This window comes from Streptomyces sp. NPDC087859, assembly GCF_044742595.1.
GTDB lineage: Bacteria > Actinomycetota > Actinomycetes > Streptomycetales > Streptomycetaceae > Streptomyces > Streptomyces canus_F.
The window spans coordinates 1-57671 of record NZ_JBIUUU010000014.1 but is presented as its reverse complement, the minus strand read 5'-3'; the positions used below and the strand labels follow the sequence as shown (position 1 = coordinate 57671).

The window sequence follows — 57671 nt, the reverse complement described above, 5'->3', positions numbered from 1 at the left end:
GGCGGACGTGCGCGCGTCGCGGACATGTGACGTACGCGCCGGACGACCCCCGGCTGCGGGCGGGGCTGTGCGCGGAGACCGCTCTCGGGGAGGTCTGGCGCTGTCTGCGCTGCGGCGACTTCGCGCTGGGGGAGCCGCACGGTTCCGGGCCGGCCGCCGAAGCCCCGCTGGTGCCGCGCGGCAAGGTCCTGCGCGACCTGTTCGTCCTGCGCTTCCTCGCCGTCGAGCGGGCGGTGCGCGGGGTGTTCATCGTGCTGGTGGCGCTGGCGGTCTGGAGGTTCAGCAACAGCCAGGACGCGGTGCGCAGCCTCTTCGACGAGTATCTGGACGTCTTCCGCCCGGTGTTCAGGCACTTCCACTACGACCTCGACCACTCACCGGTCGTGGGCACCATCCAGAAGACCTTCGGATACCGGCACGACACCCTGCTCCTGGTGGCGGTGCTGCTTCTGGCCTACGCCGTGATCGAACTCGTCGAGGCGGCCGGCCTCTGGTACGCCAGGCGCTGGGCGGAGTATCTGACGGTCGTCGCCACGGCCGCGTTCCTCCCGCTGGAGATCTATGAACTCACCGAGCACATCAGCTGGTTGAAGATCGCCACGCTGGTCCTCAACATCCTCGCCGTGGTCTACATCCTCCTGGCCAAGCGCCTGTTCGGCCTGCGCGGCGGCCATCGCGCCTTCGAGGCGGAACGGCGCAGTGCCTCGCTGCTGGAGGTCGAGGAGGCGGCGAAGGCGGGAGCCCCGGCCCAGACCTGACGAAGCACTACTGGGCCCAGGGGTCCGTGATCTCCCGCAGCAGCGTCAGGGCCTCGCGCAACTGCTTCATCCGCCGCTTGCCCAGGTGCTCCTCCCACTCCCTCTCGACCTCGGCGACCACCGCGTCGGCGACCTCCTTGGCCGCCCAGGCCTTCGCCGCCCCGCGGACCAGGCGGGCGCGTCGGTCCGTCGGGTCCGGGACCCGCGTCACATAACCCGCCTTCTCCAGCTGGTCGACCAGGAAGCCGGCGGTCTGCTTGGTGATCTGGGCCTGCTCGGCCAGTTCCGTCAGACGCGTGCCCTCGGGGCCGATGCGCTGCATGACCCGGGCCTGGGCGGGCGTGAAGTCGTCGAAGCCGGCCTCGGCGAGCGCGGCGAAGACGCGGTTCTCCAGCGCCCGGTACGGGAGGAACAGGAGCACGCCCGTGGTGAGCTCGCTCTCCGGCACCATGGTCGACGCCTCCGGTCCGCATCGCTTGACATTGGTCAGAGTCACTGACTAATTTGGTCAGAGAAGCTTACCACTTGAGTGGGTGATTTCCGTGGGTGCCGTCTCGGATGCCGTGCTGGACACCGACGAGCTCTGGCAGATCGTCGACCGGGAGCGCGCGACGCTGGCCGACCTTCTGGAGGGGCTGCGCCCCGAGGAGTGGGAGACGCGGACGCGGTGCGGGGACTGGCGGGTGCGGGACGTCGCCGCGCATCTCACCGTCGCGGCACGGTTCACATACGGGCAGGTCGTCCGGGAGATGGTCCGCGCCCGCTGCGACTGGAACCGGATGATCCACGACTCGGCCGTACGCGAGGCGGAGCGGCCCGTCGCCGAGATCGTCGCCAACCTGCGCTCCATCATCGGCTCCCGCCGCCTCGCCCCCGCCACCTCGCCCCGCGAACCCCTCATCGACCTCCTCGTCCACGGCCAGGACATCGCCCTCGCGCTCGGCCGGCCCCGCGAGATGCCCCCGGCCGCCGCACGCGACTCCGCCGACCGGGTGTGGACCATGCGCTTCCCGCCCCGCCCCTGGCCACTGCCGAAGGCCCGCCTCGTCGCCACCGACATCGAGTGGACGCGGGGTGCGGGGGAGGAGATCAGCGGCCCGATCTCCGCACTGCTCCTCCTGCTGACGGGACGCACGGAGGCGGCGGCACCACGCCTCGACGGAGCGGTTCCGAAGGCGGGCTGAACGGGGGATGGGGGCCAGGCCCCGTGTCGTGCGGGACCTGGCCCTCATGGGCCGCACCTCTCGGTCGACGTCGTGACGGGTCGTGCGAAGATCCGGGGCCGACCATTCGTCAACCGGGAAGAGCACATGCGTACCTCCGCGATCAGGGCCGCACGGACAGTGGCCGCCGCCGCAGTGGCGGTTGTCGTCACCGGATGCGGCGGCGACGGGGTTCCCTCCACCGCGACCGCGGCGACCTCCCTGGCGTCCTTCGGGCAGGAAGAGGTGCGGGGCGACCTGGAAGCGGCCGTCGCGGCCGCCGGGCTGCCGGAGGGGAAGACCGAGGCGGGGTACTCCCGGAGCGGCCGGACCGCCGGCTCGGCGACCACCGCGGAGGAACGGAAGCCGGCCGCCCTCATCACCCGGCTGTCACCTTGCGTGGTCTCCTGGTCGACCGAGGACACAGGATTCTCGACCCCCGCGACCCCCACGGACGAACCGACCGACCCGCGGCGGCAGCTCGACGTCGTGCTGGCCGACCTCGAGAAGCGGGACTGGAAGCAGTCCGCACCGTCCACCGAAGCGCCCCTCACGGAGAACGGCACCTACTTCATGGCCGGCTACAAGAAGCAGGGCTGGACACTCCACGCCCGGCACAGCGGCCTGCGGACCTGGAGCTGGTCCACCGTCATGGTCACCGAGGACGACTGCTTCAGCCGGGTCACCGAAGAGGAACAGGACCTGCTCGACGCCGCCTGAGTGACGCCTCCCGTCCCTTTCCGCTCTGTTCGCGACCACTTGCCCCACATGCTTTGACCCATGGCCCGCCGGGGCGCACGCTGGAGAACCTTGAGGCCTGGGGCAGAGCGACGCGGAGGCGGACATGGGGGAGCCCGGTGGGGCGGAGATCGTCAGCAGTACCGAGTACGAGGCGAGGTACGGGAAGGGCCGCGAGCCCTCGCCGCTGTCGCTCGACCGGGTCAACGAGCTGTTCCACGAGTTCCTCATGGCGGTCGCCCGCCCGAACCGCACCGACGCCGACGGCAGCCGCGACCTCGCCAAGCGGCTCCGCGACCACCTGGGCTCGGCTCCGGCGGACCGCCCGGTGGTGAAGGCCGCGTACGCCTCCTACGACCTGCCCAACGTCCATCTCGCCCTGGAACGCTGGTTCGCCGCCGAGGGCCGTACCCATGAACTGATCGGCATGCGCGGCTCCCAGCACCGCGGCGAGCTCACCCTCGGTGACATCCTCGAAGTCGCCGACCGCCACCAGCGGTTCGTGATCGGCGCTGTCGACTACGCCCACCTGCCCGTCTCCCCGGACGAGGAACTGGCCTGCGTCTCCTGCGGGTTCTACCTCGGCACCGAGGGCGACGAGCGGTTCGCCGTCCTTCTGCGCGGCCCGCAGGACGAGTACGGGCGCAACAAGGTCGAGCTCGAAGTCCTCTCCGGAGACAAGGAGTTCGGGGACCGCTTCCTCGCCGAGATCGACGCCCTCCTGCGTGAGCACAACGTCTTCCGCGGACAGGTCCTCTCCTTCGAGGGCTCGGAGTTCGGACACGGCCTCGGCCCGTTCCGCTTCCACCGCCGCCCCGGCCTGAACCGCGAAGACATCGTGCTGCCGTCCGGACTCCTGGACCGCGTGGAGCGCCAGGTCGTGGGCGTGGCCCGGCGCCGCGAACAGCTCCGCGCGGCAGGTCAGCATCTGCGCCGGGGCCTGCTGCTGTACGGCCCGCCCGGCACCGGCAAGACGCACACGATCCGCTATCTCCTCTCCCACCTCCCGCAGTTCACCGTGGTGATCCTGTCCGGCGAGAGCATCGGGGCCATCGGTCCGGCCTGCGCCCTGGCCCGGATGCTCCAGCCGGCCCTCGTCGTCCTGGAGGACTGCGACCTCATCGCCGAGGCCCGCGACTACGGCGCCGGCGAACAACCCCTGCTCTTCCAGGTGCTGAACGAGATGGACGGCCTCGGCGACGACGCCGACGTGACCTTCCTCCTCACCACCAACCGCGCCGACCTCCTCGAACCCGCCCTCGTGCAGCGCCCCGGCCGGGTCGACCTCGCCGTCGAGATCCCCCTCCCGGACGCCGCGGGCCGCGCCGCCCTGCTCGGCCTCTACGGGAGCGGACTGGGCCTCGGCCAGGACATCGCGGACGAGGTCGTGGCCCGTACGGAGGGCACGACCGCCTCCTTCACCAAGGAACTGGTACGCCGGTCCGTGCTCATCGCCGCCGAGCGCGAAGCGGCCCGCACCGAGGCGCGGGACGTCCGCGAGGCCCTCGACGAGCTGCTGTCCGACGGAGACCGGCTCACCCGCCGACTGCTGGGAGTGCGGGGCGCCGAGGACATCGAGGACGAGGACTGGATGACGGACGGCGACGAGGGCGGGGGAGGAGGGATGCAGGCCGTCAGAGGGCCGGGCCCGGGGCCGGGCCTGTACCCGGGGTACCCGGGGATGCCTCCCGGCCGTTACGAGCCGCCGTTGCGCTGAGCGTCCAGCCGGACCAGCTCGCGCGCGCTCAGGACGAGGTCCGCCGCGCCCGCCGAGTCCCGGATCGTCTCCGGCCGGCTCGCCCCGGGAATCGGGATCACGGTCGGCGACTTCGCCAACAGCCATGCCAGACAGACCTGTTGAGCGCTGACACCGCGCTCGGCCGCGACCTCGTGGAAGGCGCCGAAGCGCCCCGCCCCCGGCAGCCGCGACGGTCCGTCCAGCGCGCTGCGCGAGATGCCGCCCAGCGGACTCCACGGGAGGAACGCCAGACCCAGCTCCGCGCACAGCCGCAGCTCGGCCTCGCTGTCGCGGACCTCGGGGGAGTACCGGTTCTGCACCGACACCAGCCGGTCACCGAGGATCGCGCGGGCCGAACGGATCTGCTCCCCATCGGTGTTGGAGATCCCGGCGAGGCGGATCTTGCCCTCGTCGAGCAGCTCCCGCAGTGCGCCGACCGACTCCTCGAAGGGCACGGCCGGGTCGGGCTTGTGGAGCTGGTAGAGGCCGATCGCCTCGACGCCGAGCCGCTTGAGGGAACCCTCGGCGGCCCGCTTCAGATGACGCGGGTCACCCGTCACCGTCCAGCTGCCGTCGGCCGGCCGGCCCCGGCCGCCCTTCGTCGCCACCAGCACCTCGGACGTGTCACCGCCGTACGCGGCGAGGGCACGGGCCACCAGCAGTTCGTTGTGGCCGGGCTCGGCGCCGGGCGGATGGTACGAGTCCGCGGTGTCCAGCAGGGTGACGCCCGCGTCCAGTGCCGCGTGCACGGTGGCCAGGGCACGCCGCTCGTCCGGGTGACCCTCCAGGGACAGCGGCATCGCGCCCAGCCCGACGGCACTCACCCGCAGGTCGCCAAGTGTGCGGTACCGCATGTCAGCCGCCGCCCTTCCCGAGGGTCTCGGCGATCGCCGTGGGCAGCCACTGCCGTACGTCGCCGAAGGTGAAACCGAGCCGTGCGGCCCGGGAGTTGTCCATGCCGTAGGAGCGGGAGAAGGAGAACGGCGAGACCTCGCCGACCTCGACGAGCTGGAGCACCACCTTGCCCCGGGGCAGGTGCGCGGTCACCGCCTCGCACAGCTCCACGGTGGTCAGCAGGCCGTGGGAGGCCGCGTTGACCGGTCCCGTGAACTCCTCGTCGGCCGCCCACGCCAGGAAGTCGGCGATCTCCTCGACGTGGATGTAGGTGGCGGGCTGGTTCGAGAAGGGCACCGCGATCGGCTCGCCGGCGCGGATGCGGGAGGCGTAGTGGTCGAGGCGTCCGGTGAAGTCGTCGTCCCCGCCCAGCACATGGGCCACCCGGACGGCCGTGTACGGGAAGTCCGGCGCGGCCGCGAACACCGCCTCCGCCTGCCGTTTGCCCTCGCCGTAGTGGGACTCCAGGAACTCCGGGTCCTCCCAGGGGAGTTCGGTGTCGACGGTCACCGTCAGCGGATCCACGGCGTCCTCCCGTACGAGCGCGATGGAGTCCTCGTACTCGTACACCTCGACCGTCGACGTCATCACATAGCGTCCGGTGCGCCCCGCGAAGACCCGGCGGGCGATCTCCGCCTGCCGCGGGGTGTAGCAGACCTGGTCGACGACGACGTCGAACACCCGTGGACCGAGGGCGTCCGTCAGGGACTTCTCGTCGTTGCGGTCGGCGACCAGATGGGTCGCGCCCGGCGGTGGCGGCGAGGATCCCCGATTCAGTACGGTCACGCGGTTTCCGGCGGCCAGCAGCCGTGCGATGAGGCGCTTGCCGAAATAGCGGTTGCCGCCGATGACCAGTATCTCCCGTGCCTTTTCCATGACCATAATTCTCCCGGCGCACATCCACGTCCTGAAGGGGGAACCATGGGAGTTCGGTCCGCGACACCGAAAGAACCTCGGCAGCTGCGTGCTGCCGCCGAGGAAACCTCGGTGGCCTTCGACGCGCTGGACCGGCAGATCCTGGAGCTCCTCCAGAGCGACGGCCGGATCAAGCTGAGCGAGCTGGGGCGCCGGGTGCGGCTGAGTCCGGCGGCGGTCACCGAGCGGGTGCGGCGGCTGGAGGCGGCGGGCGTGATCAGCGGCTACGGCGCCCATGTCGCCCCCGCCCGGCTCGGCTACGGCATCCAGGCGTTCATCCGGGTCAACCCGCACGGCGGCTACAACCTGAAGCACCCGAGGACCCTGGAGCTGATCGAGCGCCCCGAGATCACCGAGGTGCACCACGTGGTCGGCGAGGACTGCTGGATCCTCAAGGTCGCCGTCCGCGACACGGTCCACCTGGAGGAGGTCCTCGAAGCGGTCTCCGCGCTGGGCCGCACGACGACCTCGATCGTGCTCACCTCTCCCGTGGAGCGCAAACCCCTGTTGCCTTGACGTCGGGGTCAAGGCTTACGTTCGTACGCATGCGAATCGGCGAGCTGGCCGCACGGGCCGGGACCACGACGCGGACGCTGCGGTACTACGAGTCCCGGGGGCTGCTGCCCGCGCGGCGCGGCGACAACGGGTACCGGGCGTACGACGAGAGCGATCTGAAGCTGCTGCGGCAGATCAGGACGCTCCAGGACTTCGGGTTCGACCTGGAGGAGACGCGGCCGTTCGTGGAGTGCCTGCGGTCCGGGCATCCCGAGGGCGACTCGTGCCCCGCCTCGCTCGCCGTCTACCGGCGCAAGCTGACGGAGCTGGACGAGCTGATCGGCGAACTGCGGACGGTGCGGGCGCAGATCGGCGTACGGCTGGCGGCCATGGCCGGGGACGAACCACCGTTGTGCGAACTGGGAAGGCAGGAACTGTGATCGATGTGACGGACGCGGATTTCGCGGCGGAAGTGATCGGGTCCGAGATGCCGGTGCTCGTGGAGTTCACGGCCGACTGGTGCCCGCCGTGCAGACAGATGGGGCCCGTGCTGCGCGCCCTCGCCGCAGAGGAGGCCGGCCGGCTCAAGGTGGTGCAGTTGAACGTGGACCACAATCCGCTGACCACGAACGCCTACAAAGTCCTCTCGATGCCCACGTTCATGGTCTTCCGCGGGGGTGAGCCGGTGAAGTCCATGGTGGGAGCCAGGCCCAAGCGCCGTCTGCTGGAGGAACTGGCCGACGTCGTCTGATTGATTACGCATGACGAAAAAAATCCCCTCGGCAATTGCGCCGAGGGGATTCCTTTGCTTACACTCAATGGTTCGCGACTTTATGGGAATTCGGTCGCGGGGAAGCTCAGTAGGCACAGTATATCGGCGTGGGAGTGGAATTGTCAAACAGCGGTGAAATTCGCGGTGAGCAGGAATTCATCGACACCCTGTACGCGCGCGTGGACGCCCTGCGCGGTGACACCGAGGCAGGTGTCACCGACGCGCTCGCCCAGGGCAACACGCCCATGCAGGCCCGCCTGGAGCGGGACATCCTGGTCGCCGAGCGCTCGGGGCTGCTGGCCGCGCTCAACGCGGTGGACGGTTCGCTGTGCTTCGGCCGGATCGATCTGACGTCCGGCACCAGTCACCACATCGGCCGGATCGGTCTGCGCAGGGACGACGCCGAGCGCACGCCGGTCCTGATCGACTGGCGGGCCGCCGTGGCCCGGCCGTTCTACCTGGCCACCGGGCATACCCCGATGGGCCTGCGGCGGCGCCGGCACATCACCACCGAGGGCCGTGAGGTCACCGCCCTGCACGACGAGATCCTCGATCTGGGCGACGCGACCCGCACCGGCCACGAGGACCCGACCGGCGACGCCGTCCTGCTGGCCGCGCTCGACGCCGCCCGCACCGGCCGGATGCACGACATCGTGCAGACCATCCAGGCCGAGCAGGACGAGATCATCCGGGCACCGCACCGCGGAGTGCTGGTGGTCGAGGGCGGCCCCGGCACCGGCAAGACGGCCGTCGCCCTGCACCGGGCCGCGTATCTCCTGTACGAATACCGTGAGTTGCTGGCCAAGCGCGCCGTCCTGATCGTCGGCCCCAACCCCGCCTTCCTCGGCTACATCGGCGAGGTGCTGCCCTCGCTGGGCGAGACGGGCGTGCTCCTCGCGACGGTCGGGGAACTGTTCCCCGGCGTGAAGGCGAAGGCGACCGACACCCGCGAGGCGGCCGCGGTGAAGGGGCGCGCCGCGATGGCGGACGTCCTCGCCGAAGCCGTTCGCGACTGGCAGTCACTGCCCGACCCGGTGATCGCGATCGAGCACGAGCGCGAGATCCTCATGCTCGACGACGACCTGGTGCGGGTCGCCCGCGAGCGCACCCGCGACGCCGGACTGCCGCACAACGTCGCCCGCGAGCACTTCGAGGGCCACATCCTCAACACGCTCACCGAGCTGTACGCCGAGCGTGTCGGCACCGACCCGTACGACGGCACGAACCTCCTCGACCCGAGCGATGTCACACAGATCCGCGACGAGATCGCCGAGAACCGCGAAGTGTGGGCGGCCATCGACCAGTTGTGGCCCCGTCTGACGCCCCAGCGCCTGGTCGCGGACTTCCTCGCCGACCCGGTGGGCTACCTCCCCGACGAGGACGCGGCCGCGATCCGGCGCCCGGTGACCCGGGCATGGACCGTGGCGGACGTACCGCTCCTCGACGAGGCGGCCGAACTGCTCGGCGTGGACGAACGGTTGGCGCGGGCCCGGGCCGAGCGCGAGCGGGAGAACCAGGTCGCCTACGCGCAGGGCGTGCTGGACGTCTCCTACGCCTCCCGGACCTATGAGTTCGAGGACATCGACGACGAGGACTCCGAGGTGCTGTCCGCGCACGACATCATCGACGCCGAACGGTTCGCGGAGCGGCAGGAGGAGGACGACCACCGCAGCGCCGCCGAGCGCGCGGCCGCCGACCGGACCTGGGCCTTCGGGCACATCATCGTCGACGAGGCGCAGGAGCTGTCGCCGATGGCCTGGCGGCTGCTCATGCGGCGCAGCCCGACCCGCTCGATGACCCTGGTCGGCGACCCCGCGCAGACCGCGGAGGCGGCGGGCGTCGGCTCCTGGCAGAAGATCCTCGAACCGTATGTCGAGAACCGCTGGGACCACACCCGCCTGGGGGTCAACTACCGCACGCCCGCCGAGATCATGGAGCTGGCGGCAGCCGTCGTACGGGCGGAGAACCCGGATTTCGAACCGCCGAGCTCGGTCCGTTCGACGGGTGTACGGCCCTGGGTCCGCGCCACCGACGACCTCCCCGGCGCCGTGGCCAAGGCGGTCGAGGAGCTGACCCCCGCCGAGGGCCGGCTCGCGGTCATCGCCCCGCGCCATCTGCACCCCAGGCTGGCGGCGCACCTGGACGGGGTGACGGCGGGCGCCGAACCCGACCTCACCCGGACCGTCGTACTCCTCGACCCGCGGCAGTCCAAGGGCCTGGAGTTCGACTCCGTGCTGGTAGTCGAGCCGGGGCTGTACGGCACGAGCGACCTGTACGTGGCCCTGACCCGCGCCACCCAGCGGCTGGGGGTGCTGCACACCGGACGGCTGCCGAAGGCGCTGGCCGGCTAGGGCGAGGGTGCCTTGGTCGTCGTGGAGTGGTTCGGGTGCAGCGAGGGGGCGAGGGGCTCCAGTGACGCGCACAGGGCGGTCGGGAAGGCCGGCTCCCTGTCCCGCACGTCCTGGCAGCCCCCCTCCGCGGTGCGGAAGAACGACTTCCAGCCCGACTTCCCGGCCTTGAAGAACCAGCGGTCGCCCAGCCGGGACATGCACACACCGTCCGTCTGGTCGCCGCAGGCCGGACCCGTGGGCCAGGAGAAGTCCAGGACCAGCCACTTTCCGTCGCAGTGCGCCGCGTCGCGGAGGGTGTGCGCGGGTGCGCCGACCGCCTTCAGCGCCTGTTCGTAGGAGGGGGCGGTGCAGCCGGTGGCCGCGGGGGTGCAGCCCAGGTCGCCGCAGAGCCGCAGCGCGGGCGGACGGGCGCCCTCGGCGGTGAAGACGGCGCCGGGGTAGCCGACCACCAACTCGCGGTCTCCCAAGGGTTCGGGCAACGTGACGCGGGCCCTCGCCGTGGTCGTCTTCGTGCAGCCGGAGCTCCGGTCCCCGGACGGCGAGACGAAGGTGACCTGGACCGGCACGGTGTTCCCGACGGGCTCGGTGAGTTCCGCCTTGAGGTCGCGCACACATGGGTTCGGGCCGCTGGGCACGTCCACGGCGATGGTCACCGTGCGCCGGTCAGCGCCGATTTCGGCGCCGTTGATCTGGGTGCGCGTGGGCGCCGACAGGGTCCACCGGAGCCCGGTGGCCGACGGCTCCGTCTCCCGGCCTGCCTCCTCACGTCCGCACGCGCCGAGCAGCAGTACGGCGACAGCGCAGAGCAGGGCGGCCAGGACCACCCCGCGCGTGCTTCCGGATCGCATGGGCCCGCAACTCCCCGTGGAGGACCGACGTGGACCCGGGCCACTCTACGGAGTGCCGATCCCGGCTACTCGGGCCGCAGCCACACCGTCGCCAGGGGCGGCAGCGTCAGGGTGATGCTGGCCGGACGGCCGTGCCAGGCGGTCGCCTCCGGCTTGATGACGTCCGGGTTGGTGACGTCGCCGCCGCCGTACTTGCCGACGTCGGTGTTGAGGGTCTCGTGCCAGGCGGGGACGGAGTCGGGCACGCCCAGGCGGTAGCCGTGGCGGACGACGGGGGAGAAGTTCGAGACGGCGAGGAGGGGGGTTCCTTCGGCGTCCAGGCGCAGGAAGGCGAAGACGTTGTCCTCGGCCGCGTCTCCCACGATCCACTCGAAGCCGTCGGGGCTCGTGTCCCGCTGCCACAGGGCCGGGGTGTGGCGGTAGACGATGTTGAGATCACGGACCAGGTCCCGCACCCCGCGGTGGTCCGCCTCCGCGCCGTACGCCGGATCCAGGAGCCACCAGTCCGGGCCGTGCGCCTCCGACCACTCGGCGCCCTGGGCGAACTCCTGGCCCATGAAGAGGAGTTGCTTGCCGGGGTGCGCCCACATGAAGGCGAGGTAGGCGCGGTCGGTGGCGCGTTGCTGCCACCAGTCGCCCGGCATCTTCGACACCAGGGAGCGTTTGCCGTGGACGACTTCGTCGTGGGAGATCGGCAGGACGTAGTTCTCGCTGTAGGCGTACACCATGGAGAACGTCATCTCGTGGTGGTGGAACTTGCGGTGGACCGGCTCGTGCTGGACGTAGCCCAGGGAGTCGTGCATCCAGCCCATGTTCCACTTCAGACCGAAGCCCAGACCGCCGAAGCCGCCGGGGCCGATGTGATGGGTGGCGCGGGTGACGCCGTCCCAGGCCGTCGACTCCTCGGCTATGGTCACCACGCCCGGCACCCGCCGGTAGACCGTGGCGTTCATCTCCTGGAGGAACGCCACCGCGTCCAGGTTCTCCCGGCCGCCGTGCTCGTTCGGCACCCACTGCCCGGGCTCGCGCGAGTAGTCGAGGTAGAGCATCGAGGCGACCGCGTCCACCCGCAGCCCGTCGATGTGGAACTCCTCGCACCAGTAGACGGCGTTGGCCACCAGGAAGTTGCGCACCTCACGGCGGCCGAAGTCGAACTCCAGGGTGCCCCAGTCGGGATGCGCGGAGCGGAGCGGGTCCTCGTGCTCGTACAGGGGCCGCCCGTCGAACTCGGCCAGCGCCCAGTCGTCGCGCGGGAAGTGGGCCGGCACCCAGTCCATCAGCACACCGATGCCGGCCTGGTGGAAGGCGTCCACCAGGTACTTGAAGTCGTCGGGGGTGCCCAGGCGGGCCGTCGGGGCGTAGAAGCCGGTGACCTGGTAGCCCCAGGAGCCGCCGAAGGGGTGCTCGGCGACCGGCATGAGCTCGACATGGGTGAAACCGAGGTCCTTGACGTACGCCGGAAGCTGTTCGGCGAGTTGACGGTACGTCAACCCCGGTCGCCAGGACGCCAGATGGACCTCGTACACCGAGAACGGCCCCTCGTGCGCCGGGATGTCCGGGCGCCGCTCGAGCCACGCGTCGTCGTGCCACTCGTGATGCGAGGCATGCACGATCGACGAGGTGTTGGGCGGGACCTCCGTACGGCGGGCCATCGGGTCGGCCCGCAGGGTCCTCGAACCGTCCTGGCGGGTGATCGCGAACTTGTACAGCTCGCCCTCGCCGATGCCGGGCACGAACAGCTCCCAGATACCGGACGAACCGAGGGAGCGCATCGGATACCCCGTGCCGTCCCAGAAGTTGAACGTGCCGGCCAGACTCACCCCGCGCGCGTTCGGCGCCCACACCGTGAAGCGGGTGCCGGTCACGCCCTGGTGGGTCATCGGCTCGGCGCCGAGCGCCCTCCACAGCTGCTCGTGCCGGCCCTCGCCGATCAGATGCAGGTCCAGATCGCCCAGCGCGGGCAGGAAACGGTACGCGTCCTCGGTCTCCTGGACGCTTCCCTCGTACGCCACGAGCAGCCGGTACGCGGGGACCTCTCGCAGCGGCACCAGGCCCGAGAAGAACCCGTCGCCGTCGTCGTGCAGCTCCGCCCGCACGGTTCCGGCGACGACCGTGACGGAGAGCGCGTACGGCTTGAAGACGCGGAAGGCGATGCCGCCGGGCACCGGATGGGCGCCCAGGACGCCGTGCGGGTTGTGGTGGGTGGCGGAGAGGAGCCGGTCGCGGTCGTGGGCGTCGAGGGCGGGGGAGGCGGCCGGCACGACGGGCTCGGGCCGCGCCGGGACCTTCCCGGCGGGCGCCTTCTTCGCCGTGGCCTTCTGGGCGGCGGCCTTCCTCACCGCCGGAGCCTCCTTATGGGCGGCGGCCTTCTTCGTGACCGCCTTCTCCGCGGCCTTCTTCACGCTTTTCGCGGCCTTCTTGACCGACTTCTTCGGATCCGAATCGCTGGACGGGGGGCGCGGGGTCACGGGTGGAGCCTCCTCGGCTGTGCGGGTCAGATCAGATCGGATGTGGCGTACCGCTCGATCGCGGCCATCGGCACCGGCAGCCAGTCGGGCCGGTGGCGGGCCTCGTAGACGACCTCGTAGATCGCCTTGTCCGTCTCGTAGGCCCGCAGCAGCACGGGATCGGTCCGCGGATCGGCACCGGCGATCTCGGCGTACCCGGAGCAGTACGCGGCCCGGCAGGCGTGGGCCCAGCCCGGCATCGGGGGATCGGCCGAGAGGGCGGCGTAGTCGAAGGAGCGGAGCATGCCCGCCACGTCCCGCGCCGGCGGCTGCGGCATCCGCCGCTCGGCCAGCGGTTTCGACGGCTCACCCTCGAAGTCGATCAGCGACCACTGCCCGGAGGGCGAGCGCAGACACTGGCCCAGGTGCAGATCGCCGTGCACGCGCTGAGCGGTCCAGGTACGGCCCTCCGCGGCCAGGCCGGCCAGCGCGGTGAACGCCGAGTGCAGCCCAGGAGCGTACGGGCGCAGCGACGGCACCGCCTGCACGGCCGCCTCCAGGCGCTCGATCATGCCGTCGACCAGCAACTGCAGCTGTGTCGCGCCCAGAGTCACCGAGGGCAGTGCCCGGGCCAGCGCGGTGTGCACCTCGGCGGTGGCCCGCCCCAGCGCCCGCGCCTCCGCGCTGAAGTCCTCCCCTTTGGCCAGCTCGCGCAGCGCCAGCTCCCAGCCGTCCGCCGCGCCCTGGACGAAGGGCTGGAGCACACCGAGGACGGACGACTCCCCGTCGAGGTCGGCGTGCAGCCACGCCGTCGGCGCCGGTACCCGCGGGCAGCCTTCGCGGGCCAGCGCCAGCGGAAGCTCCAGGTCGGGGTTGACGCCGGGCACGATCCGGCGGAGCAGTTTGAGGATGAACGTATCTCCATAGACCACCGACGAGTTCGACTGCTCGGCGGTCACCATGCGGGGCACCAGACCGGGCCGGATCTCCTGGCCCGGGTCCCGCTCGAAGCGCAGCCCGCCGATGCGGGCCTGGGCGCGCAGCGCCTCCAGGAGCACCTCGGCGGGCCGGGGGTCGTACAGGGCCTCGTACACCGTGCGTCCGGCGAGCGGGCCCTCCTCCATATGGCCGATCAGCGCGGGCGCCAGATGGGGTGGCAGCGCCTCGCGCACGCCTATGAGGAGCTGGTAGCAGTCGCCCGAGGTCATGGGCTGATGGGCCCGCACCAACAGGTGGTACAGGCCCAGCCTGCCGTCGACGGGGAGCAGTTCGGTCGCCGCGACCAGCGAGAACCCGGTGACCGGACGGCCCTTGCCCGCGAACCACCGCTGCCGTGGCAGCCACTCCCGCAGCAGTGGATCAAGAGACGCAAGGAGGGCGGGACTCGTCGTGGCAGTACGGATGACGGCTTCCGACATGGCGTCGCGTCCTTTCCCCGGGTGGGCGGGGTGTTACTGATGCGTGCCCCGGGCGGGACGGGGGAAACCGTCCCGCCCGGGCTTCTAGAGGGCTTCCTTGCGGAGGCGGAACCAGTAGAAACCGTGCCCTGCCAGCGTCAGCAAGTACGGCAGGTCCCCGATGGCCGGGAACCGCACCCCGCCGAACAACTCGACCGGGTGGCGTCCGTTGAACGTGCTCAGGTCCAGCTCCGTCGGCTGTGCGAAGCGGGAGAAGTTGTGCACGCACAGGACGAGGTCGTCCTCGTACTCGCGCAGGAACGCGATCACGGCGGGGTTGGACGACTGGAGCTCGGTGTAGGAGCCGAGGCCGAAGGCGGGGTTCTGCTTGCGGATCTCGATCATGCGGCGGGTCCAGTGGAGCAGCGAGGAGGGCGACGACATCGACGCCTCCACGTTGGTGACCTGGTAGCCGTAGACCGGGTCCATGATGGTCGGCAGATACAGCCGTCCGGGGTCACAGGACGAAAAACCTGCGTTGCGGTCCGGTGTCCACTGCATGGGGGTGCGGACGGCGTCGCGGTCGCCGAGCCAGATGTTGTCGCCCATGCCGATCTCGTCGCCGTAGTAGAGGATCGGCGAGCCGGGCAGGGAGAGCAGCAGCGCGGTGAACAGTTCGATCTGGTTGCGGTCGTTGTCGAGCAGGGTGGCGAGCCGGCGGCGGATGCCGATGTTGGCGCGCATGCGGGGGTCTTTGGCGTATTCGGCCCACATGTAGTCGCGTTCTTCGTCGGTCACCATCTCGAGGGTGAGCTCGTCGTGGTTGCGCAGGAAGATGCCCCACTGACAGCTCGACGGGATCGCCGGGGTCTTGGCGAGGATTTCCGAGACCGGGTAGCGCGACTCGCGGCGCACCGCCATGAAGATGCGGGGCATGACGGGGAAGTGGAAGGCCATGTGGCATTCGTCGCCGCCGGCCCGGTAGTCGCCGAAGTAGTCGACGACGTCCTCGGGCCACTGGTTGGCCTCCGCCAGCAGCACCGTGTCCGGATAGTGCGCGTCGATCTCCTTGCGGACCCGCTTGAGGAACTCGTGGGTCGCCGGAAGGTTTTCGCAGTTGGTGCCCTCTTGCTGGTAGAGGTACGGCACCGCGTCGAGGCGGAAGCCGTCGATGCCGAGGTCCAGCCAGAACCGCAGCGCGGAGATGATCTCCTCCTGGACCGCCGGGTTCTCGTAGTTGAGGTCCGGCTGGTGGGAGAAGAAGCGGTGCCAGTAGTACTGCTTGCGGACCGGGTCGAAGGTCCAGTTGGAGGCCTCGGTGTCGACGAAGATGATCCGGGCGTCCTGGTACTGCTTGTCGTCGTCGGCCCAGACGTAGTAGTCGCCGTAGGGGCCGTCGGGGTCGTTGCGGGACTCCTGGAACCACGGGTGCTGGTCGCTGGTGTGGTTCATGACGAAGTCGATGATCACGCGCATGCCGCGCTGGTGGGCGGAGTCGACGAACTCCACGAAGTCGGCGAGATCGCCGAACTCGGGCAGGACGGCCGTGTAGTTGGAGACGTCGTAGCCGCCGTCACGCAGGGGTGACTGGAAGAACGGCGGCAGCCACAGGCAGTCGACGCCCAGCCATTGCAGGTAGTCGAGTTTGGCGGTGAGGCCCTTGAGGTCGCCGACGCCGTCGCCGTTGCTGTCCTGGAAGGAGCGGACCAGCACCTCGTAGAAGACGGCACGCTTGAACCAGTCGGGGTCCCGGTCCTTCGCGGGGGTGTCCTCGAAGGTGTCCTGGACGGGCTCGTTGACGATCATATTGTGGGTGACCCTCCGGTCTGCGGGGTGGACGGTCGCAGGACGGTGAGGATGTGCGCGGGGCGAGTGCCCGGTTCGAGGCGCACATAGTTCGCCCTGCCCCAGTGATAGGTCTCGCCGGTGAGCTCGTCGCGCACCGGCACCGACTCGTGCCATTCCAGGCCGAGTTGCGGCATGTCCAACGAGACCGTGGCCTCCTGGGTGTGGTGAGGGTCGAGGTTGACGACCACCAGAACCGTGTTCGAGCCGCTCCGCTTCGAGTACGCGATGACCGCTTCCTGGTCCGCGTGGTGGAAGTGGAGATCGCGCAACTGGCGCAGTGCGGGGCTCGCTCGCCTGATCCGGTTCAGCTGGGTGATCAGGGGGGTGATGCTGTCGGCGGTGTCCCAGTCGCGGTGGCGGAGCTGGTACTTCTCGGAGTCGAGGTATTCCTCGCTGCCCTCGCGCAGGGGAGTGTTCTCGCACAGTTCGTAGCCGCTGTAGATGCCCCAGGTGGGGGAGAGGGTCGCGGCCAGGACCGCCCGGATCTCAAAGGCGGGCCGGCCGCCGTGCTGGAGATAGGCGTGCAGGATGTCGGGGGTGTTGGCGAAGAAGTTGGGCCGCATGTAGGCGGCCGCCTCACCGGACAGCTCGGTCAGATATTCGGTGAGTTCTTCCTTGGTGTTGCGCCAGGTGAAGTACGTGTAGGACTGCTGGAAACCGATCTGGGCCAGGGTGTGCATCATCGCCGGCCGGGTGAACGCCTCGGCCAGGAAGATCACGTCCGGATCGCCGGCGTTGATCTCCGCGATCACCCGCTCCCAGAAGACCACCGGCTTGGTGTGCGGGTTGTCGACCCGGAAGATCCGCACACCGTGCTCCATCCAGAACCTGAGCACCCGCAGCGTCTCCGCGACCAGACCGTCCATGTCGGCGTCGAAGGCGATCGGGTAGATGTCCTGGTACTTCTTCGGCGGGTTCTCCGCATACGCGATGGTGCCGTCCGGGCGGTGATGGAACCACTCCGGATGCTTGTGCACCCAGGGATGGTCCGGCGAACACTGCAGAGCGAAGTCCAGCGCGATCTCCAGGCGGTGCTCGCGGGCCCGGGCCACGAACCAGTCGAAGTCCTCGATCGTGCCCAGATCCGGGTGGACCGCGTCGTGGCCGCCCTCCGGGGAGCCGATCGCCCACGGCACGCCCACGTCTTCCGCGGTGGCCGACAGGGTGTTGTTCGGGCCCTTGCGGAAGGTCGACCCGATCGGATGGACCGGCGGCAGATACACCACGTCGAACCCCATCGCCGCGATCGCCCCCAACCGCCGCGCGGCCGTACGGAACGTGCCGTGCGGACGCTCCGGCGTGCCCTCCGAGCGCGGGAAGAACTCGTACCAGGCCCCGTACAGCGCCCGCTCCCGCTCCACCAGCAGCGGCAGCACCTCGGAGACCGTCACCAGCTCCCGCAGCGGATACCGCGCCAGCACCGCGTCCACCTCCGGCGTCAACGCACCCGCCAGCCGCGCCGCGGCCGGGCGGGTCTCGTCGCGGAGGGCCGCCACGGCGGCGCGGATCACCTTGCGCAGGCCCTCGCCCTTGGGGACGCCGTCGGCGGCCCGCTCGTACAGGCGCGCGCCGTCCTCCAGGACGAGGTCGGTGTCCATGCCGGCCGGGATCTTGATCTGGGCGTGGTGGCGCCAGGTGCTGATCGGATCGCCCCAGGCCTCGACGTGGAAGGTCCAGTGGCCGGGTTCACCGGCTGTGACGTCGGCGCCCCAGCGGTCGGTGCCGGGGACCAGTTCACGCATCGGGGTCCAGGGGCCCGGGCGGCCTTCGGGGTCTTTCAGTACGACGTTGGCGGCGACCGCGTCATGGCCTTCGCGGAACACGGTGGCCGAGATCTCGAACGTCTCGCCGGTGACCGCCTTCGCGGGCCGGCGTCCGCGCTGGACGATCGGACGGACGTCGAGGACGGGTATGCGCCCGATGCCGTCGCCGGTGGAGGGTGGCTCCGGAGGCGGTGGCTGGATGGCTGCCGAGTGTTGCTCGGGGGGTGTCTCGGTGCCGGCCGTCGGGGGTGCTGACGAGTGGTGCGTGGCGGGCATGACCGCTCCTGTCCGCGTCAACGTGGGTGGGCGGATGGCTGTGGGGAGGTGGGTCCTGCGTGGTGTTGCTGAGGGTTGTACCGGAGGAGCCTTCCCACCCTATTCGGGTGAGCAATCCGGCACTTTGTTAACTACTCACGCGTATGTCTACACACAAGACCGGCCCCGTTCGAGACGAACGGGGCCGGTTCCTGCACACTGTCGCTACGGGGCCGGAACTTGCAGCAGTTTGTTCGGCGAGGCAAGCCCGCGGCCGGAGATTTTGCCGGAAACCGCCTGTGCGACCAGTGCCTTGGACACCTGTGCGGGTGTGGCCTTGGGATGGTCCGCCAGATAGAGCGCGGCCGTGCCCGCCGCGTGCGGCGACGCCATCGACGTACCCGAGTAGGTGGCCTTGGCGGTGTCGGCCCTATGGGATGCCGAGGTGATCGCGACGCCGGGGGCGAACAGGTCGAGGGCCGCGCCGAAGTTGGAGAAGTCCGCCCGCGCGTCCTTCTTGTCGCTCGCGCCGACCGTGATCGCCTGCTGGACGTTCGCGGGCGAGTAGAGGCTCGCCGGCAGCGCGTCGTTGCCCGCCGCGACCGTGTACGTGACACCCGACTTGATCGAGTTGCGCACGGCGGCGTCGAGTTGGGCGTTGCGGTAGCCGCCGAGGCTGACGTTGGCGACCGCGGGCTTCCTCGCGTGCTTGGTCACCCAGTCGATACCCGCGATGACCTGGGCGGTCGTGCCCGAACCGGCGTTGTCGAGGACACGGACGGCGACGACCTCGGCCCGCTTGGCGACGCCGTACTTGGTGCCCGCGATGGTGCCGGCGACATGCGTGCCGTGGCCGTTCCCGTCGCTCGCGGTCCTGTCGTTGCCGACGAAGTCCCAGCCGTAACGGGCGCGTCCGGCGAAGTCCTTGTGCGAGATGCGGATGCCGGTGTCGATCACGTACACCGTCGCTCCGGCGCCCGCGGACTCGGGCCAGGTGTAGCTCTTGTCCAGCGGCAGATTCTTCTGGTCGACGCGGTCCAGCCCCCAGGACGCCGGGTTTCGTCGGCTGTGCTCCAGGGCCACACGAGTGTCCTGGGTGACCGACGCCACGCGGGAGTCGGCGGCGAGCAGCTTGGCCTGTCTCTCGTCCGCCTTGATCGCATAACCGTTGAGAACCGTGCCGTAGGTATGGCTTATTTTCGCCCCGTACTTCTCGGCGAGACTCCTTCCCGCCGACGACGGAGCCTTCGTTTCCCCCTTGAGAGTCACCAGATAGCTTCCCCCGACGGAACCGGGGGTCCCGGCACCGAGTATCTTCCCCTCCGGTGCGGCGTGCGCGGGCAGGGTGATGGCCGAAAGCGCGGCGGCACAGGTCACCGCGGTCAGGCCCCCCGCCCAGCGCAGACGCCGTGTGCGCGTCCGTGCCATGGTGTGAGTTCCCCTCCTCGACTCGGCGTACGACGACCGTGGTGCACCGGGAGTCGACCGGCGTGGCCGATACGCCACGTGCAGCCTCTCGTGGGGTGCGAAGTCACCACAAGCACGCCTACGGGGGCGGAATCGGCCATACCGTCCATGGGAGGCGCGAGAAGGTTGCGGCGTTTTCCGGTCTGTCTGCTTCTGCCGCACCGTGGTTACGACGGCCGCTGCCCTATACCGTCGACGGTGACGACGGGGCGCACAGCGCGGTGCGTCCCCCTCCGCACGTCGTACGAGGTGGCAATGAAGGCTATCCGTCGCTTCACCGTCCGACCCGTACTGCCCGAACCCCTCCGGCCGCTGAGCGACCTCGCGCGCAATCTGCGCTGGTCCTGGCATGCGGAGACCCGTGACCTGTTCCAGTCGGTCGATCCGGAGTGCTGGGCCGCTTCGGGCTGTGATCCCGTGCGTCTGCTGGGCGACGTACCGCCCCGGCGCCTCGCCGAGCTGGCCGAGGACCGCCGCTTCCTGCGCCGGCTGACGGCCGCCGCGGACGATCTGCACGACTATGTCTCCGGCGCGCGCTGGTACCAGGCGCAGTCCGGCGAACTCCCCGCCGCCGTCGCCTACTTCTCACCCGAGTTCGGCGTCACCGCGGCCCTGCCCCAGTACTCCGGCGGTCTGGGCATCCTGGCGGGCGACCATCTGAAGGCGGCCAGTGACCTGGGCGTCCCGCTGATAGGCGTGGGCCTGCTGTACCGGCACGGCTACTTCCGCCAGTCGCTGTCCCGTGACGGCTGGCAGCAGGAGCACTATCCGGTCCTCGACCCCAACGAGCTGCCCGTGGGGCTGCTGAGGGAGGCCGACGGCACGCCCGCACAGGTGTCGCTGGCCCTGCCCGGCGGCAAACAGTTGCACGCCCGGATCTGGCTGGCCCAGGTCGGCCGCGTGCCCCTGCTGATGCTCGACTCCGACGTCGAGGAGAACGATCTCGGCGAACGCGGGGTGACCGACCGGCTCTACGGCGGCGGCAGCGAGCACCGCCTGCTCCAGGAGATGCTGCTGGGCATCGGCGGGGTCCGGGCGGTCCGCACGTACTGCCGGCTGACCGGCCACGCCGCACCCGAGGTCTTCCACACCAACGAGGGCCACGCCGGGTTCCTGGGGCTGGAGCGGATCGCCGAACTGGGCGATCAGGGGCTCGACTTCGACGCGGCGCTGGAGGCGGTGCGGGCCGGGACGGTCTTCACCACCCACACCCCCGTCCCCGCCGGCATCGACCGCTTCGACCGCGAACTGGTCGCCCGGCACTTCGGGGCGGATGCCGAGTTGCCGCACATCGACGTCGAACGGATCCTGCGGCTGGGCATGGAGACGTACCCGGGTGGCGAGCCCAACCTGTTCAACATGGCGGTGATGGGCCTGCGCCTGGGGCAGCGCGCGAACGGCGTCTCGCTGCTCCACGGTCACGTCAGCCGCGAGATGTTCTCCGGACTCTGGCCGGGATTCGACCCCGACGAGGTGCCGATCACCTCCGTGACGAACGGGGTGCACGCCCCGACCTGGGTCGCGCCGGAGGTCTTCCGGCTCGGCGCCCGGCAGATCGGCGCCCAGCGCACCGAGGACGCGCTGACGGTCGGCGGCTCGGACCGGTGGGACGCGGTGGGGGAGATCCCCGACCAGGACATCTGGGAGCTGCGCCGGGTGCTGCGCGAGCAGCTGGTCACGGAGGTGCGCGAGCGCCTGCGCGTGTCGTGGCGCCAACGCGGCGCGGGAACGGCGGAGTTGGGCTGGATCGACGGGGTGCTGGACCCGGACGTCCTGACGATCGGATTCGCGCGGCGCGTCCCGTCGTACAAACGACTGACGCTGATGCTGCGCGACCGGGACCGCCTCATGGACCTGCTGCTGCACCCCGAGCGCCCGATACAGATCGTGGTCGCGGGGAAGGCGCACCCGGCGGACGACGGCGGGAAACGCCTGGTCCAGGAGCTGGTTCGCTTCGCGGACGACCCGAGGGTGCGGCATCGGATCGTGTTCCTGCCGGACTACGGCATGGCGATGGCGCAGAAGCTGTACCCGGGCTGCGACATCTGGCTGAACAATCCGCTGCGCCCGCTGGAGGCGTGCGGGACGTCGGGGATGAAGGCGGCGCTCAACGGCTGCCTCAACCTGTCGGTCCTGGACGGCTGGTGGGACGAGTGGTTCCAGCCCGACTTCGGCTGGTCGATCCCGACCGCGGACGGCACGGGGACGGATCCCGACCACCGGGACGACGTGGAGGCGGCGGCGCTGTACGACCTGCTGGAGCAGCGGGTGACGCCGCGGTTCTACGAGCGGGGGCAGGGCGGGCTGCCGGACCGCTGGATCGAGATGGTCCGCCAGACCCTGACCTTGCTCGGTCCGAAGGTGCTGGCCGGCCGTATGGTCCGGGACTACGTGGAGCGCCTCTACACGCCGGCCGCGCACGCGCATCGCGCGATGACGCCGGACCTGGCGCGGGAACTGGCCCTGTGGAAGGCGCGGGTGCGCGGCGCCTGGTCCTCGGTCACCGTCGACCACGTCGAGACGTCGGTCGCGACGACCACGGCGGAACTCGGATCCACGCTCGGGCTACGGGTGCGGGTGGGGCTCGGTGAGCTGAGTCCCGAGGACGTCGAGGTGCAGGCCGTGTCCGGGCGGGTGGACGAGGAGGACCGGATCGCGGACGCGATGACGGTTCCCCTGAAGCCCGTGGGCGGGCCCGACCCGGACGGCCGGTGGGTGTACGAGGGGCCCCTGTCACTGGACCGGACGGGGCCCTTCGGATACACCGTCCGCATCCTTCCCTCGCACCGCCTGCTGGCGTCCGGGGCGGAGCTGGGGCTGGTGGCGGTGCCGTCGGAGGATGTGGTGGAGGCGGCAGGCGTGCTGATGAGGTGACACGCACACGTGCTTGTCAGGCGGCTGATGCGGCCCGGGCGGGACTCAGTCCTCGTCCCCGCCGCTCAGCCGCCGCAACACCACCCCGCACCTGCGCGCGTACGCGTGCTGCAACCCCCGGGTCGCCGGCCCGCCCGCCTTGGCGTACCACTTCGCGGCCCGGCTGAACGCGGAGACGGTGAGCCAGACCGTGCCGTCCCCCGTCCGGTCCACGACGAAGGACTCCTCGCCGCACTCGGGGTGGCCGGAAAGCGTGCCGTACGCCCAGCCCGCGCGGCGGTGTTCCTCCACCGTCCAGACCACACGGCAGGGTGCCTTGATGAGGCCGGCCAGCGTCACCGTGACGTCGACGTCGGGCGCCGCGCGGTCCGCGGAGGCGTCGATGCCCATGCCCAGCGCCCGGTGCATCTCCCAGGTCAGGACCGCTTCCGAGGCGCGGCGGAAGACCTGTTCGCCCTCGCCGATGCGGTTGCGGACGTGGAGGGGGCGGAAGCCGGGCGGGCAGAAACCGTTCCGCTGGGTCGCGCCTACGTCGTCGTACGTGAAGGACATGGGAGACAAGGGTAGGGCGGCACCCCGGAATGCCTTCGTCCCGGGTGCCGCCCAGCGAGCCCCCCTCGGGCTAGCTCACGTTGACCGCGGACCAGGCGGCGGCGACCGCCTTGTACTCGGTGCTGGTGGAGCCGTACAGGGCGGAGGCCGCCGAGAGCGTGCCCGTGCGTGCCGCCTTGTAGTTGGTCGTCGACGTGAAGTACGTCGTCAGCGCCTTGTACCAGATCTGGAGCGCCTTCGCGCGGCCGATGCCGGTGACCGTGGAGCTGTTGGACGTGGGCGAGTTGTAGCTCACGCCGTTGATCGTCTTCGCGCCGCTGCCCTCCGAGAGGAGGTAGAAGAAGTGGTTCGCGACGCCGGACGAGTAGTGGACGTCCAGGTTGCCGACCGACGAGGACCAGGAGTCCGCCGAGCCGCCGTCCTTGCTGGGCTTGTCCATGTAGCGCAGCGGGGAGCCGTCGCCGTTGATGTCGATCTCCTCGCCGATGAGGTAGTCACCGACGTCGTTGGAGTTGGCCGCGTAGAACTCGACACCCGTGCCGAAGATGTCCGAGGTCGCCTCGTTGAGGCCGCCGGACTCGCCGCTGTAGTTCAGACCGGCCGTGTTCGAGGTGACGCCGTGGCTCATCTCGTGGCCGGCCACGTCCAGCGAGGTCAGCGGGTGCGTGTTGGACTCGCCGTCGCCGTACGTCATGCAGAAGCAGCTGTCGTCCCAGAACGCGTTGACGTACGCGTTGCCGTAGTGGACCCGGGAGTAGGCCGCGACACCGTTGTTCTTGATGCCGGAGCGGCCGAAGGTGGACTTGTAGAAGTCCCAGGTGGTCGCCGCGCCGTAGGCGGCGTCGACGGCCGCCGTCTGGTCGGTGGTGGAGCTGGAGGCGGCGCCGGTGCCCCAGGTGTTGTCGGCGTCCGTGAAGAGCGTGCCCGCGGAGGAGCTGGTGCCGTGGGACTTGTTGTACGTCTTGTGGCTGCCGCGCGTGCCGTCGGTCAGCTGGTACGTCGAGCCCGACAGGGTGGTCTCCAGGCTGACCGTGCCCGAGTACAGGCTCTTGCCGGTACCGGTCGCGTTCTCGATGCCCTGGTACTCGAAGAGCTTCTTGCCGGTGGCGGCGTCGGTGATGACGTGCAGCTGGTTCGGGGTGCCGTCGTCCTGGAAGCCGCCGACGATCGTCTCGTAGGCGAGGACGGGGGTGCCCGAGCCGGCCCAGACGACCTTGCGCGCGCCGTCGGCGGCGGTCTTCTCCGAGCCCGCGGCCTTGGCGATGGTCAGCGCCTGCTTCTCGGCCTTGGCGACGGTGAGCTTCGGGGTCAGGGAGGCGACCTTGATGGTCTTGGTCGTCGCTCTGGAGACGCCCTTGGCCGCACCGGACTTCGACTCGTGGACGACCAGGTCGCCACCGAGGACCGGCAGACCGGCGTAGGTGCGCTCGTAACGGGTGTGGACGGTGCCGTCGGCGTCCTTCACGACGTCCTTGACGACCAGCTTCTCCTTGGCGCCGAGGCCTATCTCCCGGGCGGTGTCGGAGGCGTCGGCCTGCTGCTGCTTGATGAGCGTGGTGCGCGCGGCGGGAGACAGCTGGAGGGGCGCGGCGGCGAGGGTGGCCTTGCCCGTGGCTTCCGCCGGGCTCTGCGCCGCGGCACTGCCGGTGGTCAGACCGGTGGCGAGGAGGGCTCCGGCCGCGACAGCGGTGGCGATGGCCAGAGTGGTGTGCTTGCGACGCGCGTAGACGGGGGTCACACAAGCTCCTTAGTGGGGGAGCCCGGACGGTTGTGGGGCAACCGGTCCGGGGTGGTTGTGAAGTTGTGCGGCGGGTGTGAGGAAGAGTGGCATCAGGGCCGCATAAATGTCATGACCCCGTCGTGATGTTGGCCGAAAACCAGCGACCGAGTGAACATTGCCGCAATGTAAAGCGACTTGACCTCGGCAAAGGCCCAACAAGCCCTCGGTAAGGCGCTGGCAAAAAGAGGGCGCCGCCCCGGGGAGTCGAACCACCGGGACGGCGCCCTGTCCTTCAGCCGCTCAGTACCACCCGGTCTACGGGAAGGTGAGCTTCCAGCTGTTGATGTAGCCGGTGTCGATGGCCGCGTTGTCCTGAACCCTCAACAGCCAGGTGCCGTTGGCGACTTCGGAGGACGCGTTCACCGTGTAGGTGGTGTTGAGGTTGTCCGTGCTCCCACCGGTGCCGTACGCCTTCAGGGTGTACGCCGTGCCGTCGGGGGCGACCAGCTGGACCTGGAGGTCACCGATGTAGGTGTGCACGATGTCGACGGCGACCGCGAGGTTCGACGGCGCGTTGCCCGTACGGCCGGACACCGTGATCGGGGACGTCACCGCGGCCCCGTTGTCCGGAATCGATACGTCGGTCGTGCTCTCGAAGGAGGTGCCGCCGCCACCGCCGCCACCGGGACGCGAGCCGACCGCCACGCCCGCCCAGGCGTTCTGGACGGCCGTGTACTCCGCGCTGGTCGTGCCGTACAGCTCACCCGTCGCCGCGAGGGTGCCGGTGCGGGCCGCCGCGTAGTTGGTCGTGGAGGTGAACTTCGTGGTCAGCGCGCGGAACCAGATCTTCTCCGCCTTGTCGCGGCCGATACCGGTGACCGGAAGGCCGTCCGCCGTGGGCGAGTTGTAGCTGACGCCGTTGATGGTCTTGGCGCCGCTGCCCTCGGACAGGAGGTAGAAGAAGTGGTTCGCCGGGCCGGACGAGTAGTGCACGTCGGCGTTGCCGATGCTGGACGTCCAGTTGTTGTACGACGAGCCGTCCTTGCTCGGCTGGTCCATGTAACGCAGCGGCGTGCCGTCGCCGTTGATGTTGATCTCCTCGCCGATGAGGTAGTCACCGACGTCGGAGGAGTTGTTGGCGTAGAACTCGACGGTCGAACCGAAGATGTCCGAAGTCGCCTCGTTCAGACCACCGGACTCGCCGCTGTAGTTGAGTCCGGCCGTGTTCGAGGTGAGCCCATGGGTCATCTCGTGCGCGGCCACGTCGATCGACGTGAGCGGGTTGGTGTTGCCCGAGCCGTCGCCGTACGTCATGCAGAAGCAGCTGTCGGACCAGAACGCGTTGACGTAGTTGTTGCCGTAGTGGACGCGGGAGTACGCCCCGACGCCGTCACCGCGGATACCGCTGCGTCCGTGCACGTTCTTGTAGTAGTCCCACGTCAGCGCGGCACCGTAGTGCGCGTCCGCGCCGGCCGACTCCAGGTTGGACGGGCTGCCGTTGCCCCAGATGTCGTCCGGACCGGAGAAGAGGGTGCCGGTGCCGGAGGTGCCGCGGTTGAGGTTGTACGTCTTGTGGCCGCCGCGGGCGCCGTCCGTGAGGTTGTACGTCGACCCGGACTGCGTGGTGCCGAGAGTGACCGTGCCCGAGTACACCGTGTTGCCGGTGCCGGTCTCGATGGCCTCCCACTCGTACAGCTTCGCGCCGGTCGCCGCGTCCGTGACGACGTGCAGCTCCTGCGGGGTGCCGTCGTGCTGGAAGCCGCCCACGACCGTCTCGTACGCCAGGGTCGGCTTGCCGTCGCCCGCCCAGATCACCTTGCGCGGGGCGCGGTTGACGGCGGGGCTCTTGGCGTCCTCCGCCTTCGCGGCGCCGAGGGCCTGGCTCCTGGCCTTGGCGGCGGACACGGCGGCCGTGGTGGTGGCCGGCTTGATGGCGGCGCGGGTCGCCTTCACGACGGACTCGGTCGCGTCGGCCTTCGTGGACTCCACGACGAGGTCGCCGCCGAGGACGGGCAGACCGTCGTAGGTGCGCTCGTAGCGGGTGTGGATCGTTCCGTTGCCGTCCTTGAGGACGTCACGGACGACCAGCTTCTCCTTGGCGCCCAGGCCCAGTTCCTTGGCGGTGTCCGCCTTGGCGGCGTTGGCGGTGCGGATCAGCTCGGCCCGCTGTGCGGGGGTGAGCTTGACCGACTCGGCGCCCGGTATGACCTTGCCCGCGGCCGACGGTGCCTTCTCCGGGGCTGCGGACGCGGCGCCCGACTGGACGGCCGCGGCGATCAGGGCGGACACACCGACCAGCGCCACTGCGGCGGCCCGGCGGTGCATGGTGTGGGAGGTGCGTCTGTGGGAGGAACTCGCTCTCAACACTGACTCCTGCGTCTGCGGGCCGCGGGTCGCGCGGCCGGGGGAGACCGGGCGGCGGGTGGGCCGGCCGGGCAGAACGGGAATTGCGCGTGCGGGAGTTCGGCCGCGGCGCAGCGCTGTGCGCGTGCTGTGGGGTTGCTGTGACGGGGCCGTGGGAAGAGTGGCAGCAGTTCGCGGTTTCTGTCAGGAGCGCGTCAGGAAGTTGGCTGGAAATCGTCCGTTGCCCGGATGGTCATGTTCGTTATACGGGCAATTTGCCTGTCCGTCAGGATGGCCGGTCCCCGTGCCACGAGTGCCACAGCGCCGCGTACGCCCCGTCCGCCGCCACCAGCTCCTCGTGCGAGCCCAGTTCGGTGAGCAGCCCGTCCTCCATCACCGCCACCCGGTCCGCGTCGTGCGCGGTGTGCAGCCGGTGGGCGATCGCGATGACGGTACGCCCCTCCAGAACGGCGGCCAGGGCGCGCTCGGTGTGCCGGGCGGTCGTCGGGTCGAGCAACGCCGTGGCCTCGTCGAGGATCAGAGTGTGCGGGTCGGCCAGGACCACCCGGGCCAGGGCCAGTTGCTGGGCCTGCGAGCCGTCGGTGGGGCGACCGCCGTCGCCCAGCGCGGTGTCGAGGCCGTCGGGCAGCTCCCGCACCCAGGCGTCGGCACCGACCGCGGCCAGCGCGGACCACAACTCCTCGTCCCCGGCGGACGGTTCGGCGATCAGCAGATTGTCCCGGACCGAGCCCAGAAACACATGATGCTCCTGCGTGACCAGGACGACCTGGCGGCGCAGCTGCTCGGGGCCGAGCTCGACGACGGGCACCCCGCCGACCGTCACGGTGCCCGCGCTGGGCGCGTCGACGCCCGCGATGAGCCGGCTGAGCGTGGTCTTCCCGGCGCCGGACGGCCCCACGACCGCGAGCCGCTCCCCGGGCCGTACCGTCAGATCGACCCCGTGCAGCACCTCGCCGCCCCGGCCGTACGCATACCGCACTCCGGTCACATCGATCCGGTCACCGGCCGGAGACAGGACCCTTGCCTCGGTGCTCCGCGGAGCGCGCGCCAGCCCCTCCACACGGGCGAACGAGGCACCGGCGCTCTGCAGTTGCTCGACCCGGACCAGGATCTGGTCGAGCGGGTTGATCAGCTGGTTGAGATAGAGGGCGGCCGCCACGACCGAGCCCAGGCTCATCGCCCCGTGCGTGTGCAGGAGTCCGCCGATGACCAGGATCCCGGCGATGGGGAGGATGTACGACACCTCCACCGAGGGGAAGAACACACTGCGCAGGTAGAGGGTGTGGAAGCGGGTGCGCCGGGCGGTCTCGAGGGTGTCCCGGCCGGCCCGGACACGCCGTTCCTCCAGCCGCAGCGCCTCCACCGTACGGGCGCCCGCCGCCGTCGCCGCGACGATCTCGGCGACGTCCGAGGTCGCCGCGCCCTCGGCGAGATAGGCCTCCCGGGCCCGGCGCAGATACCAGCGCAGGGCGAACCAGATCGGGGTCAGGCCGAGTACGCCGACGGCGCCGAGGACCGGATCGATCAGGAAGATGGCGACGAGCGCGAACAGGAACCGTACGGAGTTGATGAACAGGTCGGGGCCGGCGTCGCGCAGAGTCGTGCCGACCGTGGCCACGTCCGCCGTACCGCGGGCGGTGAGGTCGCCCGTTCCCGCGCGTTCCACCACGGACGCGGGCAGGGCGAGCGCGCGGTCCACGAACTCCTCGCGGACCCGGGCGAGGGTGCGTTCGCCGAAGCGGTGGCCCACATAGCGGGCCCAGCGGGCGAGCAGCAACTCCGCGAGGGAGCACACCAGCAGGGCGAGGGCGAGCCGGTCCACGGCACCCACTCCGCTGCCCCCGCGTACCTCGTCGATGATTCTGCCGAGCAGCCAGGGGCCGCCGAGGCCGGCGATCGCGGCCAGCGCGTTGAGGGCGAGGGCGGCGGTGAAGGCGCGGCCGTCGGCCCGGATCAGGCGGAGCGAGGCCTTGCGTACGTCCGCGGGTTCGGCGACGGGCAGGTGTCCGGACGTCACCGTACGGCCTCCTCGGAGTCGGTGTCCCTGGCGACGAGTCGGCGGTAGCCGGGGGTGGTGTCGAGGAGTTGGCGGTGGGTGCCGGACGCTACGCGCTTGCCGTCGACCAGGTAGAGCACGGTGTCCGCGCGGTCCAGGACGAGGGGGGATGTGGTGGTGACGACGGTTGTACGACCGTTGCGGGCGGCCCTTAGACGGTCGGCCACACGTGCCTCGGTGTGGGCGTCCAGGGCGGAGGTGGGTTCTACGGCGAGGAGTACTTCCGGGTCGGCGGAGAGGGCTCTTGCCAGGCGGATGCGTTGGCGTTGGCCGCCGGAGAGGTTGCGGGCCTGGGCGTCGATGGGGGAGTCGAGGCCGTCGGGGAGGGCTTGGACTATGTCGTCGGCCACCGCCGCGTGGAGGGCTTGGGTTATGTGCGCTTCAGGGGGTGCCTCGGTAGGTGCTTTGGCGTCTGCGGGTTCGTTGTGGCTGGTCGCGCAGTTCCCCGCGCCCCCAAGGGCGTCTCCGGCGCCGTCTATTACGTTGCGCAAGGTGTCCGCGAATACGTCTGCCTCGTGGTCCGCCACCAGGATGCGGGCGCGGATCTGCGTCAACGGGATCTCGTCCAGGGGGATTTCGCCCCAGGTCGTTCGCGACGGGGTGTATCGGGCCAGGCGGTCGATCACCGTGGCCGTGTCCGCCGGGTGTGCGCTCGCCAGTGCCGTCAGGCGGCCCGGTCGGACCCGCACGCCCGACTCGGGGTCGTGGAGTACCGAGGGTTCCGCGGGGGCCGGTCGCGTGCCCGCGTCCTCCATCGGCTCCAGGCGCAGGAAACGTACGACACGGCGGGCCGCCACCACGCCCCGGCTCAGCATGTAGCCGCACTCGACCCAGAACGCCACCGGGCCCACCAGGACCGCGACATAGCCGTAGACCGAGACCAGCTCGCCCACGGTGATGTCGCCCTGGGCGGCGAGGCGGGCGGCCAGCCAGGTCACCACGGACAGGAAGACCGTCGGGAGGCCCATGCCGAGGGACTGGACCCAGCTGGTGACCGCGCCGACCCGGTAGCCCTGGGCGCGCAGATGCTGGGAGTCGCGGTGGAAGGCGTCCGCGACCAGGCCCTTGCCGCCGAGGCCGTTGAGGACGCGGAGGCCGCTCGCGAGGTCGGCGATGCGGGCGGTGAGGACGCCCTGCCGCTCGCGGTACTCGGTCTCCGCGCCCTGGAGGCGGGTGAGGAGGGGGCCGACGAGGACGACGATCGCGGGGATGCCCAGCAGCACCACGGCCGCGATCAGCGGTGAGACCGAGACCAGCAGTCCGGCGATCGTCAGATAGGCGATGACGGCCCCGACACCCGGGCCGACCACGGTCAGGGCCTGCGCGATCGTCTGTACGTCGCCCACCCCGATCGTGACGACCTCCCCGGCGCCCGCACGGCGTGACAGCGCGGCGCCGAGCCGGACCGCGTGGCCGACGACGACCTTCACCGTGCGGAAGTTGGCGTCCATCCGCACCCGGGTCATCGTGCGGTGCCGCATGATGCTCAGCCACGCGTTGAACGACCCCACCACGAAGAGGACCGCGGACCAGCCGGTCAGCGCGCCGAAGTCGCCCGGTTCCAGACCCTCGTCGATCGCCTTGGCCATCAGGTACGGCGTCGCGGCCAGCAGCACCATCCAGGTACTGGCGATCACCGCCCCGAGGGCACACCGGCCCGCCTGGCACCGCACCAGCCACCACAGGTACCACCAGCCGCCCCGCGCGTCGGGCGTGCCGGGATCCTCGTACGCGTCGATCACCTGTCGTTCCCCCCGATTCCCTACGCCAGACTGTCCCGCCACGCCCGGTGCAGATCCGCGAACCTGCCGGTCCCCGCGATGAGTTCGTCCGGCGGGCCGTCCTCGACGATCCGGCCGTGCTCCATCACCAGCACCCGGTCCGCGATCTCGACCGTCGAGAGACGGTGGGCGATCACCACCGCCGTACGGCCGTGCAGGACCGTCGACATCGCCCGCTGCACGGCCCGTTCGCCCGGGATGTCCAGCGAGCTGGTCGCCTCGTCCAGGATGAGCACCGCCGGGTCCGCGAGCAACGCCCGCGCGAACGCGACGAGTTGGCGCTGGCCGGCGGAGATGCGGCCGCCCCGCTTGCGTACGTCCGTGTCGTAGCCGTCGGGCAGGGCGCTGATGAACTCATGGGCGCCGATCGCCTTCGCGGCCCGCTCGATGTCCTCGCGGGTGGCGTCCGGGCGTCCGATGGCGATGTTGTCGGCGACCGTGCCGGAGAACAGGAAGGCCTCCTGCGTCACCATGACGACCCCGCGCCGCAGTTCGGGCACGGTCAGCTCGCGCAGATCGACCCCGTCGAGCAGGACGCGGCCCTCGGAGGGGTCGTAGAAGCGGGCGAGGAGCTTGGCCAGCGTGGACTTGCCGGCACCGGTGGAGCCGACCACCGCGACCGTCTGCCCGGCGGGGAGGGTGAGGTCGAAGCGGGGCAGGACCTCGCCGCCGGTGCGGTAGGCGAAGCGGACGCCGTCGAAGACGACCTCGCGGCCGGGGTGCTCGGACTCCAGGGGCGGAAGCTGCCGGGGCTCGGACGGCTCCGGCACCGACGGCGTCTGCGCGAGCAGGCCCGCGATCTTCTCCAGTGAGGCCGCCGCCGACTGGTAGGAGTTGAGGAACATGCCGAGCCGGTCGATCGGGTCGTACAGCCGCCGCAGGTACAGCACCGCCGCGGCCAGCACACCGAGTTCCAGCGTGCCGCCCGCCACCCGGTAGGCGCCCCACAGCACGATCAGCGCGACGGCCGTGTTGGCGACCAGCCGGGAGCCGACCACATAGCGGGCCATCTCGATGAGCGCGTCGCCGTTGGTGCGCTCGTGCCGCTGGTTGAGCACGGCGAAGTCGGCGTCGTTGGCCGCCTCGCGGCGGAACGCGCGCACCGGGCGGATGCCGTTCATCGTCTCGACGAACTTCACGATCACGGCGGCGATCGCGGTGGACCGCCGGGTGTACACCTCTCCCGCGCGCCGCTGGTAGATCCGTATGAGGAGATGGAGCGGCACGAACGACGCCACCGCCACCGCGCCGAGGCCCAGATCCAGCCAGAGCAGCAGCGCCGAGATGTAGACGAAGGACAGGACGACCGTCACCAGCTCCTGGAGCCCCTCGCTCAGGAGCTCGCGCAGCGACTCGACGTCCGCCGTGGAGCGGGAGATGAGCCGGCCCGAGGTGTAGCGCTCGTGGAAGTCGACGCTGAGAGCCTGCGCATGGCGGAAGATACGGCCGCGCAGGTCGAGGAGCACATCCTGGTTGACCCGCGCCGAGGCGAGGATGAACACGTACTGAAGCGCGCCCGCGGCCAGCGCACACAGCAGATAGCCGACGCCCACGGCGATCAGCGGGCCGTGGCGGTCCTCGCGGAACGCCGGGACGGCGCTGTCGATCGCGTACGCCACCAGCAGCGGGCCCGCCTGCACCGCCGCCTGCTGGAGCAGCAGCAGAAACGCGGCACCGAGGGCGCGGGCCTTCATCGGCGCGAGCAGGGAGCGCAGGAGGTTCGAGGTCGCGCGGGGCGGTGTGGGCAGGACGTCGCGGTCGAAGGGATCACCGCCGCCGGCGGCCTTGTGGCCGTCCGGTTCCTCGTCGGCGGTGGTGGGCGCGGCCTTCGTCGGCGCCGTCATCGGTCCTCCCCCGTCTCCCCGGACCCCGCCATGAGGTGGGCGTACTCGGCGTTCGTGCGCAGCAGTTCGTGGTGGGTGCCCACGGCGGTGATCCGGCCCTGTGACAGCAGGGCGACCCGGTCGGCGAGCAGCACGGTCGAGGGCCGGTGCGCCACGATGAGCGCGGTGGTCTCGGCGAGCACCTCCCGCAGCGCGGCCTCCACGGCGGCCTCGGTGTGCACGTCCAGTGCGGACAGGGGGTCGTCGAGGACGAGGAACCGGGGCTGCCCGACCACCGCCCTCGCGAGAGCGAGGCGTTGGCGCTGGCCGCCGGAGAGGCTGAGGCCCTGTTCCCCGACCTGGGTGTCGGTGCCGTGGGGCAGGGCGTGCACGAAGTCGGCCTGGGCGACGGCGAGGGCCCGGTCGAGGTCCCCTTCCTCGGCGCCCATCAGCACGTTCTCGCCGACGCTCGCGGAGAAGAGGGTGGGTTCCTCGAAGGCCACGGCGACGAGCGAACGCAGCTCCTCGCGGGACATCGCGGTGATGTCCTCACCGTCCAGCGTGATCCGCCCCGAGGTCGTCTCGTGGAGCCGGGGAACGAGCGCGGTGAGGGTGGTCTTGCCGCTGCCGGTGGCGCCGACGAGGGCCATGGACTCGCCGGGGCGTATGTGGAGGTCTATGCGGTCGAGGACAGGAGGGGAGTCCAGAGGCGCGTCGGGGTACCGGAAGACGACACCGTCGAACCGCAGCCCGCTGTCCTCCCGGTCGCCGTCGGTCACGCCGACCGTCGCGTCCTCCGGTACTTCGTCCATCACCTCGAAGTACCGTTCCGTCGCGCTCGCCGCATCCTGGCTGATCGCCAGCAGGAAGCCGATCGAGTCGATGGGCCACCGCAGCGCCAGAGCCGTGGACAGGAAGGCGACCAGGGTCCCCGCCGACAGGTCCCCGTCGGCCACCTGCACCGACCCCAGCACCAGCGCGGCCCCGATGGCGATCTCCGGCAGCGTCACGATGACACCCCAGATCGACGCGAGCAGCCGGGCCTTGCGCAGCTCCGTCCCGCGCAGGGTCCGCGACAGTTCACGGAACGCCCGCGCCTGGCTCCGGTGCCGTCCGAAGCCCTTGATGATGCGGATGCCGAGCACGCTCTCCTCGACGACCGTCGTCAGATCGCCGACCTGGTCCTGGGCGAGCCGCGCCACATGGAAGTACCGCCGCTCGAAGAGCACACACGTGACGATCACGGGCAGGGCGGGCCCCAGGATCACCAGCCCGAGCGTCCAGTCCTGGAGCAGCATGATGATCACGCCGACGAGGATCGTCACCGCGTTGACCAGCAGGAACGTCAGCGGGAACGCCAGGAACATCCGCACCAGCATCAGGTCGGTGGTGCCGCGCGACAGCAGCTGCCCCGAGGCCCACCGGTCGTGGAACGACACCGGCAGCCGTTGCAGATGCCCGTACAGAGCCGCCCGCATCTCCGCCTCGACATGGGACAGCGGCCGCGCCACCAGCCACCGCCGCAGCCCGAACAGCAAGGCCTCCCCGAGCCCGAGCAGCAGCAGGAACAGCGCGCCGAGCCACACGCCCGCCGGATTCTGGTCGGCGACCGGTCCGTCCACCATCCACTTCAGGACGAGCGGGATCACCAGTCCCGTACAGGACGCGAGGATCGCCACCGCCGCGGCGCCGAGCAGCCGCGCGCGGACGGGCCTGACGTACGGCCACAGGCGCAGCAGGGTACGGACGGCGGAGTGTTCCTTGGTGGTGGCACGTGTCGAGGGCATCAGCAGTGAGCCTACAAATCGGCACTGACGACGCCCACCGAGTTTTGGCCGGACCCGAATCGGCCGCTGGACCTACGACCTGCGCGTTCGACCGGCCGCACGGCCCGGTCGTACCCCCGCGTCAACCGATCGGCTGATGTCCCCTCGAGCGTGACGGCCGATGTGCGCACCGCCCGCCGACCGCGACGCTGATGCCATGTCCGTCATCGAAGTCACCGAACTGCGCAAGTCCTACGGCGGCCGGCCCGCCGTGGACGGTGTCTCCTTCGCCGTCGAGGAAGGCGAGATCTTCGGCGTCCTCGGCCCGAACGGAGCCGGCAAGACCACCACCGTCGAGTGCGTCGAGGGCCTGCGCGTCCCCGACGCCGGCCGCGTCCGCGTCACCGGCCTCGACCCGATCGCCGACCACGAGCGGGTCGCCCGCGTCCTCGGCGCCCAGCTCCAGCAGAGCGAGCTCCAGCCCAAGCTGACCGTGCGCGAGGCCCTGGAGCTGTACGCCGCGTTCCACGAGAGGCCCGCCGACTGGCGCCCCCTCGCCGAGCGCCTCGGCCTGACCGGAAAGCTGACCACCCGGTTCGGCAAGCTGTCCGGCGGTCAGAAGCAGCGCCTGTTCATCGCGCTCGCCCTCATCGGCGACCCCAGGGTCGTCGTCCTCGACGAGCTGACCACGGGCCTCGATCCCCGCGCCCGCCGCGACACCTGGGAGCTCATCGAGGAGGTCCGCGCGAGCGGTGTCACCGTCCTGCTGGTCACGCACTTCATGGAGGAGGCGCAGCGGCTGTGCGACCGGATCGCAGTGATCGACAAGGGCCGGATCGCCGCCCTGGACACCCCGGCCGGACTGATCCGCCGCTCGGCGGGCGCCACCGTCATCAGCTTCACACCGTCCGTCCCCCTCGACGACCGTGACCTGAACGCCCTGCCCGGGCTCGCGTCGGTCCAGCACCGGGACAGCCGCGTCACGCTCGCCGGCACCGACGAGACGGTCAACGCCGTCATCACGCTGCTGGCCCGCACCCACATCACGGCTCATCAACTCCGCGTCACCGACGCCACGTTGGACGACGCGTTCCTCGACCTCACCGAGGCCAAGGAGGCAGCGGCATGAACACCGCCGTCCTCAGGACCGAGCTCCGGCTCTTCCGCCGCGAACCCGGCGCCCTCTTCTGGATCCTGCTCTTCCCGACCCTGCTGCTGGTGATCCTCGGCTCGATCCCGGCCTTCCACGACCACGAGGCCGGCCTCGGCGGCCTGCGGACCATCGACGTCTACGTCCCCGTGGCCGTGCTCCTCGGCCTGATCGTGGGCGGCGTCCAGGCCATGCCGCAGACCCTCACCGGCTACCGCGAGCGCGGCATCCTGCGCCGTATGTCCACGACCCCGGTCCGGCCGTCCGCCCTGCTCTCCGCACAGATGCTGGTCCACGGCGGTGCCGCCCTGGCGTCCGCGCTGCTCGCCCTCGCCGTCGGGCGGCTCGCCTTCGACGTACGACTGCCCGAGCAGCTCCCCGGATATCTGCTCGCCCTGGCCCTGGCCGTTTTGGGAGCCCTCGCGCTCGGCGCGGTGATCTCCGCGCTGTCCCGGACGACGAAGATCGCCGGTGCCATCGGGTCGGCCGTGTTCTTCCCGTCGATGTTCTGCGCGGGGGTGTGGGCGCCGGTGCAGACCATGCCGGACGTCCTCGCCCGGATCGTCGGGTACACCCCGTTCGGCGCGGCGGCCGAGGCCCTGAACCGGGCCGCGGGCGGCGACTGGCCGGGCTGGACCCACCTCGGTGTCCTCGTCGTCTGGACGGTGCTGCTCACGGCCGCCGCGCGGCGCTGGTTCCGCTGGGAGTAGGGGAACGGCCGTGCAGACTGGGGAGATGACCGCGACGGACCAGCAGCTGGAGCACCGTCAGGACCAGTTCCATTCCTGGGGCGTCTACGGGCTGCTCCTCGTCTCCACCATCCTCGCGGTCGTCTCCAGCGGCCTCATGGGGACCGCCGCGGAGTGGTACTGGGCCGGGGCTCTGGTGCTCGCCGCGGTGCTGCTCCAGCTGTGGCACGGCCCTCGCCGCGGCCGCCGGACCCCGTCCCGTCGCGGAACCGTCTACTTCGGCCTGCGCTGGGCGATCTCCTTCGGTCTCACCTGGATCAACCCGTTCTTCGGGTTCTACGCGGCCTGTGGCTACTTCGACAGCGACGAGACGATCCCCGGCCTCTGGCGGCAGCGGTTCGGCCTCTTCGCCACCGCCGTCGTCGTGGCGGGCACACAGGCCGGCGGGCTGCCGTTCCGCAGCATCGTCCAATGGCCGCTGTTCGGTGTGATGCTGTGCACGAACACCGCTCTTCTGGGGCTGGCCGGCCATCTCACCCAGCAGCAGGAGGAGCGCTCCCGCGACCGGGCCGTCACCATCACCGAACTCGAACGCACCAACACGGCGTTGCAGCAGGCGCTCGACGAGAACGCCGCCCTTCACGCCCAACTCCTCGTCCAGGCACGGGAAGCGGGCGTCGCCGACGAGCGCCGGCGGCTCGCCGCCGAGATCCACGACACCATCGCCCAGGGCCTGACCGGCATCATCGCCCAGCTCCAGGTCGTCGCGAACGCCCCCGACCTGGACGTCGCCCGCACCCATCTGGCCCGCGCCTCCGACCTGGCCCGGCACAGCCTCGGCGAGGCCCGCCGCTCGGTCCACAACCTCGCCCCGGTGGCGCTTCAGGACGCCGGGCTGCCGGAGGCACTGAAGAAGACGGTCGCCGAATGGGGTGAACGCACCGGCGTGCGCGCCGAGTTCACCGTGACCGGGCGGGCCGAGCAGCTGCACGAGGAGGTCGCGGCCACCCTGCTGAGGATCGTCCAGGAGGCCCTGTCGAACGCCGCCCGCCATGCGCGGGCCACCCGTGTCGGGGTGACCCTCAGCTTCCTGGGCGACGAGGTGATCCTCGACATCCGCGACGACGGCCAGGGCTTCGACCCCCTCGCCGTCCCCGCACGCACCCGCGCCGGCGGCTTCGGGCTCGACGGTATGCGCGCCCGCGCCGAACGCATCGCCGGCTCCCTCGCCGTGGAGTCCGAGCCGGGCCACGGCACGGCACTGTCGGCTCGCGTACCGTTGGTCCGCCATGACGCGTGACATCTCGCTGCTGATCGTCGACGACCATCCCGTCGTACGGGACGGTCTGCGCGGCATGTTCGAGAACGCCCCCGGATTCACCGTCCTCGGCGAGGCGTCGAACGGTGTCGAGGCCCTGGCGCGGGCCGCCGCGCTCGACCCCGACGTGATCCTGATGGACCTGCGCATGCCGGGCGGCGGGGGAGTCGACGCCATCCGGGAACTGACCCGCCGGGCCGCCCGCGCGAAAGTCCTCGTCCTCACCACGTACGACACGGACTCGGACACCCTGCCCGCGATCGAGGCGGGCGCGACGGGCTATCTGCTCAAGGACGCCCCGCGCGACGAACTGTTCACGGCCGTCCGCGCGGCGGCGGACGGCCGTACGGTCCTCTCCCCGGCCGTCGCCTCCCGTCTGGTCTCGGCCGTGCGCGCCCCCGGCAACGAGCCGCTCTCCGCGCGCGAGCGCGAGGTGCTGGCCCTGGTCGCCAGGGGCACGTCGAACCGGGAGATCGCCCGTGAACTGTTCATCAGCGAGGCGACCGTGAAGACCCATCTCACCCACCTGTACGCCAAGTTGGGCGTCAAGGACCGGGCGGCCGCGGTGGCGACGGCGTACCAGCGAGGGATCCTCGGCTAGTCCGGGTACGGCAGCAGGGTGCCGGCGGTCTTCTCCCAGGACGCCTTCAGCTCGGCGAGCAACTCGGGCTCGTCCGGCGCCAGATCGGCCTGCTCGCGGGAGTCGGCGGCCAGGTTGTAGAGGTGGTCGGTCCTGTCGGCGTCCTGGTAGTACTTCCAGTCCCCGCGCCGCAGTGCCCGGTTGGCCCGCACCCGCCAGAACAGGTCCCGCTCGGGCAGCTCCTCACCCTTGAGCAGGTATCCGGCGAGGCTGGTGCCGTCCAGCGGGTACGCCGGGTCGGGGCGCGCGCCGCCGACCTCCAGCAGGGTCGCCGTCCAGTCGGGGGAGAAGTTGGGTTCGTGGCTGACCTGGCGGCCGTCGACGCGGGCGGGCCAGCGCACGATCGTCGGGACGCGGATACCGCCCTCGAGCAGCACGAACTTCTCGCCGCTGAGCGGCCAGTTGTAGGAGTAGCGCTCACCGCCGTTGTCGCTGGCGAAGAGGACGAGGGTGTTCTCCTCCTGTCCGGAGCGGCGCAGCGCGTCGAGCACCTCGCCGACGGCGGAGTCCAGGCTCTCCACCATCTCCTTGTACTTCTCGACCGAGCCGCCGTCGAAGTGGTTGAGCGCGGCGACGACCTCGGCCTGCGTCTTCGCGGCGCGGATCTTCGCCTCGATCCCGGCGCCCGTCTCCTCGTCGCCCTCCGCGAGCCACGGCCAGTGCGGAGTGGTGAAGTTGAGGTTCAGCAGCCAGGGCCTGTCGTGGTCCCGGCCGACGTACTCGACCGCCCGCTCGGTCAGGACCTCGGTGTAGTAGCGCAGGTCCTTGTAGGTGGCGTCGCCCTCGTACAGGTCGTACTCGCCGAGCTGGCCGAGCTTGGAGAAGTACTCCAGCACGCCGCCGTGGTTGCCGAAGAACTCGTCCCAGCCGGACTTGGTGGGGCTGTAGTCCGGCAGCCATCCGCAGTGCCACTTGCCGATGAGGGCGGTGGCGTAACCGGCCTTCTTCAGCAGGGAGGCGAGCGTGGGGTGGTTCGGGTCCAGCCCCTGCGTCCGGTTCCCGATCGGCTCGGCGAGCCCGCCCGGGGTACGTCCCGGATAGCGTCCCGTGTAGAGGCTGAACCGGGTCGGCGAGCAGGTGGCCGACCCCGAGTACGCGTCGGTGAACCGCACCCCCTGCCGGGCCAGCCGGTCCAGGTGTGGCGTCCTGATGTGCGGGGCGCCGTAGGAGGACAGGTCGGCCCAGCCGAGGTCGTCACCGAGGATGACCAGGATGTTGGGGCGCCTGCCGGAGGAGGCGGCGGGGCGGGCCCGGAAGGGGCGCTCGGCGGGGGCGGCGTTCTCAGCGGCCTCGGCGGTGGCGGCCGCAGCGGCGACGGCGGTCACGGCACCGCCACCGACGAGGCCACCGAAGGCACGGCGGGATATCTCGGGCATGTGCCTCAGTGGATCAACCGACCCCGCCCCATGGCCAGAAATCCGACGGGGAGTTCATGGACCTGAAACGTTGCCTGAGCCAACCGGTCTCAGACGAGGTCGGGCTGGGCGGAGCGGGCCGGCCGGAGCGGTGAAGCCGGGGCGCGTCGCGAACAGGGCCTACCCCACCACCTTCAGCAGCAACACCGCCCGAGCCGGCACCGTGATCGCCGCCCCCGCCCGATGCACCACCCCCGGCTCCTCCGCCTGCGCCTCCCGGGCCGTGTCGATCACCACCTCGTACCGTTCCGCCCACGGCGGGCCCGGCAGGACGAAGCTCGCCGGGCGGTCCCCGGCGTGCAGGACGGCGAGGAAGCTGTCGTCGACGATCGGGGCGCCCCGCTCGTCGCGTCCGGGGATGTCGCGGCCGGACAGATACATGCCGAGTGTGGGCGCCGGCGCGTACCAGTCCCGTTCCGTCATCTCCGTGCCCCGCGCCGTGAACCAGGCCAGGTCCCGCAGCCCGTCCGCGGAGTGCGCCCGTCCGGAGAAGAACGCCCGGCGGCGCAGGACCGGGTGCTGGTGGCGCAGTGCGATGAGCCTCGACGTCAGGTCGAACAGGGCCTTCCAGCCCGGCTGTTCCAGCAGCTCCCAGTCCAGCCAGCTGATCTCGTTGTCCTGGCAGTACGCGTTGTTGTTGCCGCGCTGGGTGCGCCCCAGCTCGTCGCCCGCGACCAGCATCGGCACCCCCGTCGACAGCAGCAGCGTCGTCAGCAGGTTCCGCAGCTGACGGCGCCTGAGCCCCCGTACCCGCTCGTCGTCGGTCTCCCCCTCCGCCCCGCAGTTCCACGACCGGTTGTCGTCCGAACCGTCCCGGTTGCCCTCGCCGTTCGCCTCGTTGTGCTTGCGTTCGTACGACACCATGTCCCGCAGCGTGAAACCGTCGTGCGCGGTCACGAAGTTGACCGAGGCGTACGGGCGTCGGCCGCCCCAGGCGTAGAGATCGCTGGACCCCGACAGGCGGTAGCCGAGATCCCGCACGTCCGGCAGCGCGCCCCGCCAGAAGTCCCGTACGGCGTTGCGGTACCGGTCGTTCCACTCCGTCCACAGCGGAGGGAAGGCGCCGACCTGGTAGCCGCCCGACCCCACGTCCCACGGTTCGGCGATCAGCTTCACGCGCCGCAGCACCGGGTCCTGGGCGATCACCGCGAGGAACGGGGACAGCATGTCGACGTCGTGCATGGACCGGGCCAGCGCGGCGGCGAGGTCGAAGCGGAAGCCGTCGACGCCCATCTCCGTCACCCAGTAGCGCAGGGAGTCGGTGATGAGACGCAGGACATGCGGCTGCACCACATGCAGGGTGTTGCCGCAGCCCGTGTAGTCGGCGTACCTGCGCGCGTCCGACTGCAGCCTGTAGTAGCCCCGGTTGTCGATGCCCTTCAGCGACAGCGTCGGGCCCAGCTCGCCCGCCTCCGCGGTGTGGTTGTAGACCACGTCGAGGATGACCTCGATCCCGGCCGCGTGCAGGGCGCGCACCATGCGCTTGAACTCGCCGACCTGCTGGCCGGTCGTACCGGAGGCGGCGTAGGTGGCGTGCGGGGCGAAGTAGCCGATGGAGTTGTAGCCCCAGTAGTTCTTGAGGCCTCGCCGCAGCAGGTGGTCCTCGTGGGCGAACTGGTGCACGGGGAGCAGCTCCACTGCCGTGACGCCCAGCTTCACCAGGTGTTCTATGGCCGCCGGGTGCGCCAACCCGGCGTAGGTGCCGCGCAGTTCCTCGGGTATCCCCGGGTGCAGCTTCGTGAAGCCCCGGACGTGCAGTTCGTAGATGACGGAGTCCGCCCACGGTGTCTTCGGACGGCGGTCGTCCTCCCACTCGTCGTCGTCGTGGACGACGACCCCCTTGGGGACGTACGGCGCCGAGTCCCGTTCGTCGCGCACGGTGTCGGCGACCTGCTGCTGCGGCCAGTCGCGGACATGCCCGTACACCTCGGGCGGCAGACTGAAGTCGCCGTCCACCGCGCGCGCGTACGGGTCCAGAAGCAGCTTCGCCGGGTTCCAGCGGCCGCCGGTCCACGGGTCCCAGCGGCCGTGCACCCGATAGCCGTACCGCTGCCCGGGCATCACGCCCGGCACGAAGCCGTGCCAGATCTCGTGCGTCAGCTCGGTCAGCCGCGCCCGTGTCTCCTTGCCCCGCTCGTCGAAGAGGCACAGCTCGACCCCCTCGGCGCCGCCCGCCCACAGCGCGAAGTTGGTGCCCGCGACGCCGTCGGGACCCACCCGGAACCGCGCTCCGAGCGGCGTCGGCGCACCCGGCCACACGGGGACCGGCGGCGGCGCGGCATGCCGTGTGCCATTGACGACGGCAGCCGGCAGCTGCTCCTCGGCCACCGCCTTCTGCTCGGCTGCGCTGGACACCTGGGGCCTCCCACGGCTCATGGAACGACGTCAAAAAGGGCGCACGGCGTCCCGACCGCTGTTCCCCGTCGCGTCGTCCTCCCCACTGTTCTGCCCAGAGCCGGGCTCGCACTCACGTTTCCCCAGGGCGGGCCGCGTCGTTGGGTGCGATGTGAGGCACGTACAAGGGCGCGCTCGGCGCGCAGGGGCCGCACTGGCCGCCGTACTGACATGGGCCGGACTGCTGGCCGGCTGCACTTCCGGATCCACGGGAGGGATCGATCTCGGCGGGCTGGGCAAGCCCCCCGCACCCGAGGACGTCATCCGCGTCCTGCCCGACGACGGCAGCAAAGGCGTCCGGCAGGACACCAGATTCCTCGTCCGCGTACCCAGCGGACGGCTGGAGTCGGTCGAGGTCGTCAAGTCGCAGGACGCGCAGGACACCCCGGTGTCCGGGCACATCTCCGACGACGGCCTGCGCTGGGAACCCGACGAGGGGAGGCTCGCGCTCGCCGCCAGGTACACCGTCGACGTGGTGGCGCTGGACGGGCACGGGCGCCGCTCCGCCCGGCACACCACCTTCACCACGTACGTCCCCGACGAGCGCTTCATCGGATACGTCAGCCCCGAGAACCGCTCCACGGTCGGCACCGGAATGATCGTCTCCCTGGAGTTCAACCGGGAGATCGAGAACCGGACCGCCGTCGAACGCGCCGTCCACGTCACGTCCGAGCCGCCCGTCGAGATCCGCCCGCACTGGTTCGGCAAGGGCCGCCTCGACTTCCGTCCCGAGCGCTACTGGAAGCCCGGCACCCAGGTCACCGTCGGGCTGCGGCTGCGGGACGTCGAAGGGGCGCCCGGCGTCTACGGGTTGCAGTACAAGACGTTCTCCTTCACCGTCGGCCGCAGCCAGGTCTCCCTGGTCGACGCGGCGAAGCACACCATGCAGGTGCGGCGCGACGGCGAGCTGCTCGCGACCGTGCCGATCACGGCGGGCGCCCCGAGGACGACGACGTACAACGGCCGGATGGTCGTCTCCGAGATGCTCGAGGTCACCCGGATGAACAGCCGCACAGTCGGCTTCGGCGGCGAGTACGACATCCCGGACGTCCCGCACGCCATGCGCCTGACCGACTCCGGCACCTTCCTGCACGGCAACTACTGGGCGCCGGACGCCCCCGGCAAGGTCAATGTCAGCCACGGATGTGTGGGCCTGAGGGACGTGAAGGGGGGCGGTTCGGACACCCCGGCGGGCTGGTTCTTCGACCGCAGCCTCATCGGGGACGTCGTGGAGGTCGTCCACAGCAATGACAAAAAGGTCGCTCCTGACAACGGCCTCGGAGGGTGGAATATGGGCTGGAAGGAGTGGAAGGCGGGCAGCGCGGTGAAGTAGCCAGGTGGGGGGCGGGGTCGGGCCCCGGTCGAGCGGGCGCAGTTGGGACCGAACGGTGACAATCGCACCCCGCCGACGGGCCTGATCTTGCGGTTAATATCGCCGGACGCGCGGGACGCGCAGGGGTTGCGGGCCTGGGACCGGGCCCGGCGAGGGGAGAAAAGATCTTGAACGTGCGACCGATATCGGGGGCGTCGGTTGACGCACGCGGGCGTGGCCGTAAGCGGATGGCCGCGCTGCTGCTGGGGGTCGTGCTGACCGCCGTCACCGCGTGCGGGGGAGGCGGCGGGGACTCGGACGCCAAGCCCGGCTCCGGCAAGGGCAAGGACGCGGACACCGCGCAGAGCAAGCAGTCCGTGGCGGTCGTCTCCATCGCCCCCAAGGACGGTGCCAAGTCCGTCGAGACCAGCGGGGCTCTGAAGATCGGCGCCGACAAGGGCAAGCTGACCACGGTCGAGGTCAAGGACTCCAAGGGCGAGAAGATCGGCGGCGCGATATCCGCCGACGGCGCCTCCTGGGCGCCGTCCAGCCATCTGGCCGCCGCCACCAAGTACACGGTGCACGCGGTCGCGAAGGACTCCGAGGGCCGTGAGGCCGCCGAGGACTCCAGCTTCACCACGCTGACGCCGCAGAACACCTTCATCGGCACCTTCACGCCCGAGGACGGCTCCAAGGTCGGCGTCGGAATGCCCTTCTCCATCCGCTTCACCCGGGGCATCACCAAGCCCGAGGACGTCGAGAAGGCCATCACCGTCAAGACCGAGCCGGCCGTCGAGGTCGCGGGTCACTGGTTCGGCAACGACCGGCTGGACTTCCGCCCCGAGGAATACTGGAAGGCCGGCACCAAGGTCACCGTCGAGCTGAACCTGGACGGCGTCGAGGGCCGCGACGGCGTCTACGGCAAGCAGTCCAAGACCGTCTCCTTCACCGTCGGCCGCAGCCAGGTCTCCATCGTGGACGCCAAGAAGCACACGATGAAGGTCATGCGGGACGGCAAGCTCTTCAAGACCATCCCGGTCACCACCGGCAAGCCCGGCTACGCCACCTGGAACGGCCAGATGGTCATCAGCGAGAAGTTCACGGTGACCCGGATGAACGGCGACACCGTCGGCTACGACGGCGAGTACGACATCAAGGACGTCCCGCACGCCATGCGGCTGACCGACTCCGGCACCTTCGTGCACGGCAACTACTGGGGCGGCGGCGCCTTCGGCAACTACAACGCCAGCCACGGCTGCATCGGTCTGCGCGATGTCCGCGGCGGCTACGACAGCTCGGTGCCGGCCGCGTGGTTCTTCAACAACTCGATGCCCGGTGATGTGGTGACGGTGAAGAACTCCACCGACCCGACGGTCGACCCGGCCAACGGCCTCAACGGCTGGAACCTCTCCTGGGAGAAGTGGAAGGCGTAGCTCCTACGACGACGAGGGGCCCCGGTGTGAGACATCGCACCGGGGCCGCTGCCGTTAGTGGCCGTTAACCTTCCCTCATGACCGTGACTCTCGAAGTGGCCGACGGCGTCGGCACGATCCGTCTCGACCGCCCGCCCATGAACGCGCTGGACATCGCCGTCCAGGACCGGCTCAAGGAGCTCGCCGAGGAGGCCACGCGCCGCGAGGACGTGCGTGCCGTGGTGATCTACGGCGGGGAGAAGGTGTTCGCGGCGGGCGCGGACATCAAGGAGATGCAGGCCATGGATCACGCGGCGATGATCCTGCGCGCCCGCGCGCTCCAGGACTCCTTCACGGCGGTGGCCCGCATTCCCAAGCCGGTCGTCGCGGCCGTCACCGGTTACGCCCTGGGCGGCGGCTGCGAACTGGCGCTGTGCGCGGACTTCCGTATCGCCGCCGACAACGCCAAGCTGGGCCAGCCCGAGATCCTCCTCGGTCTGATCCCTGGCGCCGGCGGCACCCAGCGTCTCGCCCGCCTCATCGGCCCGTCCAAGGCGAAGGACCTCATCTTCACCGGCCGGATGGTCAGGGCCGACGAGGCCGAGAAGCTGGGCCTGGTGGACCGGGTTGTCCCGGCCGCCGACGTGTACACCGAGGCGCACGCCTGGGCGGCGCGGCTCGCGCAGGGTCCGGCGATCGCGCTGCGCGCCGCGAAGGAGTCCATCGACACCGGGCTGGAGACCGACATCGACACCGGGCTGACCGTCGAACGGAACTGGTTCGCGGGCCTGTTCGCCACCGCCGACCGCGAGACCGGGATGCGCAGCTTCGTCGAGGAGGGCCCTGGCAAGGCCAAGTTCCTGTGAGGAATCTCCTGCGGAAACTGGCCTGAACCACTTGCTGTTGACGGGGCGTCTGATCCGGGTCCCTCGATGGGGCGGTTTATGGGAGCCTTAACGCAACCTTAAGCCTGTCTTGTCGAGGGAGCCGTCGATTGCCGTCAGCCGATTCTTCGTCGCAGGTCAGAGGGGTTGCTTCAGACTCTGAAATGCCATTGGCATATGTCGATCGAAACCAGCGGAATGATGGATTCCAGGGGGCGTATTCCGTAGAGACGGCCCCGGAGGGCGCCGGGTGCGGCCATGATGGGGGCATGGCGGGGCTGGAGGGTGTCGAACAGCCGCGGGGACACGGCCGTGCGACCGCGGCGCGCTGGTCGCCGACGGTCGAGGACGAACACGCGCTCAAGGTGCTGGAGTTGTTCGGCAACCCGACGGAGGCGGAGGTTCCGCTCCCCTCGCGCCCCGAGTCCGCCGCCGCGGCCCGCCGGCTGACCCAAGTCGTGGTCCTGCGCCAGTGGGGGCTCACCCCCAAGATGACCGAGGACGCGGTGCTCCTCGTCTCCGAGCTCGTGGGCAACGCGGTCCGTCATACGGGGGCCCGGGTCTTCGGGCTCCGGATGCGGCGTCGCCGTGGGTGGATCCGGATCGAGGTGCGTGATCCCTCCCGCGGATTGCCCTGTCTGATGCCGGTGCAGGAGATGGACATCAGCGGGCGGGGACTTTTCCTCGTGGACAAGCTGTCCGACCGGTGGGGCGTCGATCTGCTGCCTCGCGGGAAGACCACGTGGTTCGAGATGCGGGTCGCTGACCGGTAGTTGTCCGGCCGCGGGCGCGTCGTGGCGTGTCGCGCCCCGCGGCGGAGCCGCCGATGTCACAGCCCCGCGCCCCTAGGTGGGTGAATCGACCGATATCTACAGGTAACCCCCTTAAATGGTCCGGGTGACCACGACCGATCGTCGGACCGTGCTGCGTGCCAGCGCCGGGCTCGTCCTCACCACCGGGTGTGCCACCAGCGGTGCCGTCGCCCACCCCGTCCCCTCCCGCGCACCGGCCAAGCCGCCACCCGCCCCCCGCCGCTTCCCCGGCCTCCCCGCCCAACTCACCCACGGCCCCCGCACCCACCCCCGCGTGGCCCTCACCTTCCACGGCAACGGCGACCCCGCCACCGCCCGCGCCCTGCTCCGCGAGGCAGAACGGGCCGGGGCCCGCATCACCGTCCTCGCCGTCGGCACCTGGCTCGACGAGCACCCGGAGATCGCTCGCCGCATCCTCGACGGCGGCCACGACCTCGGCAACCACACCCTGCACCACCTCGGCGTCAACGACATGTCCGAGGCCGAGGCCCGGGCCGAGATCGACGGCTGTGCCGAGCGGCTGAGGCGGCTCACCGGCTCGATCGGGAGCTGGTTCCGGCCCTCGCGCGCCGCGCGTGCCGCACCGCTCGTCGAGCGGCTGGCCCGTGACGCCGGCTACCCGCACGTCCTGTCGTACGACGTCGACTCCCTCGACTTCACCTCGCCCGGCGCCCCCGCCGTCACCCGCAAGGTCCTCGGCGAGATCCGCAACGGGTCCGTGGTGAGCCTGCACTTCGGGTACGCCGACACGGTCGCCGCCCTCCCCGCCGTACTGGAAGAACTCGACCGCCGCGGCCTGGCCGCCGTGACCACCACGGAGCTGTTCAGCTGATGCACCGCACCCACCTCGTCCAGCGCACCCTTGTCGCGGGCGCCGTACTCGCCGCCCTCGCCGCCTGCGGCACCGACACCCGGAACGACGCCCCCTCCGAAGAACGACACCGCACCACCAAGGCCGCCGCCGTCCCCGCCCCGCCCAAGAAGAAGCCCGTCCAGGGACTGCCCGGCATGCCGCCCGTCCTCGACCCGCGGGACGTGTACGCCGCCGACCGCCCGGGCAAGCTCTCCCCGGTGGTCAAGGACTTCCCGTCCCGGGTCTACGTCCCCAACACCGAGTCCGACACGGTCTCCGTCATCGACCCGAAGACGTACCGGATCATCGAGACCCTCCGCGTCGGCCGCCAGCCCCAACACGTCGTCCCCTCCTGGGACATGAAGACCCTCTGGGTGAACAACAACCGCGGCCACACGCTCACCCCCGTCGACCCGAGGACGGGGAAGGCGGGCAAGCCGGTCGAGGTGCACGACCCCTACAACCTTTACTTCACACCCAACGGCAAGTACGCCGTCGTGATGGCCTCCCTCGACCGCGAACTCGTCTTCCGCGACCCGCACACCATGAAGCGGGTCAAGACCGAACCGGTCAGCTGCTACGGCGTCAACCACGCCGACTTCTCCCTCGACGGCAGGTACTTCATCGTCTCCTGCGAGTTCAGCGGCGAACTGCTCAAGGTCGACACCGAGAAGATGAAGGTCGTCGGGCAGCAGAAACTCCCCTTCAAGGGAGCCATGCCGCAGGACGTGAAGATCTCGCCCGACGGCAAGCGGTTCTACGTCGCCGACATGATGGCCGACGGCATGTGGGTCCTCGACGGCGACACGTTCGGCAAGCCGAAGCTGCTGCCCACGGGCAAGGGCACCCACGGGCTGTACGTCAGCCGTGACTCCCGCGAGATGTACGTCTCCAACCGCGGCGAAGGCACCGTCTCCGTCTGGGACTTCGCGCAGAACAAGGTCACCAGGAAGTGGCACCTGTCCGACGGCGCCAGCCCCGACATGGGCGGCGTATCGGCGGACGGCAAAGTCCTGTGGCTGTCGGGGCGTTACGACGCCGAGGTGTACGCCATCGACACCCGCACCGGTGAGCAGCTCGCCCGGATCCCGGTGGGCAGCGGCCCGCACGGGCTCGCGGTGTACCCGCAGCCGGGGCGGTACTCGCTCGGCCACACCGGCATCTTCCGCTGACACCGGGTCGGTTGACACGCCCCCGAACGAGTGATGATCCACAACCCGCCGTCGCAGAACCGGAATTGTGCAGCCCATGATCACAACCCAGCTGCGGCGGCGGGCCGCTGCCGCCGTCCTGTCCCTCGCCGCCGTCTTCGCGACCACGGCGGCCGCCGCCCCCGCGAAGGCCCCCGCCCCCCGCGACTGCCCCGTCCAGTTCGACGACCCGATCAAGGCGGCCGTCGACAAGCGCGTCGAGGTCGACCGCATCACCCCGGACCCGGTCTGGCGCAAGTCCTGCGGCACGCTCTACCGCAGCGACGGCCGCGGCCCCGAGATCGTCTTCGCGGAGGGCTTCAAGCCCAGGGACGTCATCGACGGCCAGTACGACATCGAGAAGTACGTCCTGGTCAACCAGCCCTCCCCGTACGTCTCCACGACGTACGACCACGACCTGTACAAGACGTGGTGGAAGTCGGGCTACAACTACTACATCGACGCCCCCGGCGGCGTGGACGTGAACAAGACCATCGGTGACACCCACAAGTGGGCCGACCAGGTCGAGGTCGCCTTCCCCGGCGGTATCCAGCGGAAGTACATCGTCGGGGTCTGCCCGGTGAACAAGACGACCAAGACCGAGATCATGAGCGGCTGTCAGAGCAACCCGCACTTCGAGGCCTGGCACTGAGCAGCAGTGCCTCCGCGCCGACGGGACGGTAGCCCGCCGCCTGGAACGCCCGTGTGCTGCGGGCGTTCCCCGGGGCGACCTGGGCCCACAGCGGCTCCTCGACGAGCTGCCGGGCGGCGGTCAGGAGCAGACGCCCCAGCCCCCGGTGCCGTACGTCCTCGTCCACCTCCAGCGAGACCTCCAGCCGGCCACCGATCCCGCGCCCGGCCACCAGCACCCCGCCGTCGGTCGTCCAGGCCCGAACATCGTCGCGGCGCCCCCGGGCGTACGTGATGCGCGGATGATCTGCGTCGGTGATCTCCGCCAGCGCGAGCGGAGGTTCCCCGGGCAGGGGCGAGCCGACGAACATCGCGTCGATGGTCTCGGCCGTACGCCCCGTCCGCGCCATGAACGCCGCCAGGAAAGCCGGGTTCATCGTCGCGGCCAATGGATCGCACTCCAGAGCCGCCAGCGTGTCGTACACCCACCGCGGGTCCTCGTCCGTGAAGACGACGGAGTGCGCGGTGAAGGCGAGCACGCCCGCGTCCCGGGCGGAGGCCTGCGGCACGACGGTCGTACGGCCGTCCGGCGGCGGGAAGACGCCGAGGGCGGCCGCGTCGAGAATGTCCCGAAGAGTCTCCACCGCACCCGCTCCTTGAGTCTCCACCCACTGGAAGGCCCAGACTCCCAGACATGATCGACGACGGCACCGGGCTTTTCACCATCGGCGAGCTGGCGCGGGCCACCGGCCTGACCGTCCGGACCATCCGCTACTGGTCCGACGAGGGCGTGCTCGCGCCCGTGACCCGCTCGGACGGCGGCTACCGCCTCTACGACGCGGAGTCCGTCGCCCGCCTCGAACTGATCCGCACGCTGCGCGAGCTGGGCCTCGGCCTGGTGGACGTGCGCGCGGTGCTGGACGGGGAGCGGACGGTGGCGGAGGTCGCGGCGGCACATGTGGTGGCGCTGGACGCGCAGATCCGCTCGCTGAGGGTGACCCGGGCGGTGCTGTCGACCGTTTCGCGACGCGGGTCGACCGCGGAGGAGATGACACTGATGAACAAGCTGGCGCGGCTGTCCGCCGCAGAGCGGCGCAGGATCGTCGAGGACTTCATGGCGGAGATCTTCGAAGGGCTCGACACGGCGGATCCCGACATCCGCACCCGGCTGCGGTTCGCCGGCGCCGCCAACCTGCCGGACGATCCCAGCCCCGAGCAGGTGGACGCCTGGGTGGAGCTGGCCGAACTCATTCAGGACCCGGAGTTCCGGGCGCTGATGCGCAGGGCGATCGAGTTCAACGCGGCGGACCGGGGGCCCGATGTCCCCGCCGGGACGTCCCTGTGGTTCATGAGCCGGCTCGTCCAGCTGGCAGGGGACGCGCGGCGGCGCGGGATCGCCCCCGAGGCGCCGGAGGCGGACGAGCTGCTGGCCGGTCTCCTCGGGGACGCCGACCGGGCCGAGGTGCTCAAGCGTCTCGAGGCGGGAACGAACCTGCGGCTCGCCCGGTACCGCGAGCTGTCGGCCGTCGTGAACGGGCTCGAACCCCAGCCGTCGTACGAGGAGGAGTTCGCGTGGGTGGTCGCCGCTCTGCGCGCTCGGAGCGCCGGATAATCTGGCCTCCGTCAGCAAGACGGCAAGGAACGACGAAAAAGGGGCGGCTCGGTGGCGGACATCGACGAGGCACGCAAGCATTTCGAACGGATCGACACGGATGGTGACGGCTTCATCACCGCAGCCGAGTTCAAGACCGCCCTCGCCCAGGCAGGGGACTGGAACGTCACCGAATCGGTCGCCGAGGTGATCATCAAGACACGCGACCTGAACGGCGACAAGGTGCTGTCCTTCGACGAGTTCTGGGCGTACCTGAGCAAGTGACCCGAACGGAAGGGGGGTGCCCGGCTTCGGGCGCCCCCCTTCGTCATGCCCGGCGCACGGTCCAGCGGCCCTGGTGCCGGTCCAGGACCAGCGGCAGGCCGAAGCACTTGCCGACCTGGTCGCTGGTGAGGACGTGGGCCGCTCGACCGTCCGCGAGGCGCTTCGCGCGCTGGCCGACGCGGGACTGGCCCACCCGGCTGCGGCGCGCCGGTCTCACCGACGTCTACGAGGTCCGCATGGCGGTCGAGGTCCACGCAGCCCGTCTCGCCGCGCGCCGCCGCACGCCCGAGGACGTGACGGCGCTGGAGGCGGCGCTGGACGCGCGCCGGATGGCTTCGGGCGCGGATGACGCGGCGTTCGTCGACGCGGACATCGCCTTCCACGCGGCCGTGGTGGCGGCCGCGCACAACCCCGTGCTCGAAGACCTGCTCGCGGAGTTCACACCGGTCCTGCGGCAGGGCCTCATCGACCTCCTGTCCCTGACCGGCCTGCGCGCGCACGACCCCAACACGGCGGACGAGGCGCACGAGGCGATGGTGCGGGCCATCGCGGACGGGGACGCGGAGGTGGCGGCCGAGGTGGTGCGCGAGGAGTTGGAGGACCCCTTCGCGGGACAGGACGGGGTCAGGACGCCTTCCTCCGGTACTGCCCCGGCGCCACCCCGTACTCCCTCTTGAAGGCCTTGGCGAAGGCGAACTCCGAGGTGTAGCCGGTGCGTTGGGCGACCAGACGCAGGGGCAGCTCGTCCTCGCGGAGCAGTCGGCCGGCTTTCGTCATGCGCCACCACGTCAGATACGTCAGCGGCGGGCGCCCCACGAGCGCCGTGAACCGCCGGGAGAACGCCGCGCGGGACAGGCCGCCGTGGGCGCCGAGTTCCTCCACCGTCCAGGGGCGGTCCGGGGCGGAGTGGATGGCCCGGAGCGCCGCCGCCACCGCGGGGTCCGCGAGCGCGGCGGCCCAGCCGGTGGGGTGCCCGTCGTTGTGCGCCTCGCCCTGCCACCAGGCACGCAGGATGTAGAGCAGCAGGGTGTCCAGGAGCGAGGGGACGATGATGTCCGACCCCGGCCGCGGCTCCGCCAGTTCCGCGCCCAGCAGCTCCACCGCGGCCCGCAGCGACCGGTGGGTGCCGACTTCGGCGGGCAGATGCACCACCTCCGGCAGCTCGGACAGCAGGGGGTGGGCCCGGCTGCGGTCCAGCCAGTAGGCGCCGCACAGCATGACCGTGTCGGGAGGCGTCGTGGATTCCCTTGCGGGGGAGGGGGGTTCGGGGACGCTCCCGTCCGGGTTCAGCCGTACGACCTCCGGCTCCACGTCCAGGCCGCTCGCCAGCGCGTACCCCCGCCCGTGCGCCAGGAACACCACGTCCCCCGGTCCCAGCGCCACCGGCTCGCCCGCCCCGGGGATCAGCCAGGCCGACCCCCGCAGCACCACATGGAACCCGGCGCCCTCCGAGTCCTCGATCCGCATCCCCCAGGGCGCGTACTTGTCCCGGCGCCCCGAGTGCGGCCGGCCGGCGCGCATCGCGGCGATCGCGTCGCTGAGTACGTCCATATCCCCAACGGTAGCCGGGAGTTGAGGGAGGAAGACGTACGGACAGGAAAGGGAGACCGACGGACATGGAGCGTCTCGCCCCGGACTCCTAGCGTGGACGCCATGTCAACTACCGCACGTACCGTGCTCTTTCATGAAATCGGCGGACCTGATGTCCTCGAGATCGAGGACGTGACCGTCCCCGCGCCCGGCCCCGGTCAAGTCGCCCTGCGAGTCGAGGCGTTGGGCCTCAACCGCGCCGAGGCCCTCTTCCGCTCGGGCAGCTACTACTACCAGCCGGCCCTCCCCGCCTCCCGCCTCGGCTACGAGGCCTCCGGCGTCGTCGAGGCGATCGGCGAGGGCGTCACCGAACTCACCGTCGGCGACCCGGTGACGACCGGACCCGGCATCGAGATGAGCGCACAGGGTGTGTACGCGGAGCGGGTCGTGCTGCCCGAGAGCGCGGTCGTGCCCCGCCCCGCCTCCGTGGACGCCGTCACGGGGGCGGCGTCCTGGCTGACGTACACGACGGCGTACGGCGGCCTCCTGGAGACGGCCGGCCTGCGGCCCGGCGACCACGTCCTGATCACGGGCGCCTCCAGCGGGGTCGGCACCGCGGCGATCCAGGTCGCGCGGCGCATCGGCGCGATTCCGCTGGTCACGACCCGTACGGAGGCGAAGCGGCAGGGGCTCCTGGAGGCGGGGGCGGCGGAGGTGATCGTCTCGGGGGGTGACGCCGAGACGGTGGCCAAGGAGGTCAGGCGGCTCACCGGCGGCCGGGGCGCCGAGGTGATCTTCGACGCGATCGGCGGTCCCGGATTCCGTCCGCTGGCCGAAGCGCTCGCGGAGGGCGGCACGGTCCTGGTCTACGGCTGGCTGGACCGCCGCCCCGCCGAGATCCCCTGGAACTGGCCGTTCACGATCCACACGTACGCCAACATGACCCTCACCGCGACACCGGGGGGCCGCCGCCGCTCCACGGCGTTCCTGAACGCGGGGCTGGCGGACGGGGGGTTCCGGCCGGTGGTGGCCGAGGTCTTCGACGGGCTGGACCGTATCCGGGACGCCCACCGGTTGATGGAGTCGAACCGGCACACGGGGAAGATCGTCGTACGGATCTGAGGCCGCCAGGAATACCCTCCGGCCCTCCCCGGTTGCCCTGCTCAGACGTATGCACATGCATCGACATCGAGAGGGCTGTCATGAAGATCGGCATCATCGGCGCGGGACAGATCGGCGGCAACCTCACCCGTAGGCTCACCGCGCTCGGACACGAGGTGTCCGTCGCGAACTCCCGCGGCCCGCACACGCTCACGGAGCTGGCGAAGGAGACGGGCGCGACGCCCGTCCCGGTGGAGGAGGCGGCGCGCGGCGCGGAGGTGGTCGTCGTCACGATCCCGCTGAAGGCGATCCCCGACCTGCCCTCGGGCCTCTTCGCCGAGGCGGCGGACGGGGTCGCGGTCATCGACACCGGCAATTACTACCCCCGGCAGCGCGACGGCCGGATCGCCGCGATCGAGGACGAGGGCCTCACGGAGAGCCGCTGGACGGAACAGCACCTCGGCCATCCCGTCATCAAGGCCTTCAACGGCACCTACGCCCAGGACATCCTCGACCGCCACCGCCCGGCCGGCACCCCCGACCGCCAGGCACTCCCGGTCGCGGGCGACGACGCGGCGGCCAAGGCGAAGGTCCGCGCCCTGATCGACGAACTCGGCTTCGACACGGTCGACGCGGGGGGCCTCGACGACTCCTGGCGCCAGCAGCCGGACACACCGGTGTACGGGTTGCAGGACGGCGTCGAGGCGGTCACGAAGGCGCTGGCGGAGGCGAGCCCGGAGCGCCCGGCGGACTTCCGCGGCTAGACCCGGGCCGACGTCAGACGATCTCCAGCGGCATGTGCGGCCCGTCGGGAAGCTCGACCTTGATGGCATCCCCGGGCCGCACGACCCCGCCTTCGAGAACGACGCTCATGATCCCGGATCTGAACCGCACCTTGCCGTCGTCGTCCCGCCCGACGACCTGCTTCATGAGCCCCTTCTGAAAGGTGTCGATCTGCGCACAGGGATTCCGCAGCCCCGTCACCTCGACGACGGCCTGCGCCCCGAGATGCAGCCGAGCCCCGACCGGCAGCCCGAGCAGATCGATCCCCCGGGTGGTGACGTTCTCCCCGAGCTCCCCGGCCCCCACCTCGAACCCGGCGCCCCGCACCTCCTCGAACAACTCCTCATGGATGAGGTGCACCTGCCGCAGATTCGGCTGCGAGGCGTCCTTCTCCATCCGGAACCGATGCTTCACCGTCTCCCCGGCATGCACATCCCCCTCCACCCCGAGCCCGGCGAGCAGCGTGATGCTGTCCCGGTTCGGCTTGGTGAACGAGTACGTCCCATTGCTGCTGACCGCAGCGACTGTCCCACCCATGCCGAGCAGCATAAATGGGCTCAGGCGTTCTCCGCCCAGGCCCGTAGGGCGGCCTTGCTCGCGAAGTCCGCGACGTTCTTGTCCACCGGATCGTCGGTGTACTGGTGGAAGAGCCACTTCGCCTTGATGCGGGGCTTGCCCGCGGTCACGTAGTCGGCGATCCAGAGGGCGTCGCCGGCATAGGAAGTCTTGTCGATGTCCAGCCAATAGTTGCGGTTGCAGTAGAGGACGACCCTGTTGTTCGGCCGCAGCTCCTTCAGCTTCCGTATGAACCGGTCCTTCTCCGCGTTGGTCGCGTGCGTCCCGTCCCCGGTCGTCTCCCAGTCCACCGCGAGGATCTCGCCGGCCCGCTCCGGCGCCTTGCTGACGAAGTGCTCCGCCTGGGCGGTGAGGTTGCCCGGCCACAGGAAGTGGTAGTAGCCGACGACCAGGCCGGCGTCGCGGGCCGTCTTCGTCTGGGCCGCGAGTTTGGGGTTGGTGTACGTGCGGCCCTCCGTCGCCTTGATGAAGACGAAGGAGAGGCCGTCCGTGTCGTAGGAGGAGGACTGGTACGAGCTGACATCGATGCCGCGCAGCATGGGGGACTCCTCGAAATGCCGTAGGGGGACAGGAGTTGGAGTACCCCATACCCTAGGCACGACGGGTGTCAGGCTCGGCTGGAGTTCAGCACTCGATGATGTTCACGGCAAGCCCGCCCCGCGCGGTCTCCTTGTACTTCACCGACATGTCCGCCCCGGTCTCCTTCATGGTCTTGATGACCTTGTCCAGGGACACCTTGTGCGACCCGTCCCCGCGCATCGCCATCCGCGCGGCGGTGACCGCCTTGACCGCCGCCATGCCGTTGCGTTCGATGCAGGGGATCTGGACGAGGCCGCCGACGGGGTCGCAGGTCAGACCGAGGTTGTGTTCCATGCCGATCTCGGCGGCGTTCTCGACCTGTTCCGGGGAGCCGCCGAGGACCTCCGCGAGCGCGCCCGCGGCCATCGAGCAGGCGGAGCCGACCTCGCCCTGGCAGCCGACCTCGGCGCCGGAGATGGAGGCGTTCTCCTTGAAGAGCATGCCGATCGCGCCCGCGGCCAGCAGGAACCGCACGACCCCGTCCTCGTCGGCGCCCGGCACGAAGTTGATGTAGTAGTGGAGGACGGCGGGGATGATGCCGGCGGCGCCGTTCGTCGGGGCCGTGACGACCCGTCCGCCCGCCGCGTTCTCCTCGTTCACCGCCATCGCGTAGAGCGTGATCCACTCCATCGCGTGCGCCAACGGATCGCCCTCCGCCCGCAGTTGGCGTGCGGTGACGGCGGCGCGGCGCTTGACCCGCAGCCCGCCCGGCAGGATGCCCTCCCGCGACATGCCCCGCGAGACGCAGGCCTGCATCACCCGCCAGATCTCCAGCAGGCCGGCGCGGATCTCGTCCTCGGTGCGCCAGGCGCGCTCGTTCTCCAGCATCAGCGCGGAGATCGACAGACCCGTCTCCCGGGTCACGCGCAGCAGTTCGTCGCCCGTACGGAAGGAGTACTTCAGGACGGTGTCGTCCAGCTTGATCCGGTCCTCGCCCACCGCGTCCTCGTCGACGACGAAACCGCCGCCGACCGAGTAGTAGGTCTTGGACAACAGCTCCGCACCGGCCGCGTCGTACGCCCACAGCGTCATGCCGTTCGCGTGGTACGGCAGTGCCTTGCGCCGGTGCAGGACGAGGTCGTCGTCGAAGGAGAACGGGATCTCGCGCTCACCGAGGAGATTCAGGACCCCCGTGTCCTTGATCGCCGACACCCGCTCGTCCGCCCCCTCCACGTCGACCGTGCGCGGAGAGGCTCCTTCGAGTCCCAGCAGCACCGCCTTGGGGGTGCCGTGGCCATGGCCGGTCGCGCCCAGGGAGCCGTAGAGCTCCGAGCGGACCGAGGCGACGTCGGGCAGCAGGCCCTCGTTGCGCAGACGGCGGGCGAACATACGGGCCGCACGCATCGGGCCGACCGTGTGCGAGCTCGACGGGCCGATGCCGATCGAGAACAGGTCGAAGACCGAGATGGCCACGGGAACTCCTTGCGAAAGGGCGGGGGCACACGTCATCGGGTGCCCCCACCAGGGAACTACTTGTTCAGGCCGGGGTACAGCGGGTGCTTGTCGGCCAGCGCCTTGACCCGGGCCTTCAGGTCTTCGACGTCGTACGACGGCTTCAGCGCCGAGGCGATCACGTCCGCGACCTCGGTGAAGTCCTCGGCCGTGAAGCCACGCGTCGCCAGCGCCGGGGTGCCGATCCGCAGGCCCGAGGTGACCATCGGGGGACGCGGGTCGTTGGGGACGGCGTTGCGGTTGACGGTGAT

Annotated in this window: 47 protein-coding genes and 2 pseudogenes (1 of these 49 running past the window's edge); 25 read left to right on the top strand and 24 right to left on the bottom strand. The window is 70.6% G+C overall.

Annotated elements, in window-relative coordinates; translation table 11 throughout:
- Positions 1-758, top strand: the 3' portion of a protein-coding gene (locus ACIOHP_RS31995; protein WP_401893054.1) for a DUF2127 domain-containing protein. 19 nt of this gene lie to the left of the window's left edge; the window shows 758 of its 777 coding nt (coding positions 20-777); the start codon falls outside the window, past its left edge; its stop codon occupies positions 756-758.
- Between the two features lie 7 nt (positions 759-765).
- Here ACIOHP_RS31995 and ACIOHP_RS31990 read toward each other — a convergent pair whose 3' ends face one another.
- Positions 766-1209, bottom strand: a complete 444-nt coding sequence (locus ACIOHP_RS31990; protein WP_361541980.1) for a MarR family transcriptional regulator — start codon at positions 1207-1209, stop codon at positions 766-768.
- Between the two features lie 91 nt (positions 1210-1300).
- Between ACIOHP_RS31990 and ACIOHP_RS31985 the strand changes: the two genes are divergently transcribed.
- The 3 genes from ACIOHP_RS31985 (at position 1301) to ACIOHP_RS31975 (ending at position 4415) form a co-directional block, all read left to right on the top strand.
- Positions 1301-1942, top strand: coding sequence for a maleylpyruvate isomerase family mycothiol-dependent enzyme (locus ACIOHP_RS31985; RefSeq protein WP_401893051.1), 642 nt, complete (start codon positions 1301-1303; stop codon positions 1940-1942).
- Positions 1943-2068: 126 nt separating this feature from the next.
- Entirely contained in the window at positions 2069-2680 is a 612-nt protein-coding gene (locus tag ACIOHP_RS31980) for a hypothetical protein (RefSeq protein WP_401893048.1), read from the top strand.
- Between the two features lie 124 nt (positions 2681-2804).
- The gene (locus tag ACIOHP_RS31975; RefSeq protein ID WP_401893046.1) at positions 2805-4415 is read left to right on the top strand and encodes an AAA family ATPase; all 1611 of its coding nucleotides are present in this window, start codon (positions 2805-2807) and stop codon (positions 4413-4415) included.
- On the opposite strand, the gene ACIOHP_RS31970 is transcribed toward ACIOHP_RS31975, so the two are convergent.
- Together ACIOHP_RS31970 and ACIOHP_RS31965 are read right to left on the bottom strand one after the other, a co-directional pair.
- Positions 4394-5290 carry an aldo/keto reductase gene (locus tag ACIOHP_RS31970; protein ID WP_401893043.1) on the bottom strand — a complete coding sequence of 299 codons (897 nt, stop codon included), beginning with the start codon at positions 5288-5290 and terminating at the stop codon, positions 4394-4396. The two genes, ACIOHP_RS31975 and ACIOHP_RS31970, sit on opposite strands and share 22 nt — an antisense overlap.
- Position 5291: 1 nt before the next feature.
- Positions 5292-6206, bottom strand: a complete 915-nt coding sequence (locus tag ACIOHP_RS31965) for an NAD-dependent epimerase/dehydratase family protein (RefSeq protein ID WP_401893041.1) — start codon at positions 6204-6206, stop codon at positions 5292-5294.
- A gap of 45 nt (positions 6207-6251) precedes the next feature.
- On the opposite strand from ACIOHP_RS31965, the gene ACIOHP_RS31960 reads away from it, so the two are divergent.
- The 4 genes from ACIOHP_RS31960 to ACIOHP_RS31945 all read left to right on the top strand — a co-directional run bounded on the left by ACIOHP_RS31960 (position 6252) and on the right by ACIOHP_RS31945 (position 9863).
- Complete coding sequence (locus ACIOHP_RS31960; protein ID WP_361541962.1) at positions 6252-6761, top strand: Lrp/AsnC family transcriptional regulator; 510 nt, start codon at positions 6252-6254, stop codon at positions 6759-6761.
- A 29-nt stretch (positions 6762-6790) separates the two neighbouring features.
- Entirely contained in the window at positions 6791-7180 is a 390-nt protein-coding gene (locus ACIOHP_RS31955) for a MerR family transcriptional regulator (protein WP_401893037.1), read from the top strand.
- Complete coding sequence (locus tag ACIOHP_RS31950) at positions 7177-7491, top strand: thioredoxin domain-containing protein (protein ID WP_361541956.1); 315 nt, start codon at positions 7177-7179, stop codon at positions 7489-7491. Before ACIOHP_RS31955 ends, ACIOHP_RS31950 begins: the two co-directional genes overlap by 4 nt.
- Before the next feature lie 158 nt (positions 7492-7649).
- Positions 7650-9863 carry a HelD family protein gene (locus ACIOHP_RS31945; protein ID WP_401893308.1) on the top strand — a complete coding sequence of 738 codons (2214 nt, stop codon included), beginning with the start codon at positions 7650-7652 and terminating at the stop codon, positions 9861-9863.
- Here ACIOHP_RS31945 and ACIOHP_RS31940 read toward each other — a convergent pair.
- The 6 genes from ACIOHP_RS31940 to ACIOHP_RS31915 form a co-directional block, all read right to left on the bottom strand.
- Positions 9860-10711, bottom strand: a complete 852-nt coding sequence (locus tag ACIOHP_RS31940; RefSeq protein WP_401893033.1) for a hypothetical protein — start codon at positions 10709-10711, stop codon at positions 9860-9862. The genes ACIOHP_RS31945 and ACIOHP_RS31940 overlap by 4 nt on opposite strands.
- Positions 10712-10776: 65 nt before the next feature.
- On the bottom strand, positions 10777-13179 hold the full coding sequence (glgB, locus tag ACIOHP_RS31935) for a 1,4-alpha-glucan branching enzyme (protein ID WP_401893030.1): 2403 nt from the start codon (positions 13177-13179) through the stop codon (positions 10777-10779).
- A gap of 26 nt (positions 13180-13205) precedes the next feature.
- Positions 13206-14576, bottom strand: coding sequence for a maltokinase N-terminal cap-like domain-containing protein (locus ACIOHP_RS31930; protein ID WP_361541947.1), 1371 nt, complete (start codon positions 14574-14576; stop codon positions 13206-13208).
- Positions 14577-14660: 84 nt separating this feature from the next.
- Positions 14661-16361 carry a maltose alpha-D-glucosyltransferase gene (treS, locus tag ACIOHP_RS31925; RefSeq protein ID WP_361479174.1) on the bottom strand — a complete coding sequence of 567 codons (1701 nt, stop codon included), beginning with the start codon at positions 16359-16361 and terminating at the stop codon, positions 14661-14663.
- Positions 16358-18442, bottom strand: a complete 2085-nt coding sequence (locus tag ACIOHP_RS31920; RefSeq protein WP_401893026.1) for an alpha-1,4-glucan--maltose-1-phosphate maltosyltransferase — start codon at positions 18440-18442, stop codon at positions 16358-16360. The genes treS and ACIOHP_RS31920 overlap by 4 nt, the downstream gene beginning before the upstream one ends.
- Before the next feature lie 204 nt (positions 18443-18646).
- On the bottom strand, positions 18647-19849 hold the full coding sequence (locus ACIOHP_RS31915; RefSeq protein ID WP_401893024.1) for a S8 family peptidase: 1203 nt from the start codon (positions 19847-19849) through the stop codon (positions 18647-18649).
- Positions 19850-20143: 294 nt separating this feature from the next.
- Here ACIOHP_RS31915 and ACIOHP_RS31910 point away from each other — a divergent pair, with 294 nt between their 5' ends.
- Complete coding sequence (locus ACIOHP_RS31910; protein ID WP_401893022.1) at positions 20144-22762, top strand: glycosyltransferase family 1 protein; 2619 nt, start codon at positions 20144-20146, stop codon at positions 22760-22762.
- Between the two features lie 45 nt (positions 22763-22807).
- Here ACIOHP_RS31910 and ACIOHP_RS31905 read toward each other — a convergent pair whose 3' ends face one another.
- The 7 genes from ACIOHP_RS31905 to ACIOHP_RS31875 form a co-directional block, all read right to left on the bottom strand.
- Positions 22808-23314 carry a DUF1990 family protein gene (locus tag ACIOHP_RS31905; protein ID WP_401893019.1) on the bottom strand — a complete coding sequence of 169 codons (507 nt, stop codon included), beginning with the start codon at positions 23312-23314 and terminating at the stop codon, positions 22808-22810.
- A 70-nt stretch (positions 23315-23384) separates the two neighbouring features.
- Complete coding sequence (locus tag ACIOHP_RS31900) at positions 23385-25052, bottom strand: M4 family metallopeptidase (RefSeq protein WP_401893016.1); 1668 nt, start codon at positions 25050-25052, stop codon at positions 23385-23387.
- A gap of 297 nt (positions 25053-25349) precedes the next feature.
- A complete protein-coding gene (locus ACIOHP_RS31895) occupies positions 25350-27359 on the bottom strand; it encodes a M4 family metallopeptidase (RefSeq protein WP_401893307.1) in 2010 nt (669 codons plus the stop codon).
- A 304-nt stretch (positions 27360-27663) separates the two neighbouring features.
- The gene (locus tag ACIOHP_RS31890; protein WP_401893013.1) at positions 27664-29415 is read right to left on the bottom strand and encodes an ABC transporter ATP-binding protein; all 1752 of its coding nucleotides are present in this window, start codon (positions 29413-29415) and stop codon (positions 27664-27666) included.
- Entirely contained in the window at positions 29412-31196 is a 1785-nt protein-coding gene (locus ACIOHP_RS31885) for an ABC transporter ATP-binding protein (protein WP_401893010.1), read from the bottom strand. Before ACIOHP_RS31885 ends, ACIOHP_RS31890 begins: the two co-directional genes overlap by 4 nt.
- Positions 31197-31216: 20 nt before the next feature.
- A complete protein-coding gene (locus ACIOHP_RS31880) occupies positions 31217-33079 on the bottom strand; it encodes an ABC transporter ATP-binding protein (protein WP_401893007.1) in 1863 nt (620 codons plus the stop codon).
- A complete protein-coding gene (locus ACIOHP_RS31875; RefSeq protein WP_401893005.1) occupies positions 33076-34845 on the bottom strand; it encodes an ABC transporter ATP-binding protein in 1770 nt (589 codons plus the stop codon). Before ACIOHP_RS31875 ends, ACIOHP_RS31880 begins: the two co-directional genes overlap by 4 nt.
- Positions 34846-35041: 196 nt before the next feature.
- Between ACIOHP_RS31875 and ACIOHP_RS31870 the strand changes: the two genes are divergently transcribed.
- The 4 genes from ACIOHP_RS31870 to ACIOHP_RS31855 are packed head-to-tail and all read left to right on the top strand — an operon-like array spanning position 35042 to position 38582.
- Positions 35042-35953: an ABC transporter ATP-binding protein gene (locus ACIOHP_RS31870; RefSeq protein WP_401893003.1), complete on the top strand. Its 912-nt coding sequence runs from the start codon at positions 35042-35044 to the stop codon at positions 35951-35953.
- Entirely contained in the window at positions 35950-36684 is a 735-nt protein-coding gene (locus ACIOHP_RS31865; RefSeq protein WP_401893000.1) for an ABC transporter permease, read from the top strand. Before ACIOHP_RS31870 ends, ACIOHP_RS31865 begins: the two co-directional genes overlap by 4 nt.
- A gap of 25 nt (positions 36685-36709) precedes the next feature.
- On the top strand, positions 36710-37963 hold the full coding sequence (locus ACIOHP_RS31860; RefSeq protein ID WP_401892997.1) for a sensor histidine kinase: 1254 nt from the start codon (positions 36710-36712) through the stop codon (positions 37961-37963).
- Positions 37953-38582 (top strand): response regulator, encoded by a 630-nt coding sequence (locus ACIOHP_RS31855; RefSeq protein ID WP_401892994.1) that lies wholly within the window; start codon positions 37953-37955, stop codon positions 38580-38582. The genes ACIOHP_RS31860 and ACIOHP_RS31855 overlap by 11 nt, the downstream gene beginning before the upstream one ends.
- Here the strand turns inward: ACIOHP_RS31855 and ACIOHP_RS31850 are convergent.
- A complete protein-coding gene (locus tag ACIOHP_RS31850) occupies positions 38579-39997 on the bottom strand; it encodes a sulfatase (RefSeq protein WP_401892991.1) in 1419 nt (472 codons plus the stop codon). The two genes, ACIOHP_RS31855 and ACIOHP_RS31850, sit on opposite strands and share 4 nt — an antisense overlap.
- Before the next feature lie 159 nt (positions 39998-40156).
- A complete protein-coding gene (gene glgX, locus ACIOHP_RS31845; RefSeq protein ID WP_401892988.1) occupies positions 40157-42391 on the bottom strand; it encodes a glycogen debranching protein GlgX in 2235 nt (744 codons plus the stop codon).
- A gap of 151 nt (positions 42392-42542) precedes the next feature.
- On the opposite strand from glgX, the gene ACIOHP_RS31840 reads away from it, so the two are divergent.
- The 7 genes from ACIOHP_RS31840 (at position 42543) to ACIOHP_RS31810 (ending at position 49545) form a co-directional block, all read left to right on the top strand.
- Positions 42543-43763, top strand: coding sequence for an Ig-like domain-containing protein (locus tag ACIOHP_RS31840; RefSeq protein ID WP_401892986.1), 1221 nt, complete (start codon positions 42543-42545; stop codon positions 43761-43763).
- Positions 43764-43990: 227 nt separating this feature from the next.
- Positions 43991-45175: an Ig-like domain-containing protein gene (locus tag ACIOHP_RS31835; RefSeq protein ID WP_401892983.1), complete on the top strand. Its 1185-nt coding sequence runs from the start codon at positions 43991-43993 to the stop codon at positions 45173-45175.
- 77 nt (positions 45176-45252) lie between these two features.
- Positions 45253-46020 (top strand): enoyl-CoA hydratase/isomerase family protein, encoded by a 768-nt coding sequence (locus tag ACIOHP_RS31830; RefSeq protein ID WP_401892980.1) that lies wholly within the window; start codon positions 45253-45255, stop codon positions 46018-46020.
- Between the two features lie 287 nt (positions 46021-46307).
- Positions 46308-46811, top strand: a complete 504-nt coding sequence (locus ACIOHP_RS31825) for an ATP-binding protein (RefSeq protein WP_401892977.1) — start codon at positions 46308-46310, stop codon at positions 46809-46811.
- A gap of 115 nt (positions 46812-46926) precedes the next feature.
- The gene (locus ACIOHP_RS31820; RefSeq protein WP_401892974.1) at positions 46927-47682 is read left to right on the top strand and encodes a polysaccharide deacetylase family protein; all 756 of its coding nucleotides are present in this window, start codon (positions 46927-46929) and stop codon (positions 47680-47682) included.
- Positions 47682-48875, top strand: a complete 1194-nt coding sequence (locus tag ACIOHP_RS31815) for a YncE family protein (RefSeq protein WP_401892971.1) — start codon at positions 47682-47684, stop codon at positions 48873-48875. Before ACIOHP_RS31820 ends, ACIOHP_RS31815 begins: the two co-directional genes overlap by 1 nt.
- Before the next feature lie 76 nt (positions 48876-48951).
- The gene (locus tag ACIOHP_RS31810; RefSeq protein WP_401892968.1) at positions 48952-49545 is read left to right on the top strand and encodes an ADP-ribosyltransferase; all 594 of its coding nucleotides are present in this window, start codon (positions 48952-48954) and stop codon (positions 49543-49545) included.
- Here the strand turns inward: ACIOHP_RS31810 and ACIOHP_RS31805 are convergent.
- Complete coding sequence (locus ACIOHP_RS31805) at positions 49499-50167, bottom strand: GNAT family N-acetyltransferase (RefSeq protein WP_361560003.1); 669 nt, start codon at positions 50165-50167, stop codon at positions 49499-49501. The genes ACIOHP_RS31810 and ACIOHP_RS31805 overlap by 47 nt on opposite strands.
- A 50-nt stretch (positions 50168-50217) precedes the next feature.
- On the opposite strand from ACIOHP_RS31805, the gene ACIOHP_RS31800 reads away from it, so the two are divergent.
- From ACIOHP_RS31800 to ACIOHP_RS31790, 3 genes and pseudogenes are all read left to right on the top strand, one after another.
- On the top strand, positions 50218-51135 hold the full coding sequence (locus ACIOHP_RS31800; RefSeq protein ID WP_401892964.1) for a MerR family transcriptional regulator: 918 nt from the start codon (positions 50218-50220) through the stop codon (positions 51133-51135).
- Between the two features lie 51 nt (positions 51136-51186).
- Positions 51187-51399 (top strand): EF-hand domain-containing protein, encoded by a 213-nt coding sequence (locus ACIOHP_RS31795; protein WP_307025624.1) that lies wholly within the window; start codon positions 51187-51189, stop codon positions 51397-51399.
- Between the two features lie 73 nt (positions 51400-51472).
- Positions 51473-52076 (top strand): annotated as a pseudogene (locus tag ACIOHP_RS31790) (FadR/GntR family transcriptional regulator).
- Here ACIOHP_RS31790 and ACIOHP_RS31785 read toward each other — a convergent pair.
- On the bottom strand, positions 52024-52950 hold the full coding sequence (locus ACIOHP_RS31785; protein ID WP_401892961.1) for an AraC family transcriptional regulator: 927 nt from the start codon (positions 52948-52950) through the stop codon (positions 52024-52026). The pseudogene ACIOHP_RS31790 and the gene ACIOHP_RS31785 sit on opposite strands and share 53 nt — an antisense overlap.
- Before the next feature lie 102 nt (positions 52951-53052).
- On the opposite strand from ACIOHP_RS31785, the gene ACIOHP_RS31780 reads away from it, so the two are divergent.
- Both ACIOHP_RS31780 and ACIOHP_RS31775 read left to right on the top strand, forming a co-directional pair.
- Positions 53053-54051 (top strand): zinc-dependent alcohol dehydrogenase family protein, encoded by a 999-nt coding sequence (locus tag ACIOHP_RS31780; protein WP_401892958.1) that lies wholly within the window; start codon positions 53053-53055, stop codon positions 54049-54051.
- Between the two features lie 65 nt (positions 54052-54116).
- Positions 54117-54794: an NADPH-dependent F420 reductase gene (locus ACIOHP_RS31775; RefSeq protein ID WP_401893305.1), complete on the top strand. Its 678-nt coding sequence runs from the start codon at positions 54117-54119 to the stop codon at positions 54792-54794.
- 13 nt (positions 54795-54807) lie between these two features.
- Here ACIOHP_RS31775 and ACIOHP_RS31770 read toward each other — a convergent pair whose 3' ends face one another.
- The 4 genes and pseudogenes from ACIOHP_RS31770 to ACIOHP_RS31755 form a co-directional block, all read right to left on the bottom strand.
- Positions 54808-55350 carry an MOSC domain-containing protein gene (locus tag ACIOHP_RS31770; RefSeq protein ID WP_401892955.1) on the bottom strand — a complete coding sequence of 181 codons (543 nt, stop codon included), beginning with the start codon at positions 55348-55350 and terminating at the stop codon, positions 54808-54810.
- 20 nt (positions 55351-55370) lie between these two features.
- Positions 55371-55928 (bottom strand): glycoside hydrolase family 25 protein, encoded by a 558-nt coding sequence (locus ACIOHP_RS31765; protein WP_361497405.1) that lies wholly within the window; start codon positions 55926-55928, stop codon positions 55371-55373.
- Positions 55929-56013: 85 nt separating this feature from the next.
- Positions 56014-57381, bottom strand: coding sequence for an L-serine ammonia-lyase (locus ACIOHP_RS31760; RefSeq protein WP_401892951.1), 1368 nt, complete (start codon positions 57379-57381; stop codon positions 56014-56016).
- A 56-nt stretch (positions 57382-57437) separates the two neighbouring features.
- Positions 57438-57671, bottom strand: a pseudogene (locus ACIOHP_RS31755) (serine hydroxymethyltransferase); the annotation flags it as partial.

Bases quoted from the DNA above. Each gene is read 5' to 3' on its own strand.
- ACIOHP_RS31865 (WP_401893000.1), top strand. From the start codon at position 35,950: ATGAACACCGCCGTCCTCAGGACCGAGCTCCGGCTCTTCCGCCGCGAA.
- ACIOHP_RS31920 (WP_401893026.1), bottom strand. From the start codon at position 18,442: ATGCCCGCCACGCACCACTCGTCAGCACCCCCGACGGCCGGCACCGAG.
- ACIOHP_RS31955 (WP_401893037.1), top strand. From the start codon at position 6,791: ATGCGAATCGGCGAGCTGGCCGCACGGGCCGGGACCACGACGCGGACG.
- ACIOHP_RS31835 (WP_401892983.1), top strand. From the start codon at position 43,991: ATGGCCGCGCTGCTGCTGGGGGTCGTGCTGACCGCCGTCACCGCGTGC.
- treS (WP_361479174.1), bottom strand. From the start codon at position 16,361: ATGATCGTCAACGAGCCCGTCCAGGACACCTTCGAGGACACCCCCGCG.
- ACIOHP_RS31910 (WP_401893022.1), top strand. From the start codon at position 20,144: ATGAAGGCTATCCGTCGCTTCACCGTCCGACCCGTACTGCCCGAACCC.
- ACIOHP_RS31780 (WP_401892958.1), top strand. From the start codon at position 53,053: ATGTCAACTACCGCACGTACCGTGCTCTTTCATGAAATCGGCGGACCT.
- ACIOHP_RS31975 (WP_401893046.1), top strand. From the start codon at position 2,805: ATGGGGGAGCCCGGTGGGGCGGAGATCGTCAGCAGTACCGAGTACGAG.
- ACIOHP_RS31800 (WP_401892964.1), top strand. From the start codon at position 50,218: ATGATCGACGACGGCACCGGGCTTTTCACCATCGGCGAGCTGGCGCGG.
- ACIOHP_RS31965 (WP_401893041.1), bottom strand. From the start codon at position 6,206: ATGGAAAAGGCACGGGAGATACTGGTCATCGGCGGCAACCGCTATTTC.
- ACIOHP_RS31870 (WP_401893003.1), top strand. From the start codon at position 35,042: ATGTCCGTCATCGAAGTCACCGAACTGCGCAAGTCCTACGGCGGCCGG.
- ACIOHP_RS31765 (WP_361497405.1), bottom strand. From the start codon at position 55,928: ATGCTGCGCGGCATCGATGTCAGCTCGTACCAGTCCTCCTCCTACGAC.
- ACIOHP_RS31825 (WP_401892977.1), top strand. From the start codon at position 46,308: ATGGCGGGGCTGGAGGGTGTCGAACAGCCGCGGGGACACGGCCGTGCG.
- ACIOHP_RS31860 (WP_401892997.1), top strand. From the start codon at position 36,710: ATGACCGCGACGGACCAGCAGCTGGAGCACCGTCAGGACCAGTTCCAT.
- ACIOHP_RS31830 (WP_401892980.1), top strand. From the start codon at position 45,253: ATGACCGTGACTCTCGAAGTGGCCGACGGCGTCGGCACGATCCGTCTC.
- ACIOHP_RS31875 (WP_401893005.1), bottom strand. From the start codon at position 34,845: ATGCCCTCGACACGTGCCACCACCAAGGAACACTCCGCCGTCCGTACC.
- ACIOHP_RS31970 (WP_401893043.1), bottom strand. From the start codon at position 5,290: ATGCGGTACCGCACACTTGGCGACCTGCGGGTGAGTGCCGTCGGGCTG.
- ACIOHP_RS31820 (WP_401892974.1), top strand. From the start codon at position 46,927: ATGGTCCGGGTGACCACGACCGATCGTCGGACCGTGCTGCGTGCCAGC.
- ACIOHP_RS31850 (WP_401892991.1), bottom strand. From the start codon at position 39,997: ATGCCCGAGATATCCCGCCGTGCCTTCGGTGGCCTCGTCGGTGGCGGT.
- ACIOHP_RS31960 (WP_361541962.1), top strand. From the start codon at position 6,252: ATGGGAGTTCGGTCCGCGACACCGAAAGAACCTCGGCAGCTGCGTGCT.
- ACIOHP_RS31940 (WP_401893033.1), bottom strand. From the start codon at position 10,711: ATGCGATCCGGAAGCACGCGCGGGGTGGTCCTGGCCGCCCTGCTCTGC.
- ACIOHP_RS31815 (WP_401892971.1), top strand. From the start codon at position 47,682: ATGCACCGCACCCACCTCGTCCAGCGCACCCTTGTCGCGGGCGCCGTA.
- ACIOHP_RS31905 (WP_401893019.1), bottom strand. From the start codon at position 23,314: ATGTCCTTCACGTACGACGACGTAGGCGCGACCCAGCGGAACGGTTTC.
- ACIOHP_RS31915 (WP_401893024.1), bottom strand. From the start codon at position 19,849: ATGGCACGGACGCGCACACGGCGTCTGCGCTGGGCGGGGGGCCTGACC.
- ACIOHP_RS31895 (WP_401893307.1), bottom strand. From the start codon at position 27,359: ATGCACCGCCGGGCCGCCGCAGTGGCGCTGGTCGGTGTGTCCGCCCTG.
- ACIOHP_RS31990 (WP_361541980.1), bottom strand. From the start codon at position 1,209: ATGGTGCCGGAGAGCGAGCTCACCACGGGCGTGCTCCTGTTCCTCCCG.
- ACIOHP_RS31785 (WP_401892961.1), bottom strand. From the start codon at position 52,950: ATGGACGTACTCAGCGACGCGATCGCCGCGATGCGCGCCGGCCGGCCG.
- ACIOHP_RS31810 (WP_401892968.1), top strand. From the start codon at position 48,952: ATGATCACAACCCAGCTGCGGCGGCGGGCCGCTGCCGCCGTCCTGTCC.
- ACIOHP_RS31880 (WP_401893007.1), bottom strand. From the start codon at position 33,079: ATGACGGCGCCGACGAAGGCCGCGCCCACCACCGCCGACGAGGAACCG.
- ACIOHP_RS31980 (WP_401893048.1), top strand. From the start codon at position 2,069: ATGCGTACCTCCGCGATCAGGGCCGCACGGACAGTGGCCGCCGCCGCA.
- ACIOHP_RS31770 (WP_401892955.1), bottom strand. From the start codon at position 55,350: ATGGGTGGGACAGTCGCTGCGGTCAGCAGCAATGGGACGTACTCGTTC.
- ACIOHP_RS31855 (WP_401892994.1), top strand. From the start codon at position 37,953: ATGACGCGTGACATCTCGCTGCTGATCGTCGACGACCATCCCGTCGTA.
- ACIOHP_RS31930 (WP_361541947.1), bottom strand. From the start codon at position 14,576: ATGTCGGAAGCCGTCATCCGTACTGCCACGACGAGTCCCGCCCTCCTT.